At 48.1% G+C, this 57,671-nt stretch carries 55 protein-coding genes (1 of these 55 running past the window's edge); 27 read left to right on the forward strand and 28 right to left on the reverse strand.

Annotated elements, in window-relative coordinates:
• Positions 1–966 precede the first annotated feature (966 nt).
• Entirely contained in the window at positions 967–1,431 is a 465-nt protein-coding gene (locus BLS44_RS18480; protein ID WP_090391721.1) for an LEA/WHy family protein, read from the forward strand.
• Here the strand turns inward: BLS44_RS18480 and pyrE are convergent.
• The gene (gene pyrE / locus BLS44_RS18485; RefSeq protein WP_090391722.1) at positions 1,428–2,060 is read right to left on the reverse strand and encodes an orotate phosphoribosyltransferase; all 633 of its coding nucleotides are present in this window, start codon (positions 2,058–2,060) and stop codon (positions 1,428–1,430) included. The genes BLS44_RS18480 and pyrE overlap by 4 nt on opposite strands.
• Positions 2,061–2,119: 59 nt before the next feature.
• On the opposite strand from pyrE, the gene BLS44_RS18490 reads away from it, so the two are divergent.
• The 3 genes from BLS44_RS18490 to BLS44_RS18500 all read left to right on the forward strand — a co-directional run bounded on the left by BLS44_RS18490 (position 2,120) and on the right by BLS44_RS18500 (position 4,079).
• Positions 2,120–2,749 (forward strand): NUDIX hydrolase, encoded by a 630-nt coding sequence (locus BLS44_RS18490; RefSeq protein WP_090391723.1) that lies wholly within the window; start codon positions 2,120–2,122, stop codon positions 2,747–2,749.
• 481 nt (positions 2,750–3,230) lie between these two features.
• Entirely contained in the window at positions 3,231–3,440 is a 210-nt protein-coding gene (locus BLS44_RS26305) for a hypothetical protein (protein ID WP_143019844.1), read from the forward strand.
• Between the two features lie 156 nt (positions 3,441–3,596).
• Positions 3,597–4,079 carry a hypothetical protein gene (locus tag BLS44_RS18500; protein WP_090391725.1) on the forward strand — a complete coding sequence of 161 codons (483 nt, stop codon included), beginning with the start codon at positions 3,597–3,599 and terminating at the stop codon, positions 4,077–4,079.
• A gap of 80 nt (positions 4,080–4,159) precedes the next feature.
• On the opposite strand, the gene BLS44_RS18505 is transcribed toward BLS44_RS18500, so the two are convergent.
• From BLS44_RS18505 to BLS44_RS18525, 5 genes are all read right to left on the reverse strand, one after another.
• On the reverse strand, positions 4,160–5,422 hold the full coding sequence (locus BLS44_RS18505) for a DUF2851 family protein (protein WP_090391726.1): 1,263 nt from the start codon (positions 5,420–5,422) through the stop codon (positions 4,160–4,162).
• Positions 5,423–5,452: 30 nt separating this feature from the next.
• On the reverse strand, positions 5,453–6,043 hold the full coding sequence (locus BLS44_RS18510; protein ID WP_090391727.1) for a Maf family protein: 591 nt from the start codon (positions 6,041–6,043) through the stop codon (positions 5,453–5,455).
• 5 nt (positions 6,044–6,048) lie between these two features.
• Positions 6,049–6,978: a geranylgeranylglycerol-phosphate geranylgeranyltransferase gene (locus BLS44_RS18515; RefSeq protein WP_090391728.1), complete on the reverse strand. Its 930-nt coding sequence runs from the start codon at positions 6,976–6,978 to the stop codon at positions 6,049–6,051.
• Between the two features lie 16 nt (positions 6,979–6,994).
• Positions 6,995–7,516 carry a KdsC family phosphatase gene (locus BLS44_RS18520; RefSeq protein ID WP_090391729.1) on the reverse strand — a complete coding sequence of 174 codons (522 nt, stop codon included), beginning with the start codon at positions 7,514–7,516 and terminating at the stop codon, positions 6,995–6,997.
• A 148-nt stretch (positions 7,517–7,664) separates the two neighbouring features.
• Positions 7,665–8,423, reverse strand: a complete 759-nt coding sequence (locus tag BLS44_RS18525) for a Rossmann-like and DUF2520 domain-containing protein (RefSeq protein ID WP_090391730.1) — start codon at positions 8,421–8,423, stop codon at positions 7,665–7,667.
• Between the two features lie 28 nt (positions 8,424–8,451).
• On the opposite strand from BLS44_RS18525, the gene BLS44_RS18530 reads away from it, so the two are divergent.
• A complete protein-coding gene (locus tag BLS44_RS18530) occupies positions 8,452–9,294 on the forward strand; it encodes an alpha/beta hydrolase (RefSeq protein WP_090391731.1) in 843 nt (280 codons plus the stop codon).
• Positions 9,295–9,519: 225 nt separating this feature from the next.
• On the forward strand, positions 9,520–12,099 hold the full coding sequence (gene topA, locus BLS44_RS18535; RefSeq protein ID WP_090391732.1) for a type I DNA topoisomerase: 2,580 nt from the start codon (positions 9,520–9,522) through the stop codon (positions 12,097–12,099).
• Between the two features lie 172 nt (positions 12,100–12,271).
• On the opposite strand, the gene BLS44_RS18540 is transcribed toward topA, so the two are convergent.
• The 4 genes from BLS44_RS18540 to BLS44_RS18555 all read right to left on the reverse strand — a co-directional run bounded on the left by BLS44_RS18540 (position 12,272) and on the right by BLS44_RS18555 (position 15,384).
• On the reverse strand, positions 12,272–13,204 hold the full coding sequence (locus tag BLS44_RS18540) for an NAD-dependent epimerase/dehydratase family protein (RefSeq protein WP_090391733.1): 933 nt from the start codon (positions 13,202–13,204) through the stop codon (positions 12,272–12,274).
• Positions 13,205–13,263: 59 nt separating this feature from the next.
• On the reverse strand, positions 13,264–13,851 hold the full coding sequence (locus tag BLS44_RS18545; RefSeq protein ID WP_245729271.1) for a Crp/Fnr family transcriptional regulator: 588 nt from the start codon (positions 13,849–13,851) through the stop codon (positions 13,264–13,266).
• Positions 13,852–13,913: 62 nt separating this feature from the next.
• Entirely contained in the window at positions 13,914–14,996 is a 1,083-nt protein-coding gene (gene serC / locus BLS44_RS18550; RefSeq protein ID WP_090391735.1) for a 3-phosphoserine/phosphohydroxythreonine transaminase, read from the reverse strand.
• Between the two features lie 142 nt (positions 14,997–15,138).
• Positions 15,139–15,384, reverse strand: a complete 246-nt coding sequence (locus tag BLS44_RS18555) for a hypothetical protein (RefSeq protein WP_090391736.1) — start codon at positions 15,382–15,384, stop codon at positions 15,139–15,141.
• A gap of 161 nt (positions 15,385–15,545) precedes the next feature.
• Between BLS44_RS18555 and BLS44_RS18560 the strand changes: the two genes are divergently transcribed.
• From BLS44_RS18560 to BLS44_RS18575, 4 genes are all read left to right on the forward strand, one after another.
• Positions 15,546–15,986 (forward strand): SufE family protein, encoded by a 441-nt coding sequence (locus BLS44_RS18560; RefSeq protein ID WP_090391737.1) that lies wholly within the window; start codon positions 15,546–15,548, stop codon positions 15,984–15,986.
• A gap of 218 nt (positions 15,987–16,204) precedes the next feature.
• Positions 16,205–17,104 carry a serine hydrolase gene (locus BLS44_RS18565; protein WP_090391738.1) on the forward strand — a complete coding sequence of 300 codons (900 nt, stop codon included), beginning with the start codon at positions 16,205–16,207 and terminating at the stop codon, positions 17,102–17,104.
• Positions 17,105–17,342: 238 nt separating this feature from the next.
• Positions 17,343–17,468 (forward strand): hypothetical protein, encoded by a 126-nt coding sequence (locus BLS44_RS27035; RefSeq protein ID WP_262492865.1) that lies wholly within the window; start codon positions 17,343–17,345, stop codon positions 17,466–17,468.
• 182 nt (positions 17,469–17,650) lie between these two features.
• Positions 17,651–18,049 (forward strand): VOC family protein, encoded by a 399-nt coding sequence (locus tag BLS44_RS18575; protein WP_090391842.1) that lies wholly within the window; start codon positions 17,651–17,653, stop codon positions 18,047–18,049.
• An 830-nt stretch (positions 18,050–18,879) separates the two neighbouring features.
• On the opposite strand, the gene BLS44_RS18590 is transcribed toward BLS44_RS18575, so the two are convergent.
• On the reverse strand, positions 18,880–19,167 hold the full coding sequence (locus BLS44_RS18590) for a TFIIB-type zinc ribbon-containing protein (protein WP_090391742.1): 288 nt from the start codon (positions 19,165–19,167) through the stop codon (positions 18,880–18,882).
• 304 nt (positions 19,168–19,471) lie between these two features.
• Here BLS44_RS18590 and BLS44_RS18595 point away from each other — a divergent pair, with 304 nt between their 5' ends.
• From BLS44_RS18595 to BLS44_RS18610, 4 genes are all read left to right on the forward strand, one after another.
• Complete coding sequence (locus tag BLS44_RS18595; protein ID WP_090391743.1) at positions 19,472–19,831, forward strand: DUF2200 domain-containing protein; 360 nt, start codon at positions 19,472–19,474, stop codon at positions 19,829–19,831.
• Positions 19,832–19,918: 87 nt separating this feature from the next.
• The gene (locus tag BLS44_RS18600) at positions 19,919–20,422 is read left to right on the forward strand and encodes a 2'-5' RNA ligase family protein (protein ID WP_090391744.1); all 504 of its coding nucleotides are present in this window, start codon (positions 19,919–19,921) and stop codon (positions 20,420–20,422) included.
• A gap of 105 nt (positions 20,423–20,527) precedes the next feature.
• Positions 20,528–21,007, forward strand: coding sequence for an anthrone oxygenase family protein (locus BLS44_RS18605; protein WP_176954474.1), 480 nt, complete (start codon positions 20,528–20,530; stop codon positions 21,005–21,007).
• 209 nt (positions 21,008–21,216) lie between these two features.
• Entirely contained in the window at positions 21,217–22,065 is an 849-nt protein-coding gene (locus BLS44_RS18610) for a class I SAM-dependent methyltransferase (RefSeq protein WP_090391746.1), read from the forward strand.
• A gap of 175 nt (positions 22,066–22,240) precedes the next feature.
• On the opposite strand, the gene BLS44_RS18615 is transcribed toward BLS44_RS18610, so the two are convergent.
• The gene (locus tag BLS44_RS18615; protein WP_090391843.1) at positions 22,241–23,125 is read right to left on the reverse strand and encodes an aminoglycoside 6-adenylyltransferase; all 885 of its coding nucleotides are present in this window, start codon (positions 23,123–23,125) and stop codon (positions 22,241–22,243) included.
• Between the two features lie 246 nt (positions 23,126–23,371).
• Between BLS44_RS18615 and BLS44_RS18620 the strand changes: the two genes are divergently transcribed.
• Entirely contained in the window at positions 23,372–23,935 is a 564-nt protein-coding gene (locus BLS44_RS18620) for a cupin domain-containing protein (protein ID WP_090391747.1), read from the forward strand.
• A 100-nt stretch (positions 23,936–24,035) separates the two neighbouring features.
• The gene (locus BLS44_RS18630) at positions 24,036–24,428 is read left to right on the forward strand and encodes a hypothetical protein (RefSeq protein WP_143019845.1); all 393 of its coding nucleotides are present in this window, start codon (positions 24,036–24,038) and stop codon (positions 24,426–24,428) included.
• 35 nt (positions 24,429–24,463) lie between these two features.
• Here the strand turns inward: BLS44_RS18630 and BLS44_RS18635 are convergent, their stop codons facing one another.
• Positions 24,464–26,341 (reverse strand): heparinase II/III domain-containing protein, encoded by a 1,878-nt coding sequence (locus BLS44_RS18635; protein WP_090391750.1) that lies wholly within the window; start codon positions 26,339–26,341, stop codon positions 24,464–24,466.
• Between the two features lie 106 nt (positions 26,342–26,447).
• Here BLS44_RS18635 and BLS44_RS18640 point away from each other — a divergent pair, with 106 nt between their 5' ends.
• The 4 genes from BLS44_RS18640 to BLS44_RS18655 all read left to right on the forward strand — a co-directional run bounded on the left by BLS44_RS18640 (position 26,448) and on the right by BLS44_RS18655 (position 29,501).
• Complete coding sequence (locus tag BLS44_RS18640) at positions 26,448–27,635, forward strand: glycoside hydrolase family 88 protein (RefSeq protein ID WP_245729273.1); 1,188 nt, start codon at positions 26,448–26,450, stop codon at positions 27,633–27,635.
• Positions 27,636–28,074: 439 nt separating this feature from the next.
• Entirely contained in the window at positions 28,075–28,611 is a 537-nt protein-coding gene (locus BLS44_RS18645) for a hypothetical protein (RefSeq protein ID WP_090391751.1), read from the forward strand.
• A 4-nt stretch (positions 28,612–28,615) separates the two neighbouring features.
• Positions 28,616–29,029 carry a helix-turn-helix domain-containing protein gene (locus tag BLS44_RS18650; RefSeq protein ID WP_090391752.1) on the forward strand — a complete coding sequence of 138 codons (414 nt, stop codon included), beginning with the start codon at positions 28,616–28,618 and terminating at the stop codon, positions 29,027–29,029.
• The gene (locus BLS44_RS18655) at positions 29,019–29,501 is read left to right on the forward strand and encodes a hypothetical protein (protein ID WP_090391753.1); all 483 of its coding nucleotides are present in this window, start codon (positions 29,019–29,021) and stop codon (positions 29,499–29,501) included. The genes BLS44_RS18650 and BLS44_RS18655 overlap by 11 nt, the downstream gene beginning before the upstream one ends.
• A gap of 79 nt (positions 29,502–29,580) precedes the next feature.
• On the opposite strand, the gene BLS44_RS18660 is transcribed toward BLS44_RS18655, so the two are convergent.
• Positions 29,581–30,741, reverse strand: a complete 1,161-nt coding sequence (locus BLS44_RS18660) for a galactokinase (RefSeq protein ID WP_090391754.1) — start codon at positions 30,739–30,741, stop codon at positions 29,581–29,583.
• 35 nt (positions 30,742–30,776) lie between these two features.
• On the opposite strand from BLS44_RS18660, the gene BLS44_RS18665 reads away from it, so the two are divergent.
• Positions 30,777–31,817, forward strand: a complete 1,041-nt coding sequence (locus BLS44_RS18665) for an aldose epimerase family protein (protein WP_090391755.1) — start codon at positions 30,777–30,779, stop codon at positions 31,815–31,817.
• A gap of 51 nt (positions 31,818–31,868) precedes the next feature.
• Here BLS44_RS18665 and BLS44_RS18670 read toward each other — a convergent pair whose 3' ends face one another.
• The 12 genes from BLS44_RS18670 to BLS44_RS18730 form a co-directional block, all read right to left on the reverse strand.
• Positions 31,869–32,912 carry an NAD(P)-dependent alcohol dehydrogenase gene (locus BLS44_RS18670; RefSeq protein WP_090391756.1) on the reverse strand — a complete coding sequence of 348 codons (1,044 nt, stop codon included), beginning with the start codon at positions 32,910–32,912 and terminating at the stop codon, positions 31,869–31,871.
• Positions 32,913–33,313: 401 nt separating this feature from the next.
• Positions 33,314–34,318 (reverse strand): GSCFA domain-containing protein, encoded by a 1,005-nt coding sequence (locus BLS44_RS18675; protein WP_245729274.1) that lies wholly within the window; start codon positions 34,316–34,318, stop codon positions 33,314–33,316.
• 27 nt (positions 34,319–34,345) lie between these two features.
• Positions 34,346–35,038, reverse strand: coding sequence for an SIR2 family NAD-dependent protein deacylase (locus tag BLS44_RS18680; RefSeq protein WP_090391758.1), 693 nt, complete (start codon positions 35,036–35,038; stop codon positions 34,346–34,348).
• Positions 35,039–35,134: 96 nt separating this feature from the next.
• A complete protein-coding gene (locus tag BLS44_RS18685; RefSeq protein WP_090391759.1) occupies positions 35,135–36,718 on the reverse strand; it encodes a vWA domain-containing protein in 1,584 nt (527 codons plus the stop codon).
• A 569-nt stretch (positions 36,719–37,287) separates the two neighbouring features.
• Positions 37,288–38,094 (reverse strand): hypothetical protein, encoded by an 807-nt coding sequence (locus BLS44_RS18695; RefSeq protein ID WP_143019846.1) that lies wholly within the window; start codon positions 38,092–38,094, stop codon positions 37,288–37,290.
• 162 nt (positions 38,095–38,256) lie between these two features.
• Positions 38,257–39,123: a flavin reductase family protein gene (locus tag BLS44_RS18700; protein ID WP_090391762.1), complete on the reverse strand. Its 867-nt coding sequence runs from the start codon at positions 39,121–39,123 to the stop codon at positions 38,257–38,259.
• Positions 39,124–39,205: 82 nt separating this feature from the next.
• Positions 39,206–40,201, reverse strand: a complete 996-nt coding sequence (locus tag BLS44_RS18705) for a fumarylacetoacetate hydrolase family protein (RefSeq protein WP_090391763.1) — start codon at positions 40,199–40,201, stop codon at positions 39,206–39,208.
• Positions 40,202–40,458: 257 nt separating this feature from the next.
• Positions 40,459–41,772 (reverse strand): hypothetical protein, encoded by a 1,314-nt coding sequence (locus tag BLS44_RS18710; RefSeq protein ID WP_245729276.1) that lies wholly within the window; start codon positions 41,770–41,772, stop codon positions 40,459–40,461.
• Positions 41,773–41,856: 84 nt separating this feature from the next.
• Positions 41,857–44,481 carry a DNA gyrase subunit A gene (gene gyrA, locus BLS44_RS18715; RefSeq protein WP_090391764.1) on the reverse strand — a complete coding sequence of 875 codons (2,625 nt, stop codon included), beginning with the start codon at positions 44,479–44,481 and terminating at the stop codon, positions 41,857–41,859.
• Positions 44,482–44,896: 415 nt separating this feature from the next.
• Positions 44,897–46,150: a methionine adenosyltransferase gene (gene metK, locus BLS44_RS18720; protein ID WP_090391765.1), complete on the reverse strand. Its 1,254-nt coding sequence runs from the start codon at positions 46,148–46,150 to the stop codon at positions 44,897–44,899.
• Positions 46,151–46,236: 86 nt separating this feature from the next.
• Positions 46,237–47,778, reverse strand: coding sequence for a DUF4270 family protein (locus BLS44_RS18725; RefSeq protein WP_176954475.1), 1,542 nt, complete (start codon positions 47,776–47,778; stop codon positions 46,237–46,239).
• Between the two features lie 35 nt (positions 47,779–47,813).
• Complete coding sequence (locus tag BLS44_RS18730; RefSeq protein WP_090391767.1) at positions 47,814–48,626, reverse strand: glycogen/starch synthase; 813 nt, start codon at positions 48,624–48,626, stop codon at positions 47,814–47,816.
• Positions 48,627–48,699: 73 nt separating this feature from the next.
• On the opposite strand from BLS44_RS18730, the gene panC reads away from it, so the two are divergent.
• The 3 genes from panC (at position 48,700) to BLS44_RS18745 (ending at position 51,398) form a co-directional block, all read left to right on the forward strand.
• Positions 48,700–49,551: a pantoate--beta-alanine ligase gene (gene panC / locus BLS44_RS18735; protein ID WP_090391768.1), complete on the forward strand. Its 852-nt coding sequence runs from the start codon at positions 48,700–48,702 to the stop codon at positions 49,549–49,551.
• 185 nt (positions 49,552–49,736) lie between these two features.
• Positions 49,737–50,165 carry an OsmC family protein gene (locus BLS44_RS18740; RefSeq protein ID WP_090391769.1) on the forward strand — a complete coding sequence of 143 codons (429 nt, stop codon included), beginning with the start codon at positions 49,737–49,739 and terminating at the stop codon, positions 50,163–50,165.
• Between the two features lie 54 nt (positions 50,166–50,219).
• Positions 50,220–51,398: a trans-sulfuration enzyme family protein gene (locus BLS44_RS18745; protein ID WP_090391770.1), complete on the forward strand. Its 1,179-nt coding sequence runs from the start codon at positions 50,220–50,222 to the stop codon at positions 51,396–51,398.
• 84 nt (positions 51,399–51,482) lie between these two features.
• On the opposite strand, the gene holA is transcribed toward BLS44_RS18745, so the two are convergent.
• The gene (holA, locus tag BLS44_RS18750; RefSeq protein WP_090391771.1) at positions 51,483–52,478 is read right to left on the reverse strand and encodes a DNA polymerase III subunit delta; all 996 of its coding nucleotides are present in this window, start codon (positions 52,476–52,478) and stop codon (positions 51,483–51,485) included.
• A gap of 190 nt (positions 52,479–52,668) precedes the next feature.
• Between holA and BLS44_RS18755 the strand changes: the two genes are divergently transcribed.
• The 3 genes from BLS44_RS18755 (at position 52,669) to BLS44_RS18770 (ending at position 56,297) form a co-directional block, all read left to right on the forward strand.
• A complete protein-coding gene (locus BLS44_RS18755; RefSeq protein ID WP_090391846.1) occupies positions 52,669–53,670 on the forward strand; it encodes a hypothetical protein in 1,002 nt (333 codons plus the stop codon).
• A gap of 360 nt (positions 53,671–54,030) precedes the next feature.
• Positions 54,031–54,888 (forward strand): helix-turn-helix domain-containing protein, encoded by an 858-nt coding sequence (locus tag BLS44_RS18765; protein ID WP_090391773.1) that lies wholly within the window; start codon positions 54,031–54,033, stop codon positions 54,886–54,888.
• A gap of 560 nt (positions 54,889–55,448) precedes the next feature.
• Positions 55,449–56,297 carry a helix-turn-helix domain-containing protein gene (locus tag BLS44_RS18770; protein ID WP_143019847.1) on the forward strand — a complete coding sequence of 283 codons (849 nt, stop codon included), beginning with the start codon at positions 55,449–55,451 and terminating at the stop codon, positions 56,295–56,297.
• A 404-nt stretch (positions 56,298–56,701) separates the two neighbouring features.
• Here BLS44_RS18770 and BLS44_RS18775 read toward each other — a convergent pair whose 3' ends face one another.
• Positions 56,702–57,671, reverse strand: the 3' portion of a protein-coding gene (locus tag BLS44_RS18775; RefSeq protein WP_090391775.1) for a TonB-dependent receptor. It continues 1,934 nt past the right edge of the window; the window shows 970 of its 2,904 coding nt (coding positions 1,935–2,904); the start codon falls outside the window, past its right edge; it ends in the stop codon at positions 56,702–56,704.

A 57,671-nucleotide genomic window follows, 5' to 3' on the forward strand; every position in this document is an offset into this window, starting at 1 on the left:
TAAACATCATAGTGGAATTGGCAGGCAAGATCTCAAGTTCTATTGTAGCTATTGTACCCAACAGGTCTTTTGCCAGAAACCACAAGTTTAAACGAAAAAATCGCTTTAGTCCCATGTACAAATAAAGCACAATCAGCTGCTGAAAACAGGATCCGCTTTGCCAGAAAAGCCAGAAACCTTAAGGATCAGGCTCATGGTTGTACTATGCCCATTACCTACAATAGTAGCAACCATCGCAGATGCCTGTCTCCCTGGAAGGACGATCCTGGATACAGACTTTTCTTATTTTAATAGCATTGGTGAGGACACAAACCACGGCTCACGCCACGGTCAGTGTCCTCACTGACCGAGAAAAGAAATAATTTTGATGCCGGCTTATTATAAGGAAGCGTTCCCGGGCTAACGTTCAATGTTCCACATTGGTCCTGTGTGCCTGATGTTGCCCCGAAGTCTCGGGGTTCATTTTCATATTTCTACGTTTTCAAATTCTCCGGCCTTCGGATGTTTCCGGATACCAGGTCTCCATGCAACCCATTTCCTGCCCGATTTTATGGAGCGCAAAACGCTGACTTAAGACCTGGTATTAGCTTTTTGTCCTATCTTTCTTGTATGGGATATAAAATAGTATATGTATTTCATAAGTAAATTATAACCAATAGATTAAAATTTATATTATATACTATTCAAACATAATTGAATATCATTATTCTGGCACGCAAATTGCGTCAATATTATATACTATTAAGTATTTTATGATACTTAATAATATATTGCAGATTAATTAATTGTATAAAATTATATAATCTAATATATTTAGCTTTATTCTTTTACTCATGCTCAGGTCAAATACTAAAGAAAATAGTAGTGCTCCCGCATCTTTTCCCAGCCTTTTAACAGCGAATTTTTCTTTGCTTTTTGAAAAGCCCTTAATTTGCCGCTTATTCTCACATTAAATACAATTCCTGAATGAAGCAATTTCTTATTATAGCAGTTACGGCCCTCCTCCTGTCCTCCTGTATGCGGTACCAGGACATAAAATTTGTAGGTATAGACCAGGTAAAAATGGGAAAGATCGGGATGAACGAAACGACCATGGAAATGAACCTTATTTTCAACAATCCCAATAAACTGGGCGCCCTGCTCAATAGTGCGGGCGGAAAAGCCTGGATCCAGGATATTTATATTGGAGATTTCCTGCTCAATGAAGATGTCAAGATCCCTGCCCGGAGTGATTTTTCTGTTCCTGTCCGGTTAAAAGTGAACCTGAAGGAGCTGGTGAACAATTCACTCAACCTGATCATGAGAGACTCGGTAACCATCAGGCTCGACGGCAATGCCCGTTTAAGCAAAGGCTCTATTATAAAAAATTTCCCGTTGCGGTACAACGGGAAAAAAGCTTCCAGCGAGCTGTTAAGCCAGTTTAAACTTTAAATGCCCTGCCAGTTAGCCGGGTCTTCGCGCCATTTCAACAGCAGTGCGGCGTCTTCTTCTTTTATAATACCCTTTTCCTGCGCCAGCTCCAGCAGTACGGGATAGCTGGTCAGCGGGTGATATTTTATATTGCGCGCTGCAAAAGCGGCCTGGGCCACCGAAAAATCATAGGTAAAAATAGACACCATCCCTACAACATTCAGCCCCGCGGCTTCCAGGGCATCAACAGCCTGCAGGCTGCTCTTGCCGGTGCTCACCAGGTCTTCAACCACAGCGATCTTTTGCCCCTTTTCAAACAAACCTTCTACCTGGTTGCCCAGTCCGTGCTCCTTGGGTTTGGGCCGTACATAAATGAACGGCAGCTTTAGCTGATCGGCAGCAAGCGCCCCCCAGGCAATGGCCCCGGTGGCTACCCCGGCAATACAATCAGCATCACCGAACTGCTCAAACAGAACGTTGCACATTTCACTTTTAATAAAATCACGTACAAACGGGAACGACAGAACGCTCCGGTTATCGCAATAGATCGGGCTCTTCCAGCCGCTGGCCCAGGTAAAAGGCGCCTCCGGTCTTAATTTAACCGCATTGACCTGCAGTAACTTTTCTGCAACTACTTTTGCATCGTTCATAATAGCTCCCTAAATTTAGGCTGCGAAATTAAGTGCATCTTTTATAAATCTGAAATTATATGCAAATTAAAATACACACCCATAACAAAGTACTTTATCTCTGCGACCAGCCCAATGACTATCTAAAGGAGCTGCTGCACCATCCCGAAACGGTGCTGATCGATGAACTGGATATGCATTCGGTAAAAGCGATGCTGCGGGAACTGACCCTCCCGGAAATTAAAACAGGAATTTTTGTGCACCCGGATTTCGAACAGCTTAAAAATGCTTTTTTCCGGAAGTTTGAGATCATCCGGGCCGGGGGCGGCCTGGTATTGAATGAAAGCCGGGAAGTACTGATGATTCACCGGCGTGGCTTCTGGGACCTGCCCAAAGGAAAACTGGATGAAGGAGAAACCATTGAAGCCTGTGCCCTACGGGAAGTAAAAGAGGAAACCGGCCTATCGCAGCTTGAACTGGGAGCCCCTTTGCTGGTTACCTATCATACCTATGAACAGGGCACTCATCATATCCTCAAGGAGTCACACTGGTTTCAGATGAGAGGAACCGCTACCGAACAACTGGTTCCCCAAACCGAAGAAGACATTACCAACATCGGCTGGGTGGCACCTGTACAGATCGCCGTGTATAAGGAGCTGGCCTACCCTTCCATTGTAGACGTGCTGGATGCCTGGGCGCAAACCTCCTGAGTTTATTAGCAACGTAAAAGTTATACGGTATAGGGTCATGCTTCCAGCAAGGCTCACTGCATCCTGCAGTTGATCTGACTGCAAAGTAGATGAAACCATCAGAGCCGTAAACAGTGGCTTTCTACTTTTAGTGCCGGGTTCGCTTTTTTAAACGGATCCAACGGCAACGTGTAACAATATGTTATGCCCGGCTAACGGGAATGCTCCTGCCAATTCACCGTGTCCGACGCCGGTAACCAGGGAGCCCTCCGAAGAGAAAAATACCGATTCCCGCATTTTTTACCCTAAACCGATACAAAAACGATATACGAACACCGCAGCCAGGATACAGAACCGATACAGAACCGATACAGAAAACATGCGTTTTGAGATCAGGAGGGATCACGAGGGATCAGGAGGGATCAAAAAGATAAACCGGCGGTTAAATGCGCCAACTTTATACAGGCAACAAGCATTTATTCATTTTGACAAATCAAAAGCAATGAAAAGCGTAGCAAACATTGGTTTAAGTAATGCGACCGGGAGAACAGCGTTCCGGGTTATGGACAGCACCCCTGGCGTGGAGGTCAACCAGATACCGGACCGCAAAGCGCGGCGCTGTTATAGGGCGCAACAAACAGCAGCCGGCAGCCTGTTTCGCTTTGTAACCGGCGTGCGGTTAAGCCTTTTACCGGTGCTGCTTACCCCCTAAAAAAACGCCACACAGGCATATTAAACACAGCCCGCTACCTGAACCTGCGCTCCGTTTAACCTTAGTAAATTATTAACGCTTGTGTTGCAGACCTTTTCTTAAGGACCTCGTCTATAGTATAGAACAACATTCATCAAAAAAACAAAGGAGGTCAGTATGAAAAAGTTATTTATTTTAATGATGCTGGCAGGCGGAATGGCCGCTACACAACCCATCAGTGCCCAGGTACATATTAGTGTGAATATTGGTAACCAGCCGCAATGGGGCCCTTATGGCTATAACTATAACCAGGCTCGCTATTATTACCTGCCGGAGATCAATGTATACTATGATGTGTATAACAAGACCTATATTTACCAGGACCGCAGAAGCTGGGTTACCACACGCAGCCTGCCCCGTCAGTATGGCAATGTCAATCTTTACAACACCTATAAAGTAGTGATCAACAACAGGAACCCCTGGCGGGATAACGCTGTTCATCAAAACCGTTATAGCCGGTACAGGAACGATCATACACAGGTGTCAATAAGAGACTACGCTTACCGGAACAATAACAACAGGAAGGACAAAAACAGCTACAGGAACGATCCTCACAACCGGGATTATGCCCACGACCGGGATAACAGGAGACGTTACTGATAAGGCAGGATACACCTTCTGAAAAGGAATAACGGGCCGTATCGCAATTGCGATACGGCTTTTTTTATGCGCCCGGCAGTTTATTTTTCCCTTTTGAGCAGGTAGTTCCCCGCAGCGCAATACAGGCACCTGCGCTCGTCGCAATACCGGGTCTTTAGCTCAATAAATGCCTGCGAGTCCATGGCCGACCGGTTGCTCAGCCCCAGGCACTCAAACCCTTTTGTAATGCTGTTCTTCTCGGGCTTTGTTTCCTCCAGCCAGCGGATGGCTTTTTCCTTTAACGTGTACTGTCCGTATACATTCCCGTAGGCAAAAAGCAATGGAGCAATGGTGTTGATCACAATATTATCGATCATAGACGCCCCGATCGACTTTATCCGGTGTGTGCCCTGTACGGTAAGCGTATAATGATAGTGCCAGAAATCATTGGCATCTGCTTTAAACCACTCCCGCACCTTTTCCAGGGATTCTTCCTGTATGATCTTTGAGAACAGGTGGGTAGCGGATGCAATGACCGCGGCAAGCTGTGCCAGGCGTACGGTCGGAAAACTGCCCGGTCGCATGCGTAAGAAATGAACCGCATGGGCTACCGGCTGCAGGTTGTATTTTTTTTGAAGAAACCGGTATTCCCGCTGCAGCAGCAATGGATAAGGATCTTCAAAAATGTCATTGAGCAGTCCTCCCTGCCCCAGCAGTAAGGCTTCCAGTTGCTGTATCTGCAGTTTATGTTTTGCCAGTAGCCGGAGGGGGATGCTCCTGGCAATCGCTTCAAACGCATCGCCATTAACGGGCAGCCCAAAATTCTTTGCCAGCAGCCACCAGAAACTTTCTTCCCAATGCCGGTGGTTGGCCTCAAGATAATCCTCCACTATCCCGCCCTTGCGGATGAGACGCTCTGCCACCAGGCGGCTTTTCCAGACACTGAGTGTGATCTCCGGAACGGTGGCGATCAGCTTTTCACAGGGGATAAAGGACCGGGCATTGCACAGCTCTGCATACCGGCTTAGCAGGCTTCCCGACACCCGTGTTTTGAGCTCCAGCACGGGAAGCGATCCGGGCGCAGGATCATCGTCTTCATATACAACGTGCAGGATCACTTTCCTGTAATTACGGTCATATTGATGAAGATGGCGGTTCCAGTCAGAGGTCTTCAGATGCAATTCTACAGAGCCCGCCCATAAAGTATTGTCAATGCGGATACGGGCATGCTCAAAATCCGGTCCCTGGTTACGGTTGAGCATGCCTACATTCAGGACCTGTACGGGTATCCCTTCTGTGGTTGCTAAAGACCGGGTATTAAAATACTGGAACTGCCAAATGTACTGGAGTAGCTGTTCGTTCATAGGTTGCTGTTTTTCGGGTTAAGCAAAAACTCAGTCATCTCCGGCGAGCCGGTACCGCAATTTACGGATTTCCTGTAAGATTCTGCTCACCGGCAACCCCATTACGTTGTAAAAATCGCCGTTGATGTTTTTGATGCCCGTAACCCCGATCCATTCCTGGATCGCATAGGACCCGGCTTTATCAAAGGGCTGATAGCGGTCGATGTAATAGACGATCTGCCGGGGTGTAAGAGGGTAAAACGTTACTTCCGTTACATCGGAAAAAAGGATCTGCTGCTGGTCTTTTACCAGGGCTACCCCGGTAATTACCTGGTGCGTGGCATCCTGCAGCCGGGTCAGCATATGAATGGCCTCCTCCCTGCTTTTGGGCTTACCGATCACCCAGTCGTTCAGCGCCACCACGGTATCGGCAGCCAGAACGATCCTTCCCTGTTCAACTTCGCCTATAACCGCATGTGCCTTTCTGAGGGCTACGTCGGCAACAGCTGCACGCAGATCCAGCTCCGGGTTAAAGCTTTCGTCAATTTCCCGTGTAAGGATATCAAACGGAACATCTGCCCATTCCAGTATCTGTTTACGGCGCGGAGAGGAAGAGGCCAGGACAATGCGGTTGGCGGTCATAAAAATTACAGATAAAAATAAAAAATACCCATCGACAAAATACCTGTCAGCATTATACCTTTGGTTACCGAACTCAGGTAGTGATACGCTTCCGGGGTATGGGCCGGTATCAGTTTCCGGAAAAGATAAGCTGCAGGGATAATGATCAGCGCCACGCAGTAAACCACTCCCGGCCACCAGCCCAGCTGAAGGATGTAAAACTGCACTACCAGCAAAAGCGCCATCAATAAGGTAAGCCAAACGGCAATATATACCTTGGTAGCGTTTACCCCCCATGCGATCGGCATCGTGTTGCACCCGTACTTCTGATCGCCGGCAATATCCTCCATATCCTTGATGGCCTCCCTTACCAGCGAGATCATAAAGGCAAAACCGGCATACAGCACCGCAAAACGAAAAAGTTTCAGCTGGTTAACCTGTCCATTCCCAAAAGCATCTGAAAATGAAAATTTGGAAAGAAAGATGATCATGATCGTCCAGGCGGTTAACAGGGAGATCACAATATTGCCGATCAGGATCTCTTTTTTGAACTTTACGGAATAGAACCAAAGCAGCAACACACATAAGATATTGGCCACCACCAGGTACCACCGCGAGAAGGGGTTTACAGCGATGGCGGTTAACACGATGCCCAGCACACTCAGCAACAGGTGCCATACCAGGGCCCACCTCCGGTTAATATATTTGCCAATGATCATTTTCTGCGGCTTATTGATCCGGTCGATATTCATATCGAAATAATCATTGATGATATTGCCGCCCGCAGCAATGAACACCGAAGCAAGCACAAGCAGGATAAACTGGAACAGGTCATTCCGGGGCACCTGTCCCCCGTAAATGGGATCATAAATGCAATACTGGAACATTGCCTGGGTTAAGGCAATAAAGATCAGGTTAGGGTAACGTACCAATCTGAAAAATGCCGCTATCTTCATCCGGGTCTTTTAAAATTTAAGTGGAAGCGATCCGGGAATCCGTTCCCCAATGACCGTTGCTGCGTAATACTTTTTCAATCACTTCACGTACACAGCCGCGGCCACCGCCGGAGCCGGAGATAAACCGTACTCTTTGCTGTACTTCACCAACCGCGTCTGCGGGGCAGGCAGACAGGCCTACGATGTCAAAAACCGGCAGATCCGGGAGATCGTCTCCCATAAACAAAACAGCTTCCGCCCGCAGTTGTTTTTGCTCCATCAGTTGACCGATAAAGGCTTTTTTATCCTTTACGGCAAAATAAACTTCCCGGATGCCCAGCCTATTAAGACGTTGCTGTACTGCAGAAGGCGCAGATCCCGAAACCACGATGATCTCATAATCCAGTTTGAGCGCCAGCTGCAATGCATACCCGTCTTTTACATTCATAACACGGGCCATTTCGCCGCTTTCCAGCACCAGCAGGTCGCCGTTTGTAAGCACCCCATCCACATCAAAAATAAACGTCCTTATTTTCTGGAACCGCTGCAACAGATTCATGCTATTGTTGTTTTATTAAAGCTGATGCAAATGTATCGGATTCAGCCGAATCACGGGGTTTTCGGTGTTGAGTTTTCAGGTGCCGGCTATCAGCAGGCAGCAGCCAGGGTTTCCCTTTAGCGTATTACATCCGGTATTGTTCGTGAACCTAATGTTTCATCAGCGCTTCCGTAAGGAAATTATATACTGCAAGATGCTCGGGATAGGCTTTTAAGAGCTCCCGGTGCCGCCCGATGGTATCCATATCGCCCCGGATCGCAGGTCCCGTCTGCATCCGGGAAGGCAATTCATGTTCCAGCCGGTCCACGGTGTTGCGGATCAGGGGCAGCAGTTCCTGAAAATCGATGCCCTCTGTGCTGCAGAACGACGCTGCAAGGTCAAACAGGTAATTGGTAAAATTACTGGCAAAAACCGCCGCTACATGAAGCCGGGCCCGTTTATCCAGGTTGGCCGCATGAGCCGGCTTCCCGGTAACGGAAGCGGCCAGCTGATCCAGCACTTTTTGGGTAGGCTCGTTAGAAGCCTCGGTATAGATGCTAAGCTCCGGCAGCTTTTCCTGCTGCTTACGCATACTCTGCAGCGGGTAAAAGACCCCGTAGTTGTCTGTTACCTCTTTTAAAACCTCCATGGGCACAGCAGCCGCCGTATGTACGACCACTTTACCGTTCAGCCTCAGGTCCGCAGCCAGCGGAGCGATAGCCGCATCGCTTACTGCAACCAGGTAAACATCCCCCGCCCTGGATATAAGGCTGGTATAATTGGTCGATTCCGTATTCCACTCATAGGCCAGTTCGGAGGCTGCGCTGGCGTTGCGTCCATAAACCTGCAGGATCTCATGACCCGCATCCCGCAGTTTTCTTCCCAGTACAGCGGCCACATTCCCCGATCCGAGTATAACAATGTTCATAATATAGATACCTTTAAAAAAATTACGGATGAAATTACAAAATTTTATAAAGGAACTTTACAAAGCCCGGATCCGGGCGCTGGCGCTCATCTCCAAAAAGCGGGCCGGCGATACCGCTTTCAGGATCTTCTGCACCCCGATTGGCAAGGGGAATTATACGCTTACCCCCCTTTTGCGATCAGCCGGGCAGCTGTCCCTGCAATTCGGGCAGTATCATTTAAAGGGCTATCAATGGAACAAGGGCGCCGGGCGAAAGCTCCTGATCGCGCATGGCTTCCGCTCACACACCCAGCGTTTTGAGCACCTGGTGCCCCTGCTGATCGAAAAGGGCTACGAAGTGGTTGCCTTTGATGCGCCGGCCCACGGGTTAAGCAGCGGTAAACAGATCAACGCCATTGACTATACCCAATTGGTATCCGTGCTTGCCCACCTGTATGGGCCCTTCGATGCATACATCGGACACTCTTTTGGTGGCCTTGCTGTAACACTGGCCGTTTCGGAGCTGCCACAGCCGGGGCCTGTAAAAATTGTTTTATTTGCACCCGCTTCCGACACGGTTGGTCTGGCTGCAACCTTTTTAAAGCAGATGGAGATCACCGACCCGGAAGTGCACCGGCATTTCTACAATAATGTGATCCGGCTTTCGGGGAAGGACCTGGGCTGGTTTACGATCAGAAGGTGTTTACCCGCCCTTAACGGCGCGATCCTTTGGATCCACGACCAGGAGGACCGGATCACCCCCATACAGGAAGCACTCGAAATACAGCGCCTGGCGCCCCCCAACATCCGGTTCATTTTTACCAGGGGGCTGGGCCACAGTAAAATTTACCGGGATACCGCCGTTTTAAAGGAGGTCGCCGCTTTTCTTTAGAGGCCGCCAACAACCGGTCATTCGCTGTTTTGTAAAACAGCGCCGTCCTCTGCCGCCCCCGGTGGGGAAGGTATCACAGGCTCTTAATAATGCCATAATTCTATGGAAAACAGAAATCAGAACGAAAGAACGATCTTTGCCAGGGGGTAAAAATTAGAGCGATTTAAAAAAAAAATTCTAATCTTGCCCAAAATTTGGTAATAAACGCGTTGTTCAGATAACATTATGGCGAAGAATTTATTGATCGTTGAGAGCCCTGCAAAGGCAAAGACCATTGAGAAGTTTTTGGGCAAGGACTTTCAGGTAAAAAGCAGTTTCGGCCACATCCGTGATCTTGAAAAAGCAGGAATGGGCATCGATATCGAAAAACAATTCCACCCGCGCTATGTAGTGTCGGAAGGAAAAGAGAAAGTGGTGCGCGAGCTGAAAAACCTGGCCTCAAAAAGCGAAGAAGTATGGCTGGCAACGGATGAGGACCGTGAGGGGGAAGCCATCAGCTGGCATTTATGCGAGGTTTTAGGCCTGGATCCCCGGACCACCAAACGCATCGTTTTTAATGAAATTACCAAACCCGCTATCCAGCAGGCCGTGGCAGCTCCCCGTCATGTGGACATGCACCTGGTAGATGCCCAGCAGGCCCGCAGGATACTGGACCGTATTGTTGGGTTTGAACTGAGCCCCGTCCTCTGGAGGAAAATAAGTGTTAAGAACAACCTGAGCGCCGGAAGGGTTCAGAGTGTTGCGGTGCGCCTGATCGCCGAAAGAGAACGGGAGATCAATGCATTTGAAGCACAAAGCAGTTTTAAGATCGTTGCCATTTTTACCGCAACGGATATCCATGGCAAAAAAATATCCTTTAAGGCAGAGGGTGCAAAGTTCAATACAGCCGCAGACGCCGAAACATTCCTCCAATCCTGCCTGAATGCGGATTATACCGTTAAAGACATACAGGTAAAGCCGGGGAAACGCAGCCCTGCCCCTCCGTTTACCACCTCCACACTGCAGCAGGAGGCCAGCCGGAAATTCGGCTACAGTGTAAGCCGTACCATGCAGCTCGCCCAGCAGCTCTATGAGAACGGGCATATTACCTATATGCGTACGGATAGCGTGAACCTGAGCAATACGGCGCTTGGCGACCTTACCAATACCATTAAAAGCATGTATGGCGAGGCGTACCACCAGTTCCGCCGTTTTAAGAACAGGAACGAGAGTGCACAGGAAGCGCACGAAGCCATCCGCCCCACCTACATGAGCAATACAACCGTTGAAAATGCAGACTGGAAACGGTTATATGATCTCATCTGGAAGCGCACGATGGCCTGCCAGATGGCCGATGCACAGCTGGAGAAAACAACCGCCAGAATAGAAATATCGACCAATAAAGAAGAACTGTCCGCAACCGGGGAAGTAGTAAAATTTGACGGGTTCCTGAAGCTCTACCGGGAAGACAGGGATGATGAGGATATCCAGGAAGACGAGGTACAGGAGGGCATGCTGCCCCCGCTGACCATCGGGCAGCACCTGCCGCTGGTGGAAATGACGGGCACCGAAAAATTCACCCGCCCCTCTCCCCGTTATACGGAAGCATCCCTCGTAAAAAAACTGGAGGAGCTGGGCATCGGGCGTCCCTCTACCTATGCGCCTACCATTTCAACCATCCTGAAACGGGAGTACGTTGAAAAGCGCGACAAAGAGGGCATCGAACGCAAATACCGTACGATAATCTTAAAAGAAAACCAGCTTACCAAAAAGGAAAATACGGAGATCACGGGTGCTGAAAAATCAAAACTCTTCCCCACCGACCTGGGACTGGTGGTAACAGATTTCCTGAAGCAATACTTCGAGGATATCATGGATTATGGCTTTACGGCCAAAATTGAAGAAGAGTTTGACGAGATCGCTAACGGAAAGCTTCGCTGGAACAAACTTATTGATAATTTTTACCATCCTTTTAAGGAAGACGTAGACAATACGATTGAAACGGCAGAACGTATCAAAGGAGAACGGGAGCTGGGAACCGAGCCGGCTACGGGCAAACCGGTCATTGCCCGTATGGGCCGCTTTGGCCCGATGATCCAGATCGGGAACGCCGACGATGAAGAAAAACCCCGCTTTGCAACACTGCGGAAAGGACAAAGTATTGAAACGATCACCTTCGATGAAGCTATGGACCTCTTTAAGCTGCCGGTAACGCTGGGCACTTATGAGGGAAAGGAGGTGTCTGTAAATGTAGGGCGTTTTGGTCCCTATGTTAAATGGGGAGAAGATTTTATCTCCATTCCCCGCACCGAAGATCCTTTATCGGTAAATATGGAACGCGCCATAGCCCTGATTACCGAAAAGCAGGTGGCAGATGCTCCTATCGCCCACTTTGAAGAAAAGCCGGTTACAAAAGGCAAGGGCCGTTTTGGCCCCTATATCAAATGGAACGACCTTTTCATCAATGTTCCCCGCCGTTATGATTTCGAGAACCTTTCGCAAAAGGATATCGATGAGCTGATCCGTACAAAGATCGAAAAAGAATCCAACCGTTATATCCGGCAATGGCCGGAGGAAAAGATCGCCCTTGAAAACGGGCGCTGGGGTGCGTTTATCCGTTTTGGGAAAAAAATGGTGAAGCTCGGAAGAAAAGAGGACGGTTCCAAATACACACCGGAAGAAGTAGCACAGCTGGAGGTGGATACCGTTAAGAAAATGATCGAAGCCGAACTGCCCGGAGCATTTACAAAACCCGCTAAGAAAACCGCAGCAAAAAAAGCCCCCGCTAAAAAGAAGGCGGCTGCTAAAAAGACTGCAAAAAAATAAACAGATCCTTACATCCAGGCGTCCCGGTGTTTGCCACAAAGAGGCGGAGGCACAATGAGATTGGCCCGGTTCTTTTACGTCATTGCCTGAAATAAACCGTCATGCGCCCTGTTAGCGTATGTTTCCTGGATAAACACTTAGGACCTCCTGGCAGCTTGGTACTTTCGCGGCATCAGGCCGTTACGGCACCGTCCATCATTGTTTGCCGGATCCCATCACTATAGCCCGTGGGCTCAAATCCGAACGCCTTTACAAATTTCGAACTGTCAAAAAAATAATCCTGGCTGTTCTGGTATTGCATTTCTCTAAGCTCATTTATAGTGCGGGAAAACAATCCGCCCAGCGCGAGCAACAGGGGCGACAGAACAAAATACCGGGGCTTTACCTGCATTTGCTGTGCCGCCAGTTCGATCAGCTGCTTTCCGGTAAGCTGTTCTGCCGAGGTAGGCAGGTGCCATACCTGGCCATAGGCCTCCGGAGTATTCCCCAGCAGGGCCGTGGCCTTTGCGGCATCGGGCGTATAGGTAAAGGAATGTATCTTATGAGCGTTGCTTTGCCAGTTAGCGCTGCGCCCCTTTTTAAAATTGTTCAGCACCAGCTGGTTCAGTATCCCGTTCCGTGCACCAGGACCGTAAAAATCAGCACTGCGTGCAATCAGATACTGCAGGCCCTGCGTTTCGGCCGCTGTTGCAAGCATCCGCAGGAGCTGCGCCCGCACCCTGCCTTTCCTGGAAGGCGGATCGATGCGGCTGGCTTCATTCATAAAAGGAATTTCCGTTTGAGCATAACTATACACGTTGTCGAAAAACACCAGCTTACAATGATGCTGTACACAGGCCGCAATCACGTTGCTCATGATCAGCGGCCATTGTTTTTCCCATATGGCTGCCTGGTAAGGCAGGCCAACGGTCAGGTAGGCTACGGTGCTCCCGCTAACGGCTGCGTTCACCAATGCAGGATCCTGCAGGTCTCCTGCCAGGAGCTCCTCATCCCCTTTTACTTTCTCCGGGTTTCGCCCGGCCAGTTGCACTTTGTTGGTATACGATCTTAATGCCGTGGCCAGCAATTTTCCGATATCGCCGCCGGCGCCCAAAATTGTTTGCATGATGGTTTGTTTTATACTGCAAACCTAGCCTGAGCCAGCCGGTCCAACGATGATCTGTGTTAAGATTTTTGAAGCCTCATCATCCTTTTGCGGATGCGGCTCAAACTTTCTGGAGCAATGCCCAGGTACTGGGCTATGTAGCGCTGGGGTACCCGCTGCAGTAACAGGGGCTTATCGCGGAGCAGGTCGTTAAACTGTTTTTCCGGCGAAAGCGATAACAATGCTTTGGTACGACGGATATTTTCGGCGGCTACGTTTTCCACCACCGCCCTGAAAAATTCAGCGGTTGCCGGAGACTTCCCCAGGGCCGTTACCAGGTCCGTACAGGTAATCACCATACAGCTGGTGGGTTCAAGTGCGGCAATAGATGATGCAGCCCTCGATTTCCTGGAAAAGCTTTCCAGGTCGGTAATAAACTCCTGCTCCATCGAAAAGTTACAGGTACGCTCCTGCCCTTCCCCGTTGAGAAAATATTGCCGGGTGGCCCCTTTCAGAATAAAGAACACCTCATGTGCGATCTGTCCTTCTTCCAGCAGAACAGCTCCCCGTTTATACTTCCTTTCAGAAAAAAGGGACAGGAAATATTCAGCCTCCGCATCCGGAAACACGGTGTACCTGCGTACTGTGGCGATGAGAGGATGCAACATGCCGTAAAGATAAAGCCTTTGGCGTAGTTCCAAAGGCTTTAACATAGGGACAGAATGCCTGTTTATACGTGTGCCTGCTCAAACTGTTTCATAAAGTCGACCAGCTTCTGAACGGTCTCCAATGAAGTAGCGTTATAAATGCTGGCCCGCATGCCGCCGGTAGTACGGTGGCCCTTCAGGTTCACAAACCCGCTGGCTGCCGCGTCCTTTAAGAACTGGTCATCCAATGCATGATCCTTTGTGATAAAGGGTACATTCATAATAGAACGGTCCTCCGTTGCAGCAGTACCGCTGAATAATGATGAATTATCGATAAACTCGTATAACACTCTTGCCTTTTCAATATTAATTGCTGCTATTGCATCCACACCGCCCTGCTCCTTCAGCCATTCATAAACCAGCTTGCAGATATAAATACCATATGTGGGAGGTGTATTGAACATCGATCCGTTATCCGCATGGTTCTTATAATTCATCATGGATGGCGTAAACTCCAGGGCATTGCCTAAAAGGTCTTCCCGCACAACGACCACGCAAACCCCCGCTGCGCCCATATTCTTCTGTGCGCCGGCGTAGATCAATCCAAACTTTCGTACGTCGTAGTATTTAGACAGGATGTCGGAAGACATATCCCCTACCAGCGTTACACTGCCGGTATCCGGCAATTCGTTGAACCGGGTTCCGTAAATGGTATTATTGGTGGTAATATGAAAATAATCAGCATCCGGCGTAAAAGAAGCCGGATCCAGTTTCGGAATATAGTTGAACGTCTGATCTTTGGAGCTGGCCACTACCTTTACGCTTCCATAACGGGAAGCTTCTTTGATCGCTTTATCGGACCATACCCCTGTATTGACATAATCAGCCTTCTTATTCCGGCTCATCAGGTTCAGCGGCACCATGGCAAACTGGCTTGAGGCCCCTCCCTGCAGGAACAACACCTTATAGTTATCCGGTACCTGCATCAGCTCCCGGAACAATTGCTCTGTGGACTCGATAATGGCCATATAATCCTTCGATCGGTGACTCATTTCCATTACGGACATCCCGGTATTGTTATAGTTCAATAACTCCTTTTGCGCTTTTAATAACACCGGTTCCGGTAATGCACAGGGCCCGGCCGAAAAATTGTAGACTCTTTCCATTCTGAAAACTGATTTTAATAAATGAAGTGCAAAATTAATAAGAACGCCGCACCTTGCTAAAAGCTTTAATCAAATTCTAATAATATCCCTTTCTGTTGATTTTTTTTCAACAAACCTGGTCGTTTCCCATATATCCGTTTGCTTAGCAGGAACAATCGGTTTTGAAGACCCCGTTCACTGCAACGATCTTCGCAATATCAAGGATGCTTCCGTTATCCAGTACCAGGTAATCGGCACTTTCCCTATGAACAATTTCCCGGATCATTCCTTCCGCCCGCTCCCAGCCTCCAAGATCAGATAAAACGGATACTTTCTGATGTTGTTCCTTGCATGCTTTCAGCTGGTCCAGGAAGCTGTCCGTGTTGTCCAGGGTACATTTATAGTCCATATCCTTCGTTTATCCACAAAGGTAATCAATTTCGAACTCATTCATATCCAATCAGTTTTATTACAATTAGTAATTTTTTTGCACACATATACTATTTTGGACGGTTTCAACGTTTTACGTATAGCCAAACATATTATCTATATCACTAAACTACCTCTCGTATGGATATAAACAGGATGCAGGACAAAATAATCGCCGAATTTGAAAACCTGGCCACCGCGGTTAACAAGTTTTCTTATTTCAGGCATTTAAAAAAAATATCCAATGGCTCTCAACCGATGGACCCTGAGGACAAAAATGACCGCAACCTGGTAACCGGCTGCAGCAGGAAAGTATGGGTAACGGCTTATAAAGAAGATGGCCGGATCTTTTTTAAGGCGGACAGTGAACATAGCATCACCCGCGGACTGGTCAACCTGCTGTTAAAAGTATACTCCGGGCATACCGTTTCAACGATTACCAATACCGATCTCTATTTTCTTCATGAGATCAAATTATTCAATTACCTGTCTGCTTCCTGGATGCGGGACTTCCTTTCCGTGATACAGCGTATTAAGTCGCTGGCCATCGTACAGCACCTGGATGCAGCACCACGGTCATAAGGCAGGCCAGGGCTGCAGTTCAGCGATCATCTTTTTTATTGGCCTCTTTCCTTACGCATCGCCGGAGCTGCTTCGTCATACGAAAGCTACAAAGGGGTGCGATCCAGGTTAAACAGGTCGCATGCCTGTACGCGCCGGGATATAAATGCTACACCGCCCATGCTATTAAAACGAAATACACCAGGCGGCTTTTCATATATTTGCCAAAAGCTGTTTCCATGTCAAAATACGTCCTGTTTGCAAGCCTGCTTTTTATATACACATCAGGCAACGCCCAAAAAGAAGATAAAAAATTAAAAGTACTTATTGAAAAGGCGGTCAGCGACTTTCACGGAGATATTGGTGTGTACGTGCACCATTTGAAAAAAAACAAGTCGGTAGCCCTAAATGCAGATACGGTATTTCCTACCGCCAGTATTGTGAAAGTGCCCATCCTGGCAGGTGTATTTAATAAGATTGCAAAAAGCGAGCTGAAGTTGTCGCAGGAATTTGTGTATGATGCAAAGCGGGAATATGGAGGTTCCGGGTTGATGCAGTTTTATAAAGACAGCGCCCGCACGGATCTTTCTACCATGATCTCCCTGATGCTCACCTACAGCGATAATGTGGCTTCCATCTGGCTGCAGGAACTGGCGGGCGGCGGTGTGGCGATCAATACCATAATGGATCAGCTGGGACTGACCAATACAAAAGTGAATTCCCGCACTACAGGCCGGCAGGATATATGGAAAAAATACGGCTGGGGACAAACCACGCCGAAGGAAATGGCCCAATTGTTTACGCTGATCCGCCAGGGCAAGGTAGTTAACGCCCGGTATTCCGATAAAATGTACCGGTATTTAAAGAACCAGTTTTATAATGGCCGCTCTTTATCACAGATACCCGCAACAGTAAACACCATCTGCAAGACCGGTTCGGTAGACGATGCCCGTGGTGAAGTGGTGCTGGTCAACGCCCCCGGTGGCGATATTGTTTTTTGCATCCTCACTAAGAATAATAAAGATCAAAGCTGGACGGATGATAATGAAGCGGAGATATTAACACGTAAGCTGGCCCATATCATCTGGAACTACTACGAGCCCAAACATCCGTTCACAGCTTTTGAAAAGATCGATTAAGCTATAACTTGCCGCTAAGGTGCTCCAACACTGGTTTTTTTAACCTCCCGGGGTAAAGGCTGCTGAGGCTCAGAAACACTGAGATTTTTTTGTTGCGTATCAAAAAAAATCAGTGCCTCTCTGCCGGTTATGGTTGTCACAACAGCGCTGACACAAGGAATACCTTGAGTTTCTGCTCCGCCGCGGCTATGGATGCGGGGAAAAATCCGGTGTTTCAGTGGCAATATAAAAAAGCAATATGTTTAACAAACTGGAAGAGCGCATAAAAAAGCTAAAGCGGGAGATCGTTCCCGTTTACTATACCGTGGCAGCCTTGTATGCATACCTCCTGTTCCTGGTCCTGCGGTATTTCTTTCATCGTTGAACTATACCACCTGCTTACGTATCGCTGGCCTGGATCTGTCTCAAATCCCCCGCTCAAATGCCGCGTTTGCACTGCAAAGCGGTGCCTGCCGTTCAGTAGCTTTGTAAAAGTAATTTGCTAATAATCATGATGGATTGCGGGGGCCCTGGGCTGCCGGCCAATTTCATAAAAAAATCAAACTGATGGATCCAAAAATGATATGGGCCAATCTGGCCGTGGAAGACCTGGAGCGAACCACAAAATTTTACACGGAGCTGGGCTTTAAACCCAATGGTGCTCCTAACAATGAGCTGACAAGTTTTCTTGCAGGCGAAGGGCGTTTTGTGCTTCATTTTTTCTTAAAGGATGTGCTCAAACCGGCCATGAAGGGCGAAATAACGGATGGTCATGCCGCAAACGAGATCATATTCACGCTTTCCGCAAAAAGCAGGGACCAGGTAAATGCATGGGCAAAAGAAGTAACACAGGCAGGCGGCAAACTTGTTTCAGCTCCCGAAACATTTGGTAACGATTATTATGGTTTTGTTTTTGCCGATCCGGATGGGCACCGGTTTAATGTTTTTTATATGGAAGGTTTTTAGACAACGGATACGTTTTTAAACGGTATTCCAGCCTTCCCGCAGCGTGCATTCCGGATTGTTGCACGCCCATAAACGCAATGTCAGCCCGGAGCCTGTTTCAGGGTCTGTTGAACGGCAATATGCATGGATGCTGAAATAAACCCAGCAGGACAGCGACAATTTGGACAGGGCAAACGCATCTAAATTGGGTGAAAAGAGCGCACCGGAAGCATTTGCAGGCACTGTGAGTGCCTCATGTTTATAGCAAGGTATTCAAGAGGGAACCCCGGCTCCTGCAGGAGCCGCGTAAAATTTCAGGCCAAACAAACACGCGGCTCCGAAGGAGCCGGGTTGATCAAAACAGCACATTGCTATAAACACGCTGCTCCTCCGGAGCTGAACAATGCTGAAATCAGATTCGTTTGCCCTGACAATCTGGAATGTATCCTGCCACGTAGTGCACCAATACCTTTGATGCGTTTGCCGTACCCGAATCCCGGGAGGCACCGTTAAACAATTTGCAAAGACCGATTTCAAAAAGCCACACGTCCCTTTACTGTTTATTGCCGGGGAAAAAGACCCTATCATTCCCCACGGTCTGAACAAAAAGAATTTCAAAGCCTATAAAGACGCCGACAGCATAAAGGAATTTAAACGCTTTGAAAACAGGGGGCATTTTATCTGTGGCGACAAAAACCGGGAGAAGATAGCCAGCTATGTATACAATTGGATACAATAAATGCGGGCCGGTATTTAAAGTAAATGCCTTTCTAAAAATTGCTTTTCCGGGGGAACAGGCAAAGCGGAACGGTTTATATCAAACATACAGCCGGTATAACAATCGCTTATGTCTAATCGAAGTCAAAAAAATCCGACAGAAATGATTTTTTCTTGCGTGGGTACGGCTGATCATATTTTTTTCCCTGCTGGTGATCGCCATAGCGGTCAGTTCGGGGTTCATTATAATCTTTCTCTTTTGTTGAAGACCCCGCTGCACTTTTCTGATCAGAGGCAAACTGCAATAGCTTATCAAGCTCACCCCTGTCCAGCCATACACCCCGGCAGTTCGGGCAATAATCAATTTCCACCATATGCCGCTCGGTCATCAGCAGGGTTTCATTACAATTCGGACATTTCATTTTATAACAGGTTTAATTTTCATTCAATACTTCCCGGCAATATAAGGAAATAAGACCTCCTGTTGAAGCAGGCATTTCATTTATATGGCCCTTGAGCAGGCATTCCTTCCCGTTTTAACAATTTATTGCCATTTAATGAAGTCCATATAGCCCGTATCACCATTGGTTATGATGCAGTGGGCGGCCGTCCTCCGGCAGATCGTTTTAGTCCGCTCCCTGTGAACTTGTATTATTTATGTAACTTTGAGCCGCTGGTTGAATGCGGCTGTTGCCAACCCAATCGTAATCATTAATATGCGCTGATATGAACAATGCAAACAATGCCCGGGTTTATAAAATGTCGTTTGCCGGTGTTTATCCGCATTACATTCAGAAAGCGGAGAAAAAGGGCCGTACAAAAGAAGAAGTGGATACGGTGATTTGCTGGCTGACCGGGTACGACCTCAAAACATTGCAACACCAGATCGACAGCAAAACCAATATTGAAACTTTTTTTGCCGAAGCCCCGCAATTAAATCCGAACGTATCAAAGATCACCGGCGTCATCTGCGGTTACCGGGTGGAGGAAATAGAAGATCCGCTGATGCAAAAGGTCCGCTACCTCGATAAACTGATTGATGAGCTGGCAAAGGGAAAGACAATGGATAAGATCCTGAGAAAATAAGATACCGGTTGAGGCCGGTCTTCTTCCATTTGAAGACTTCATGCCGGCCGTCTGTAAAATAACCAGAACAAATCATCATTATATTCTGTGCAGATAAGAAGACAACTGACGCTTTTTGTAAATGCCGGCGAAGCCCGGGAACTGGAGCAGGTCCGTAAAGAATTTAACCCCGCACAGTACCGGTTGATAAAAAGTCATGTAACATTCTGCAGGGAAGATGAGATTGAGGACCTGCCTCTTGTTTTAAGCAATCTGCAGCAAATTCATCCTTCTGGAATCGCTGTTCATTTTGGACCACCCGTAAGGTTTGATCATGGTCTTGGCGTGATGCTGCCGGCATCGGGTAGCAATGCGCCATTTCACCAGTTGCGGCTGCAGGTTTTGTCCGGTGTTGCCGTCCCGGTAAAGCGGCGCCAACCCCATATTACCTTAATGCATCCCCGGAATGCAACCTGCACCAACCAAATATTCTATGTAATTCAAAAGACGCCTTTGCCCACAACGTTAAAGTTTGACAATATCTGTTTGATCGAACAGGTTGACGGGGAACCATGGCGTGTATTGGAAAAATATGAATTAAGCAACCCCTGAAACAAGACCCGCCGGCTTGCTGTTATAGGATTTGCTGGAGAAATGCAATACCTTTATGGTTTAAGGCCTTTACCTGAAGGCGCCCGAAAAACAAAATCAATAGCTATGAAAAAGTTCTGGTGGTTTTGCAGCCTGATCCTTGTCATGCTGGTTACCGGGGTATTCTGGGGAACCTGGTTCACACTTACACGCAGCCTGGAAACCTTTCCCCCCGATCATTTTATACGGATCGGCCAAACGATCATTGATAACGTGGCCACTCCCATGCGGATACTGATGCCCGCTACCCTGCTGCTGCAGTTATTGCTCTGCATCAGCTTTTGGAAGCAGCGGCCGGTCTTCTATTTTTTTGCTGTTTCTTTTATTTTTATGATCATCAGCCTGCTGATCACATTGATCGTTGAAGTACCCATCGACAACCAGATCCGAACCTGGACTGCGGCCACGATCCCGGATAGCTGGACTGCGTTGCGGGCTACCTGGAAGCAGTTTCATTGCTTCAGAACGCTGACCAGTATCCTTAGTTTTGTTTCCCTTGCTGTGCCGGTTTTGTTCCGGCACCGAAGCCGGTCGGCATACCGGTAGCAGGATCTGAGGAAATTTACCTCTGAATGCCACAGAGCAGGCGCTGATAAATACCCGGCAGCCACCGGCGCCGGCGCAATGATCGCAATAGCATACTCCGACGGAATGTTTTTCCCCGCGGGGGCCCGGCATTTACAAATAGGCCACTATTGCCCGGTTTCCCTGCATGAAAAAACATTGATCCGCCCGAAACCGTTTAATTTTGAACGATGAACACAGATCCCAGGCCTGATAATACAGCGGTACGCACTGCTTTGTGGCGGGCGCTGCACATACAGACAGACGCCCTGCCCCATATTATTGAAGATGCCGTAGGGCTGCAGCTGATTGCCCCCGAACCGGGCTGGCAGCAGCGCCCGGATATGCACCCGGAGTTTACCAAACGCCTGCGGGCCTCCATGGTAGCCCGGGCACGTTTCATCGAGGACCTGATCCTTGGGCAAAGTGGCAACGGCATTGGCCAGTATGTGCTCCTGGGCGCAGGACTGGACAGCTTTGCACAACGCCGGCCGGATGTGGCTGCCCGATTGCAGGTCTATGAAATAGACCAGCCGGATACGCAGCTGTGGAAACAGCAACGGCTGCAGGCGCTGGATTTTGGCCTGCCGGAATGGTTGCATTTTGTTTCGGTGGACTTTGAAAAAAGCTCCTGGTGGCAGGAACTATTAAAAGCCGGTTTTAACCTGGCTGAACCCGCGGTAGCAGCGTGTACCGGTGTAACGCTTTACCTTACTGAAAATGCGATCCGGGACACGTTAAGACAACTGGCCACACTGGCACCGGGCTCTGCATTGGCGATTGCGTTTTACCTGCCCCTGCACCTTATGGCCCCGGAAGACCGGCCCTTACAGGAAATAGCAACCAAAGGCGCCCGGGAGGCGGGCACACCGTTCGTCAGTTTTTTTGCACCGGCCGACGTGCTGCAACTGGCCGAAGATGCCGGTTTTAAAAATTCAAAGATCATTACTACAAAAGAACTTGAGCTGTTGTATTTTGCCAACCGAACGGATGGACTGCTTCCTGCCAGTGGCGAAATATTTTTGCTGGCGGAGACTTAAGAAACGTTCAAATACCCTGTATACTATCGGGGCATGCAATCCTGTAAAAGCAGAACGGCGGTGCACGTTCCCGCATCTTGGTTGTCGGCTCTTTTGAAACCGGCCGCCTGCCATTGGAGCATTACCCTATCCGGAGTTTATCGCTTGCCCTGAAGCATATGCGAACGATCGTTGTTCAATAGATCCGTGAAGCATTTTTTGGCAGTTGCTGCACATGCTGCATATAAGCCGTTACGTTTTTATCCCAGTCTTCCGGGTAGGTATAACCCAGTTCTGCCGCAATGAACTGTGCCGCCTTCCTGAAAAGCTCCTGGGCCATGTATACCGATCGCCATACCTGCTGCAGATCTGCTGCCGGGTATGTAGCCAATAGTTTTTGATACATTTCCGGTTCCAGATAGCGTTGATAATTCCTGCCCCATTTACCGGTGTTTACACTAAATTCATGGCGGCAGCCGATATACCAGTTCATCATTTGCAGCAGCGCTGCCCGGATCACCTGGTTGATCAATTCCTGGGCCGGTACCACTTCTTCTCTCCACAGTCCCTTCGCCAGGCCTGCATTGGTATACCAAAACTCATTACAGCAATCGGTGAACGAGCGCTCCGAAGGTCTTTGTACAATATAACTGGCATCACTGGCAGGGGGCAGCGGGTGAGCTTTAAAGATCCCGGCCTTATCCCAGATTACCTTGCAAAGACTGTCACTGATCAATTGTCCCAATCGCGCGACAGGTACCATTGTCAGGTCGATCCGGTTGCCATCTTTAAACTGTAACAGGTAGGAAAAAGCACCTTCCAGTTCCGGTGTGGGCGGGTACAGTTCCATCGCCTCCGGCAGCTGCAGGATCATTTGCTCGCCAAATACCTGCACCCAATTATGATCCTTCAAAAAAGAGGACAATTCGTTTACCACGTAGATGATGTCAAAATCCTGGAAAATATCCGGCCTTACCCCCGGATTGGAGCGCGATCCGTCCTGCAATACCGCCTGTATCCGGGGATCTTTTGCTACCTCCAGTATCAATTCCATCATTTCAGCTTCGCTCCTGCTTATCATAGTATAATGGGTTTGGTCAAATTTAAGGATAATTTTCGCTGGCATGGGACGGTGCGCCACACCGTTTAGCGGCTCTTCAAGACCCGATATTTTTTTACTACTTTTCCGATTCAGATGCATTTGCCCTGAAGGTTGTTATACGCACCTCCTCTGTCTATCGGGAATATCGTAAATTTATAAAGGCTAGTCCGGGCACAAGGGCCCATCTGAGACTACTGCAACTTAAACCATTCAACAGGCAGCAACATGAAATGCAATTATTTTATTTCTACCGTACTCGGGGCTATCCCCTTGTTTACGTGGCTGAAAACAAGAGGAACTAATGCCCTGCAAACAACAACCGGTTTTAAAGTGCCTGCCGGACAGGCACGCTTTGGTATCCATTATAAGATGAAGGGGGTTACGCTTAATATGCTTGATATTAAAATATCCGGGAAAGATACCAACGGCGGGCTGGCTGTTTTTGAGCAAACAAGTCTGACCTATAAGGGCGGGCCTCCCCTGCACATACACCTGAACCAGGATGAATGGTTTTATGTGCTCGAAGGAAAATACCGTTTCCGGGTTGGAGACGATCTTTATGATATGGCCCCGGGAGATACTATTTTTCTTCCCCGCCGGGTACCTCATGCCTTTATTCAGCTTACTGAAAAAGCCAGGGTCATTGTTTCTTATTGCCCCGCCGGCAGCATGGAGGACTTTTTTGCCGTAACCAGCCAGTGGACAACTCCACCAACCAAAGAAACCATTGCCGGTGTTTTTGCTGATCATGAAATGAAAGTGGTAGGTCCCCCGTTAAAAGCAGATTGAACTTTACCCCTGTGATCCCTGTCTGCAGGGCCGGATCGGCGAAGCCGGATGCATCAAATTATGGCCGGCCGGCTGTGTTATACAGTAACTGTATACCGGCATGAAAGAGTGTTCAACAGTAGCGTATACGATGCGCCCGCTCAGAAGCACTGCTGAAATACCAGCATTTTTATTAAGATATGATGCTAAAAACATTGATTTGTTTACATTTGAAGTCAGAGACTTAAAATCTATGTTTATGGCACAAAAACCGCTTTCGGAATCTACTATCGAAGAGCTGAATAAACAACGCTCCACTATTAAAGGCCTGATGATCGCCTTCGGGCTCCTGTGGGTTTTATTGTTAGCACTCAATGTTTACCTGTTGGTGTCCGGAAAAACAAACTTCGGGCTTTTGGCAGTTTTATCGGCATTATTCCCAATCATGATACCCATGCTGATCTCATTGAATAAAATAAACGAAGAATTAAAACTGCGGAGGGTAAATAAATAAAGAACCGGCAGCCTCCGTACGTCTTTGTAGCCCTTCTACTTCCAGTCCCTAAGCGGCACTGTCTTCGCATCCACCTTTGAGGCGTTATTTTCCGGAACCAACCGTACCACAAAGCGTTTGCTGCTGGCTGCAGGCAGTTGAGCTTCAAAACCTACCAGCACCGTACCCGGGTTGGGCGCATCGTAATCGTTAACAGGTGCTGTGCTCCAGGTCTTCAGGGTAACCGGCTGATCGGCCAGGATCTGCATCCGCAGCGTTTTGCCATTCTTTTTTAACAGTACCTCGTTGGATGATGTTATTTCCACGGTTGCCGAAGTGAGCATACGCCACTGCATATGTACCGGGTGATCGCCGGTTTCAATCTCGTCCTGTATCAGCCCATAAGCCTTATCCTTCAGCGCTACCCCTCGTACTGCACGTTTTACCTGTCCTTTATAAACAGGCGAAAGGTCCGATTGGGCAAAACTAAATTCCGGACGGTCCCCATATTGCGTAATGGCTGTTACGCCCTCCATACGCTGTAAGCTATCATCAAACGTAAGAGTATTGTGCGCATAATTGGTATACCGGAAAACCGTCCAGCGCTGGGAATTTTGTGTACGCTGCCAGATATTCAGCCCTTTTGATTCCAGCGATTCGTAGTTCTGCATACCAAAATCCATGGCCCAGCGAACGCCTTCGGCTTCAAACACGAAGGAACCTTCATCCATATGAGCGTGATTTACAAATGGAGATCCTGCTTTAAAACCCATAAACAGTGCATCCGGGTTGGTCCAGCCGGTACGCATCATGACCACCGGGCTGGCACCACGGCCTTCCCAGAACGTTTTTTCCGGCGGTGTAACACCCGCTTCCGCCAGCTGTTTGCCCCATAAAAGGAGCGTTGGCAAAAAGCGATCGCCTTCCAGTGCCCTCCTGTTTTTATCACTGTGCAGGAATTGCAGCTCATTCCATGCCAGCGAGGGCCGTTTTAGTTTTTTTGCAAACCAAAGCATTGCGCCGTTGGATTCTGCACCGGGACCGGAATCTGCATAGTTAAACGGCAACCCACTGGGTGCAATCATGTGTTGAAAATAATCCGCTGTTTTGAGGAAGCCCGGCAGCGCGCTCAGCCCCTGGTCTCCCCCGGTCAATTGTTCCAGTGCATCCAGGAAAAATACATTATACGTGGTTCCATAGCTCCAGTACCCGTATCCTTCCGGGTAAGCGCCGTCCGGCGCATATTGCTTCATGGGTATCCTGATCGATTCAACAGCACGGCTGATCACCGCGCCGCATAGCTGCGGATCCGATTCAAAAACAGCAAATGCCCCATAAGCCAGGCCGGCATTGCAAACCTGGTTCCAGTTATTTTCTACCTTGAGCCAGTAATTATATTTAGTATCAAAGGAAGTCCGGATTCCCTTCTCCAGGATCGCGTCTTTGATCTTCTTTCTTGAATCCGGGGACAGTTCGTTGTATAACCAGTCGTACCCAATGGCCGCGGCCATGGTCATTTCCGCCACATCCAGGTAATGTGTGGGGTTCCAGTCAGCAAAAGAGCTGATCGTTAACAATTGCTGTTCCGCCGCATCCCGGTACTTTTTATTTCCGGTCATGCGCCAGGCATAGGAAAGAAAAAAGATCCTGCGGATCGCCTCCCTCGAAACCGAGAGCAGCCGCTTCCCTGTTTTTTTATGCTCCAGCGGTGCCGCTGCACAGATCCGGTCCGATGCCTCCAGCAGCAACCCGTGCACCCGTTCCAGATCCGGGTTTTTACCGATCGCCGATTGCACCTGCGCTTCCTCCCCTTTTGCAAGCAGCAACCGCGGATGCGCCTTTCCCGCTATCCCATCCGTTAAGCCTTCCTGTGAAAAAGCAGTAGTACACAATAAAAGCAATAACCAGCAAACCAGGCGCGCAATCGGTTTCATAACTTATATTTTGGACTAAAAATACTTAAGTAATCAGGATTATTACCGGAACCTCATATTTTTTATTATTTTGCCCGTTGATCACTTAACTTTTAAACTTCTGTAGATGAAACGTTTTTTTCAATCGGGAATTGTTGCGGGGCTGATGTGCTGCTTTTTAAACGCGGGGGCCCAAAAAGATATGCGGGCGCTGATCAGAAAGGATGAGGCGTTTGCGGCCAGCCAGTACAAACTGCTGATGAAAAACGTGCCGGCGGATAAAATGCCCCAGAACTATGACCCTGCCAAAGATCAGCTGGTGGCTTCTGCTACCGATTGGTGGACCAGTGGTTTTTATCCCGGTACCTTATGGCTGATCTATAAGGCAACTAAAGACCCGCAGATCCTGGCTGAAGCAAAGAAACGGCTGGTATTGGAGGAACCAATCCAATATTATACAGGGAATCATGATATCGGATTTATGATCTTTTGCAGCTTTGGCAATGCCTATGCAATCACCAAAGATCCTCGTTACAAAAAAGTGATCCTTACCGCCGCCGAAACCGCTACCAAACGGTACAAGCCGGGAATGAAAGCGATCCAGTCATGGAATAAAAGCAAAAAATTCAATGCGCCCGTGATCATCGATAATATGATGAACCTCGAATTGCTGGAATGGGCTTCCCGTAACGGCGGCAGTAAACGACTGGCCGAAATTGCGGAGAACCATGCCAACACTACATTGAAAAATCATTTCCGCCCGGATGGCAGCAGCTATCATGCCGTGGATTATGACACCGCCACCGGAGCCGTTCTAAAGAAGGTAACCCACCAGGGATACGCAGACGAATCGGCATGGGCACGCGGACAGGCATGGGGGCTCTATGGCTATACCATGATGTACCGCTTTACCAAAAAGCCCGAATACCTGGCGCAGGCGCATAAGATCGCTGCATTTATCCTGAATCATCCCAACCTGCCGAAGGACAAAGTTCCGTATTGGGATTTTAATGCCCCGGATATCCCCGATGCGCCGCGGGATGTATCGGCAGCAGCGGTAATGGCATCTGCCCTTTTGGAATTAGCCCAATACAGCAATCAAAAGCAAAAAGCCGCTTATATTGCGGACGCTGCTATCATGATCCGGTCGATGTCTGCCAGGTACAAATCACAGCCGGGCGGCAGCAAAGGCTTTATCCTTACCCAAAGTGTAGGGCATTTGCCAGGAAAATCAGAAGTGAACGTATCCTTATCTTATGCCGACTATTATTATATGGAGGCCCTGGAACGGTATAAGGAGTGGATATTGAAATAACTTTTTTTGCATATATTTATGTTGCTAATTCAGGTTGATCGGCTACCAGGTAATGAAAATATACCCAGCAACTAAGAGCCTGTTTAAATTTTATTGATAGAATTTATTATGAAGCTATTTTGGAGCGAAACAAGGAAAATTTTGCAGGCATAGTAGGCCACTATGGCGAAAAATTTAACGCAGTTGCAGCCCAAAACAGCCATAATAAAGCCATTGAATGAATTTTAAACAGGCTCTACAATGCAGCGCCACTTACAAATATTAAGTTCCGCAAGTTTACAGCTGACATGAAAACACCGGGCAATACTGAAATTATCGATTTATAACTTTTAAGCGAACCTTTCAATTGGGTTTAAAATACTAAAAATCAGTATTTTAAAATCCTTTCTGAAATTATTTAACTTAAAAGTGAAATAGAATGTCAATAATTCAGTTATAAATGAATACATTTGTGATAGGTATATGGTATGATGAAGGAAGGCTTTGCACGTTCTATACAGTTAGCTGGGTTTTAGATAATGATCCGGCACTTCCTGAAACAGACAGGTTTTTTGACAAATATGCTGTGCCCGGGCATCCACTCGAAGAAAAAGCCATGCAATTGTTCCGGCTGATAACCGAAAGCATTGGCAACAGGTATGGAGCTGTTGACGATTTTTTTGACCGGCTTGTAAATAAGGCACAGGAATTGCCGCCAAAACCCAAAAGATGGGTGGAAGAAATAAAGGACTTAGGCATTAACTTCCCGCTCAGGTTATTTTGTTACCGGATAACTGAGCAAATCGTAGTTCTTTTTAACGGAGGCATTAAAGAATCAACAACAACCCAGGAAAGCAAAGATTTAAGTATGAAGTTTTATGAGGCCCAAACCTTTGCTAAAAAAATTGAGGAAGCCCTTCAGGCGGGGCTGATTGAAATTTCAAAAGACAAAAGATATTTACAAAACTTTGACGGAACACCCCACATAATATTATAAAACAATGAGAAGCAAAACCGTAGATAGATTGCTAAAAAGCACGCCCAAAGATGTGGAGATCTTTGTAGATTGGTATGCCGATCTGGTTGTTCGTATTAACCAACTATTGAAAGACCAGGGCATCAACAAAAAAAAACTGGCTGAAAAGCTGGACAAGAAGCCTTCTGAAATTTCAAAATGGTTAGGCGGTGGGCACAACTTTACATTGCGTTCACTGGCAAAATTGTCGGCCGAACTGGGAACGCCGCTACTGGAAGTGCCTAAACAAAAAGCCCATATGGAATTTACAGAAGATGGATTCATATGCAGGGTGCACACTTTTGTGAGCTACACCAAGTTCAATAAAAAAGCCGGCGAGAATACCTGGCAGTTTGCGGAAAAGGCAGAACTATATAATGAAGCTACCAATGTCGGATAAGCACCTGTTTGACCCTGAAAAAACTGTTTTTCTCGATTTCAAAATGATCAAGGGGCAGGCCGATACTCCTGAAAACTTTGACATCAGTAAAGTATTGGGCTATCAGTTAGACAATTCACTGCAATTAGGATTTAATCTTAATGACAAATTAGCCAAAGTTGATTTTTTTATAAGCGTCAAAACTGACAGTAAAGGGAAAAACAAAAATGAGGCATCCGGCATTTTTCACCTGGTATTTATCTATCAAATTGAAAATTTAGAAGCACTTGCCATACCAGATAAAAATAAACTTCTGAAGATAAATTCAGGATTGGCAAACGCACTTTCCTCCGTTACCTATTCCACTTCAAGGGGAATTTTATTGACAAGGCTGCAAGGAACAGCGTTCCAAAATTTTGTGTTGCCCATTATAAACCCCAATAAGTTGCTGCATAGTGAAAGAGCGGGATCAACATTTTTAGAATCGCGCTGAGTATTCCTTTTGTGAGCCGATACGTTATATCCGTTTATGGCTATCCCGGGCCATGGTGCCTCATGAATCAATGTATTTTTTATACTAACGTATGCACCCCTTCTGCGATCACCGAAGAGAATACGCCCGGCTTGTAGCCGATCTTTGCTTCATACGCCGCGGTTACCTTTTCTGCAAAATCATCAAAGCACTCCTGTTTGATCAGCGCAATAGCGCAGCCGCCAAAGCCGGCGCCCGTCATCCTTGCCCCAATGCAATCCTTATAGGTTCTGCAAAAATCAACAATGGTATCCAGCTCTATCCCGGATACTTCATACAGTTGCTGCAGGGAATCATGCGAAGCATACATCAATTTTCCAAATCTTTCGATATCACCGCTGGTAAGCGCATCCTTTGCTTTTTTTACCCGGTCGTTCTCTGCAATCACATGCAGGGCCCGCTTTTCCAGTACCGGATCATTCAGCAGGGCTTTGTTCTGTTCAAAGTCTTCAACACGGATCTCTACCAGGTGCTGCACCGGAAATTTTTCCCGGAACCGCTTTAAGGCTTCCCGGCATTCGCTGAACCGCTCATTGTATTTAGACTCCACGAGTTTACGGGGTTTATTGCTGTTGATGATCGCCAGCACATAATCGCCGATCTCAAAAGGCAGGTATTCATATTCCAGCGTACCGGTATTGAGTAAAACGGCATGGGCTTCCTTCCCCATGGCTACAGCGAACTGATCCATGATGCCGCTGTTGAGCCCCATAAAATCGTTCTCTACGCTTTTGCCCAGTACCGCCAGGTCCACTTTAGAAAGTCCTCCTTCAAACAATTCATTCAATGCAAAAGCAGTCAATACCTCAATGGATGCGCTGGAAGATAACCCGGATCCGACGGGCAGGTTACCCGAAAACAGGAAATCAAGACCGGTGATCTCTTTCCCTTTTTTCTGGAACTCATGGATCACCCCCAACGGGTAGTTGAACCATTCCGGCCCCTGTTTGCTATACCCATCCTGGCTAAAAGCAATAGCTGCAGTTTCGGGGAAATCCAGTGCACGAAAACGGAACTGCCGGTCTTCATTTTTAGCTACCAGTAAAGTAGTGCCTAAAGAAATGGCACAGGGCATCACCTGTCCGCCGTTGTAATCAATATGCTCCCCGATCAGGTTTACCCGGCCCGGACAAAAGAAAATATGTGCCGCCGGCTTATGGTAAATTTTTTCAAATTCTTTTTGCAAATCTCCGATGGTCATAACAATTATATTATTTTTATCAAAATTAAACGTTCATGATTGAAATAACTGAGCAGCTTGCCACGCAGCATCCCAATGGAAAAAATGTGTATGTGTTCACCCTCAAAAACGGTTCCGGTACAGAAGCAACGGTTACGAATTACGGCGCGATTATCATGTCGATAAAAGTACGGAAATCGGATGGAACTTTTAATGATATTGTTTTAGGATTTGATACTCCCGCAGAATACTGGTCCGGGGAATACCTTAAGAATTATCCCTATTATGGGGCTGCCATCGGGCGGTATGCCAACCGGATCAATCATGCCGCCATTACCATCGATGAAAAGAATTATCCCTTAAACAGTACGAATCCCGGTTATCAATTACATGGTGGCGTTGAAGGATTTGATAAGAAAGTCTGGGATAAGATGTCCGCAACAGACGGCCATGTGGTATTGCAATATAAAAGCCCGGATGGTGAAGAAGGATATCCCGGCAACCTTACCGTGCAGATCATTTTTTCGTTGAATGAAGACAATGAATTCAGCTATGAATACCGGGCTACAACGGATCAGCCCACCGCTGTAAATATTACCCACCACAGCTATTTCAACCTGAACAACGGCAAGGGCCGTATCGATCAGCAGCACCTGCGCATTCACGCATCGCATTACCTGGAACAGGATGCCAACTATTGCACCACCGGCAATGTGCTTCCGGTAAAGGGCACCCGGAACGACTTTAGCAACTGGAATGAAACCGGTAATATTGAAAACCCGGAGCAGGGCATTGATATCAGCTATCCCCTGGACAACCCGGGAATACACCAGGTAGCAGCAGAGGCCTGGTGCGATGAAGAAGCTGTAAAACTGGAGGTATATACCACCGAGCCGCTGGTACATCTGTACAATAGTTACGGCTCCCCGGAGATCAAAGGAAAGAACGGGCAGCAATACACCGCCTTTTCTGCATTCTGTTTCGAAACACAGGTGCATCCCAATGCGATCAACATTCCCTCCTTTCCTAATACGATCCTGCATCCGGGCGAAGTATACCAGACAAAGACGACGTACAGACTTACGGAGAAAGACTGAGCCATTAGCTTTCAGCAATCAGCCTTTAGCTTTTAAGCTGATCGCTGATAACTAAAGCGTAGCCAGGTCGATCACAAACCGGTACTTTACATCGCTTTTTAATACGCGTTCGTAAGCCGTATTTACATCTTTGATATCGATCAGCTCGATATCACTTGTGATATTATGCTCCGCACAATAATCCAGCATCTCCTGCGTTTCGGGAATACCGCCGATGGATGATGCGGTCAGTACCCGGTTACCCCGCATTAAACTGTTCCCTGCAATGCTTAAAGGCTCCGGTGGTAATCCCACGCAGATCTGCACGCCATCTGTTTTAAGCATTTGCAGGTACCGATTATAATCATGCGGAGCGGAAACGGTGTCGATGATAAAGTCAAAATAACGGTCAAGGCTTTTTACCTGTTCCGGGTCTTTTGTCAGCACAAATTTATGTGCCCCCAGGCGTTTGGCATCGGCCTCCTTGGAAGGAGAAGTGCTCAGCATGGTGACTTCGGCACCAAAGGAAACGGCAAATTTTACGGCCATATGCCCAAGGCCGCCCAGCCCCAGCACACCTACTTTATGTCCTTTTCCTACTTTCCACTTACGCAGTGGTGAATAAGTGGTGATTCCCGCACAAAGCAGCGGCGCCACTCCTTTCAGATCCAGTTTATCGGAAACATGCAGTACAAAATGCTGGTCGCAAACGATCTTATTGGAATACCCGCCGTAGGTAACCGACCCGTCTTTATCGCGTGAATTGTAGGTCCATACGGTTTGCTTATTATCGCAGAACTGCTCCTGGCCATGATCACAGCTATCGCAATGCTGACAGGAATTGACCATACAGCCAATACCCGCCAGTTCGCCTACCTTAAATTTAGAAACGTTTGCACCCACGGCTGTGATGCGGCCAACAATCTCATGTCCCGGTACAATGGGATAGATGGCCGGTCCCCATTCGCTGCGTACCTGGTGAATATCCGAATGGCAGATACCACAGTATAAAATATCGATCAGCACATCATCCGCACCAACTTCCCGGCGTTCAAACTCCCAGGGCTGCAGGGCATCGGTTTTGCTATGAGCGGCATATCCTTTTGCGTTTATCATTCTTTTGTTTTTTTGTGAGATGTAATTAGGTTTATAGTGAGATGTAATTTGTTTATAGTGAGAAGTGATTTGGTCGTAGTGAAATGTAATTTGTTTATAGTGAGAAGTGGTTTGTTTGTATATGCCTGTCTGAATTCAGCGGCTGTCCTGCATCACAAGGTTCAGGTTGCCCCGTTTTCATTTTTAGTATATAAAGGTAACAGGAATTCAGATTCCAATATCGGGATCGGGAAAAATCCGGTTGGCACTCTGACTCTGAAACACTGAATCTTTTACACATGAATAGTTCTTTTGCGCAAGACCACCAGCTGTTGAACCTGTGCTTAAACGGCATAATACTGAAAAAACAAATAATGGCAGTACACGGGTTTGACAAAAGCGTAAAAGCGGTTTTCTCATTTTCAAATTCCCATATTGTTCCCCTGGCCAAAATAGGCCATCTCTTCTTTAAGATCCAGGAAGGGGTATTGCTCCGTTAGCCGCCGGGCTTTTTCATACTGCGCTTTCAGAAATTGCCGGTGCACCTTTGTTTCGGGATGAAAAGGTTTATGTCTCCGGGCGATCATCAGGGGCCGGATCTCTTTCATGAGTTGCCGGGATGCCTCATCAACACAGTTTTCCGTAAATTTTTCCAGTACAAATTCTGTAGCCGGATAGTTCGGATGTGCCAGATCTACGTCATAGAACCGGTAATCCCGCAGGACATCGATGACCAGCTCATAGGCCGGGAAATAATACAAACGGTCAAACTTCTGCACCATATGATGCACTGCCTCAATCAGCCGGGCCTTGCTCCGGTTATTGGCCACTACCCCATCCCGCAGGTGCCGCACCGGGCTGATGGTGAACAACAATTTTGCATCGGGGTTAAAGATGCGGAGCCGGTGGTACAGGTTATCCAGCAGGGAAACGGTTTCTTCAATCTCCAGCATCTTTTTATCAAACCATTGCCCGGGCGCCCGGTGGCAATTGGCTACCTTCAAACCGGAATGTTCTGCCTGCGGATTGTTTGCATTCAGCCGGTAAGAGAACGAGGACCCGAGGGTGATGATCACCCATCCGGCCTGCTTTAAAAACCGGTGCGCCGTTTCCAGCGTGCTGTTCATCTGCGCTAAAACGGCGTGTTTATCCGTACCGGAAAAGCGTGAGTGATGATGCCAGGATTGCCATACTTCATTTAAGTAAAACAGATCTGCTTCTGTGTACGGCTTCTGCTCTATATAACGGATAAGGCTGTGGTACACACTGGCCGGATCAAACAGGATCCCATGCGGGTTCTGAAATGTCTCAAACTTATGTTCTGCCAATGCATTGCCGATATGTTCCGTAAAACAGGAGCCGATCAGCAAAATCTTATCCCCGTACCGGATCGGAGGTAACAGGGGTTCCATCTGTATGGGAGCCATAAAATCCATTGGGCAAATATCCGGAATTTACCGCGTAACGCTTAGTAATTCCTGCAGCTCCCTTACCCCCTCCGTAGCGGGCTTTTCGATCGTATAAAGATTGGCAGACCGGCCGATCGCCGGTATGGATTTATCGATAATATATTTGGGCGTACCCGCGCCGACATAATCGATCAGGCCGGCGGCAGGATATACCAGCATGGAGGTACCGATGACCACGAAAATATCGGCCGCTGCCGCAAGCTTTGATGCGGGAACGATCATAGGCACGGTTTCGCCAAACCAGACAATATCCGGCCTTAGCTGGCCGCCATCGGGCGCCTTATCTCCCAGCCGGATATCGCCCCGGATGGTATAGGATGGAAGTGCCGACCGGTCGCTCCGCATTTTAAAGATCTCTCCGTGCAGGTGCAGCACTTTAGAGGAACCGGCCCGTTCGTGCAGGTCATCAATATTCTGTGTAATGATATGTACCTCGTAGTCCGCTTCCAGTGCAGCCAGGCCCAGGTGCGCTGCATTAGGGATAACCTCCAGCGCCTGCCTGCGCCGCATGTTGTAAAAATCCAGCACCAGGGCCGGGTTGCTGGCCCAGCCCTCCGGTGATGCTACTTCCATCACATCGTATCCTTCCCAAAGGCCGTCACTATCCCTGAACGTTTTGATACCACTTTCGGCGCTGACACCGGCGCCTGTTAGCACCACCAGTTTCTTTTTATCCATACTCCCACACTTTTAACGTTTGCAATATACAGCCAATTGCAGGAATAAGAAGGACAAGCAGGATGCTGCGCAATTGCCATGATGAGGAAACACCCCTTAGTCCGCCGATGCAATGCCGGTTTCCGGCAGCGCTGCGCCTTTCCTGACCAGGCTGATAAAGGCCTCCCGGTAGCCGTTTTTATCAATGCCCATGGCCCCTTTTGCAAGCTCCAGCACCTGCTCATAGTTAGACTGTTGCCTGAATGCTGAATTCCGAAGCAGCAGGCCAAACTCTGCCACCGCCGCGGCAAAGCGGAAATTATCCGTGGTCTTATTTATGGCTATGGAACGATCTGCAACGGGAACAGTGATGAGCTGACTGTGATCTGCCTCCGGGTTTTTATAGCGCAGTTTCAGCGTAAACAGCTCATCTGATGTTGTTGTACCGGCCGGCCGCTGATATTTCAGCTCATCAACCGGTTTTTCAAATTCATTTTTTATACCAACGGGTATTACTTCATATAATGCTGTAACAGTATGCCCGCTGCCTATTTCGCCGGCATCTTTTCCGTCATCATTAAAATCTTCCTTATTCAATACCCGGTTTTCATATCCGATCAGGCGGTATGCCTGTACCCTGCCCGCATTGAACTCCACCTGTATCTTCACATCTTTGGCTATTGTAAACAGTGTTCCTCCAAATTCGTTCACCAGCACTTTTTGCGCTTCGCTGATATCATCGATGTAGGAATGGTTCCCGTTGCCCTTATCTGCCAGTTGCTGCATTTTGTTATCCTGGTAGTTGCCCCTCCCGAATCCCAGAATTGAAAGGAAGATACCTGTTTTTCGTTTTTCTTCTATCAATTGAACCAGGGCGTCATCGCTACTGGCACCTACATTAAAATCCCCGTCGGTGGCCAGCAAAACCCTGTTATTCCCGTTTGTTATAAAATTTTTTTCAGCTACCTCATAAGCCAGCTGTATCCCCGCTCCACCCGCCGTAGCGCCTCCTGCTTCCAGCCCTGTAATGGCCTCCCGTATGGCGGACTTATTTTCTCCCCCCGTAGAAGGCAGCACCAGGCCTGCATTTCCTGCATATGCAACAATTGCCACGCGATCTTCGGGCCGCAGGTTATCGGTAAGCAGCAACATGGATCTCTTTAAAAGCGGTAGTTTATCCTCATCAAGCATTGAGCCCGAAACATCGACCAGGAAAACGAGATTGGATGGAGGCAGCGATCCCCGGGGGATCTCCTTTCCCCTGATCCCGATATGTACCAACCGGTGTTGGGTATTCCAGGGGCATTCAGCAATTTCTGTAATTACATTGAATGCATCTTTGTTCCGGGGAAGCTCATAATCGTAGTCAAAATAATTGATCATCTCTTCAATGCGGACCGCCCCGGCCGGTGGACGCCGCCCTTCGTTAAGGAAACGCCGTACATTACTGTAGGCGGCCTTATCGACATCCACTGAAAAAGTAGATAACGGATGCTGTACGGTGGAGCGGAATTCATTTTCCACGATAGCTGCGTATCCTTCGGTATTCATACTGATTTCAGCCGGGGCTGTTTTCTCTGGTAACACGGCGTCTGCAGCTACTGTTTCAGAACTGGTATAATTGGCGGCTCGCTGATGGGCTCCCTGGCAGGCAAACAGTATCCAGGGCAATATGGCTATTGCAAAAAAAAGGCGTTTCATAAAACTGTTTTTTAGGTAATGAGTGATTTTTATTTTCCAATCCGAAACGGACCAAAAGCAATCATAGAGCAGGTTCCCGGGTACGCTGCCGTAAATTTTCTTTGGTGTTGCGTATACGCTGTTTAACGGTTAATACAATAACCACCTCAAAGGTAACCGGCCGCTCGTTGTTAATAAATATAAAAAGCTCCCGATAGTTACCGCATGTGCGTCAAGCTAATGTTGGCCCATAGGAGATTGTGGGAAACCAGGGCATAGGATGGGTAGCGCTCCTATATATAAATGACCGCCCAACCGCTGTTTTTTCCCGGCTGCTGCCCTGGTAAACCCGTAAGGAATTTTCTTTGATGAACCGCGCGTGAAACGCCTGGTGAATGATCCGGATCCTGGTTGAACCCCGGCCGGGGTTCAAGGCAAATGAATCGCCCATAAACCGACGGTTACACCGCCGGCTATCCGGCATAACCCCATTCAGGATTTTACCGCTTACCTTGACGTATATGCGATCGTTACCGGGAGTTGGGAGTTCCTGCCTGCATGCATCATACAGGCATCAAAAATACCAGGTCCTAAACCCGCACGGTAACACCGGCCGTCTTTGTTTTTTTCTTAAAATAATGATGGTATTTTTCACTTACGTCCCAGGGTTGCTTTTCTCCGTTTATGAAAAGCGCTCCATCCCTGAATTGTATCCGGTTGTTAGGGCCCTTCTCCATCAAACCGTCGCGCTCCATTTCCTGGTAGGCATCTTTTAATTGTTGCAGCTGCCTCCGGGTATCGCGCAATTCAGCACTGATGCCGGGATGCAGCTGGTCCATTTGCCGGCTCAGGTTTTTTTGCTGAAGCCGGAGATCCCTGCGGACATTTTCGAGTTGCCCTTTTAGCTGGTCCAGCCGTACCTCGCCCAGGGCATTGCAGCGTTCGTTCTTTAATTTTTCCCCATCCATCTTTGGAAGAGCGGTAAGTGCGCAGGCAATATTTTTTTCGAGCTGTGCCTTACTCACGCTGGCCATGGCACGATCGATATCGCGGTTGATCTTTTCAAAATCGATCTTTTTGATTGCAGCCCTCGCTTCCGACTGGATCTTCTCAAAGTCGATGACGCCGGCGGCCTCGCCAGCCTGCTTCGTGCCCCGGCCCTTATTCATTGCACGCATTTCACCAGCCGTTTCCCGGATCTGTTCATCAACATAGTTCAGGGCCTCATCCAGACGCCCCGTTTCAAATTCTGTAATAGCAGGAACCGTATCCGCATTAAAGGGAAAAGCAACCGGTTTGCAGGGTGTTTCTGGTACCGGAATAAAAGATAGAGAGGCAAGGCTTGCAGCAGACAATGAAGTCCAGAGCGCTACGCTCAAAACTGTTCTCCTTTTCATTAGTTGGGTTTTAAAGTAAGATAATAACGAATATCTTCGTAGTAAAAATACGTACAGAGGGGAATGGCTGGTGTTAATAAAATGATAATTTGCCGGACTCCCCAACCCCTGCATCCTGGTCGCCCGTGTAAAGGCATGCAAACCGTATCCCCCAATCTTTTTTTAAGCGGTAAGCAGCACCTGCCAGGCATCATGCAGGCGGCCGCCTTCCAGCAAGGTTTTTGCATACCGATGAATGGCAAGCATCCGCTCTTCCCCGGCAAGCCCGGTTACCAGCTGCCCCAGCTGATCATCGGCAAACCCCGGTGCAATTGACGGCAATTCCGTAACGTTTGCCAATTGTCCCAGGTCGTTACCACTAAGCACTTTACTATTGCGGATCAATGCGGGGAGGGCATCAATACCCATCCCCAATTGTGTATTGGGCTTTTCAATTTCGAAAAGATGTTTTGTACTGCAATACCAATTCCCCCCCAAACGGGCTACCAGCTGCAGTTTACGCTGGTCTACCCTGTTATTATCGTTCAGGATCGCAGCATCCAGGTGCAGCCGCAGTACTTCACAGATCACCAGGTTGCCTGCCCCGCCCCCGGTTCCCAGGGATTTCACTTCCAGCACCCGGCACTCCATTTTTGCCTTGCTTTCTTTTACCATCGGCGGCTGTACCAGCGTGGCGGGCTCCATAGTGAAGCCTGCTTTTAAAAATTCGTTTGTTCCTTTCGGGTACTCACAACTGGCCAGCGATACCTGTTGTACCATTTCAATATCGACCATATTGATAACGACCTCGGGCAGTTCCAGCACGTTCTGCAGCGTATGTTTGGTTGTGTTATCACGCACCCTTCTTGACGGGCTGAAAACAACCACTGGCGGGTTGGTGGAAAATAAATTAAAAAAACTGAACGGGCTCAGGTTTACATTCCCTTCCCGGTCAACGGTACTTGCAAAGCAGATAGGCCTTGGCGCAATAATATGCTGCAGGTAATGTTGTTTGTCTATTGGTGTAAGTGTTGCCAGATCTATTGTCATATATAACCGTAACGGCGCCGGGCGCCAGGTTTGCTAAAAATTTTACTCCCCGGGTATTCCGGTTCTTTCATCTCCTTCCGGTTCACCGCTTCAGCCCGAGGATACTCCATTCGGGGTCTTCTTTTTCAATTTTATTCTCCAGGATCCCCAGCCCGTCTATCTCCATCCGGACGCTGTCGCCCGGCTGCAGCCATTGTTCCCTGTAGTGCGGGTCCTCCAGCTTCCCGGTACCATTCAGTTCCAGGAAACAGCCGGTTCCCACCGTGCCGCTGCCGATCACATCCCCGGGATAAAGATCTGCACCATATGAAGCCCGTTCGATAAGCTCTGCAAACGTCCAGTCCATCTCGCTTACATTACCGCTGCTCACCTGTTTTCCATTTACAAAACAGCGCATGGCCAGGTTCCAGCTTTTACCGGTATGCCCTGTTTTGGGCGCCGTTTCATAAGAAGCCAGCTCATCCTGTGTTACCAGCCATGGGCCAATGACCGTTGAAAAATCCTTACCCTTTGCCGGCCCCAGGTTCAGCAGCATTTCCTCCATCTGGAGTGTACGGGCGCTCAGGTCGTTCATGATCATAAGGCCCCCGATATAGGTATCGGCGTCTGCGGCCCTGATATTGCGCCCCTTCCGGCAGATCACGATCGCAACTTCCAGTTCAAAATCCAGCTTCCGGAAATGATCGGGCATGCATTTTACGACACCGGGTCCCTGTATGCTGTTGTGGTTGGTAAAATAGAAAACGGGGTACTGGTCAAACTCCGGGATCATAGGCGCTTTACGGTTCCGCCGGGCTGCGGCCACATGCTGCCGGAAGGCGTAACCATCCCTGCAGGATACAGGATGCGGCACAGGCGCCAGCAATACCACGCCGGAAAGCGGCTGTTTTTCCATACCGGTATCCCGGCCTGCAAGGATCTTCTTCCCGGCTTCCTTCAACAGCGGGTAGTAAGATCCCCAGTCGTTCAGCAGCAGGTTCATTGTAACAGGAAATGTTGAAGAAACGGTGTATACATAGTCTTCTACCAGCAATCCCACCTGTTCTTTTCCTTCATTTAAGAAAGATATCAACCTCATTGACAAATATTTAAAATATATTTAGTGAAATATTTATTTTTATAGACCTCAGGAGGCTGGTGAGGTGCGCAATAACTTGTTCGCAGACCTAACACTTCAAACCACTTTTAAACCAGGAACCTCCGCTCCTCCCGCTCTATAAAAACCTAACGCAAGTTAGTTAATTAATATCATTCTGCTACGGCCTTTACGAAAACAGCAATAAAAAAACGGCCGGGTAACCCCGGCCGCTCGTTGCAATTTAAAAAAACTGTAGTTTATTTCATGCTTTTATAAAGCGTATCGTATTTTTTCTCTAACCCGTTATACTTCGTTTTATTGGCGCCTGTAGCATCCTGTCCGATAAAGAAGTAGTACTGGGCCAGGTTACCGGCAATTACCCGGTACTGCCGTTTTTGTACATTATCGAGCTGGGGCAGTTTGCCCAATGCATCTGCGGCTTTTTCAAAATTTTCCACTGCCAGGGCATATTCAGCTATATAGGCTTTTTTAGCATCTGCAGATTTTTGTTTATCGGCCGCTGTTGCCTTGGTACCTTTTGCATCCACTTCCTTTTCCGCATTGCGCATTTCTTCCTCTTTTATGCTGGCTTTAGCCATAAAATGATCCCCCAGCAGTAAAACAGGCTGCAGTTCCGCTGCATTCAGTGATTCTGCCTTTTTTAATGCACCCAGCATTTTGGTTTCCAGTTCTACTGCATTCGCTGGTTTCTCCTCACCATCTTTTGCCCGGTTCAGGCGCTCAAAGATCGCCTCACCCAATGCAAGATTTGCCTTATAGTCATCAGGAGTTGCCGTTACGATCTTCTCCAGCGCCGCTACTTTTTCGTCAAAATTGCTGCTGCCGCCTATGGCAAATTCGAGTTTACTGTAATTGAAGAATTCGCTTTGAGGATACAGTTCCTTGCCCAGCTTACGATACTTTTCAAAATTGGCATCGTCGTTTTTGCCGGCGTAGTACCGTACCAGGCTCTGGTATACCTGCTCAAAGTTATGGCCGGTGATCTTCAGATCTGCCAAACGTGTATTGTATTTTACGGCATCCTCTATCTGTTTGTTGGTTTCCGCCAGCACCCCCGCGTAATACACCGCGTTGGTATCAATAGGCCCGGGGAGATTGATCTTTTTTGCGATCAGCAGGTCCGACAGATCCACCACATTTTTGAACTTGGCATAGGCCGCTTCATAATTTTTGGCATTAATATCTGCAACGCCACTGTTAAAATAAGACGCATACAACTGGTACGGCGCATTTTTATAGGTATCCAGGTCCTTCATTGAAGGATCCATCTCCTTATACTTGTTAAATGCGGCAAGCGCGGCTTCCCTGTTTTTTTCCGCATCGCCCGCCTTCGCGCTGTCCAGGGCATCAAAAGCAAGAATATACGACTTAATAATGTACCCCTCGGGTTTGGAGAAGAACTTTTCATTGGAAGACTCTTTATCATAGAGTTTGTGCGCTTCTGCTAAATTGTTTGCTAACAATACACCTTTGATAGGATCGTATTTCTGCGCGTACGCTGCTGATCCGAGCAGCAATACTGACGCAAAAAGTGTCGTTTTCTTCATCATATTCTTTTTTAAGTTTTTTGAGTTCAAAATTGTTCCCGGCTGTAAGAACGGCAATTTTCGTTCCGAACTAATAACGCAGAACCGTTAATTTTCTGATGCCGGTCCTTCATTATTTTTTTCTGTGCCCGGATCGTCCCCTGAAGTTACATCTTTTTCTCCGGTTGACGTACCTGCTTCCGATTCCGTTGCGTTGGCTGTTGCTGCATTTTCTGCCTCGGCTTCTTCCGCCATTTCCTGTTCTTCCACCTGGCTGATCGCCGCGATCTGGTCATCTTCTTCCAGGCGGATCAGTTTTACCCCCTGTGTGGCGCGCCCCAGCTCGCTGATATCCCGCACCCGCATCCGGATAGTGATCCCGCTTTTACAGGTGATCAGGAGGTCCTGGGTCTCATCCACATCCAGCAGTCCTACCAGGGCTCCGGTCTTTTCGGTTACGTTGATCGTTTTAACGCCTTTTCCTCCCCGGTTGGTAAACCGGTATTCATCAATCTTTGTCCGTTTGCCATACCCCTTTTCGCTTACCACTAACACAGACTTGGGGCTTTCGGCAGACAGGCAGATCATCCCGATCACTTCATCATTTTCATCATCTACTTCAATACCTCCAACACCAATGGCGCCGCGACCTGTTGCCCGTACTTTTTCTTCGGAAAAGCGGATGGCCCGGCCGCTCTTAACAGCCATCATGATCTCGGATTTGCCGTCCGTTAAACGCGCTTCCAGCAAACGGTCGCCCTCATTGATGGTAATCGCGTTAACGCCCGTCTGGCGGGGGCGGCTGAAATCTTCCAGGGCTGTTTTCTTGATGATGCCTTTCTGTGTACACAGCACAATATTATGGGTACTTACAAACTCCTCGTTTTTCAGATCCTTTACATCGATAATGGCGCGGATCTTATCATCCGGCGGAAGCTGCATCAGGTTCTGGATCGCTCTTCCCTTACCGGTCTTTTCTCCTTCCGGGATCTCATATACATTCAGCCAGTAACACCGCCCTTTTTCTGTAAAGAACAAAAGAGTGTGATGGGTAGAGGCTACAAATAAATGCTCAATAAAATCTTCCTCGCGGGTTTTACCACCCATTACCCCTCTTCCACCTCTCCGCTGTGCGCGGAATTCATCTACCGGTGTTCGTTTGATATATCCCAGGTGCGAGATGGTGATCACCACATCCTCTTCCTTGATCAGGTCTTTTATAGAAACTTCATCGTTCAGGTAGGTGATCTCTGTTTTACGGCCATCACCGTATTTTTCTTTTATTTCCAGCAACTCCGTTGTAATGATCTCGTACCGGAGTCCTTCATTGGCGAGCACTTCTTTCAGGTGCGTGATCAGCTTCATGAGTTCATCAAACTCTTCTTTGATCTTTTCCCGCTCCATACCGGTCAGCCGCTGCAGCCGCAGTTCCAGGATCGCCTTGGCCTGTATCTCATCCAGCCCCCATCCCGCGTTGATCAGGTTTTCCTTTGCCACTTCCGGTGTGGGCGAGTTCCGGATCAGCCGGATCACTTCATCCAGGTGATCCAGGGCAATCAGGTATCCCTGCAGAATATGCGCCCGCTTTTCAGCCTCCTTCAGTTCAAATTTCGTCCGGCGCACCACTACCTCGTGCCGGAAGGCCACAAACTCACTAATCAGGTCTTTCAGGTTCAGGATCCTGGGACGTCCCTGGGTAATAGCTACGTTGTTAATACCATAGGAGGTCTGCAGGTCGGTATTTTTGTACAGCTGGTTGATCACCACATTGGCGATCGCATCCCGCTTCAGATCGATAACGATACGGGTTCCTTCCTTTTTATTGGATTCATTATTAACGTGGGCTATGCCATCGATGATTTTGTTATTTACCAGGTCCCCGATACGGCTGGTAAGCGCATCCCGGTTTACCTGGTAGGGCACTTCGGAGATAACGATCTGCTCTCTTCCGCTGGGTTTGGTGTCTACACGAACCTTTCCCCTCAATACCACACGGCCACGGCCGGTATGCATACCAGCCCGGATGCCCTCCATTCCGTAAATGATGCCCCCCGTTGGAAAATCGGGCGCTTTTACATATTGCATCAGTTCATCTATGGTAATCTCCTTGTTCTCTATATACGCCACACATCCGTCGATCACTTCCGAAAGGTTATGCGGCATTACATTGGTGGCCATCCCCACAGCGATACCGCTGGATCCGTTGACCAGCAGCTGCGGGATGCGCGTTGGCAGCACCACCGGCTCTTCCCTGGAGTCATCGTAGTTCGGCTGAAAGTCTACCGTTTCTTTTTCGATATCGTCCAGCATATGCTCTGCAATGCTTTCCAGCTTTACCTCTGTATAACGCATGGCCGCCGGTCCGTCGCCATCCTGCGTACCAAAGTTACCCTGGCCGTTTACCATGGTATAACGCATGCTCCAGTCCTGTGCCATACGCACCATGGCATCGTACACGGAGCTATCGCCGTGCGGGTGGTATTTACCCAGCACCTCACCCACGACAAGGGCCGATTTCCGGTGCGGGCGGTTCGACCTCAGGTTCAGGTCATTCATGGCATAAAGGATGCGGCGGTGCACGGGTTTTAAACCGTCCCTTACATCGGGCAGGGCACGTCCAACGATCACCGACATCGAATAATCGATGTAGGCCGTTTTCATTTGTTCTTCGATATTTACGGGGATGATACGATTACCGTCCTGTGTTGCTTGCGGGTCTAAATTTTCTTCCATCTAATTTATTCTAAATCATTCTGAATGCTGCAAAATGCGCTATGTGCAAATTTAACTTTTCCGGATCGTATTTCCGCTTCTGAACGCTTGTTTTTTGATGGAAATTTGGGAAATTAAAAATGTGGAAACCGGGGAATTTGAAAATTGAAACAGGCCCCGGGGGATACTTTTGAAGGGCCTGAAAAGGAGCCTGTCAGTCGTCTGTGCACAATGGGGCATCGGGCATAAAACGGGGCTGGCCGGGAACGCTGCGCTTTAAACCCGGAAGCGACAGGGTCCCGGGCAACCTTCAACCGTTTTCCACCTTAACGCCCATGACCTGTGAGCAATGAAATACGGATCCGGCAGGGTACTTTAAACAATAAAAAGAGCCGCCCTTTACGGAGCAGCTCTCGCAAATTTTTAAGTTCCTGATCTATTTCAGACCAAATGCCTTTTTTACCCGGGGCACATAGTCCAGCTTTTCCCAGGTAAACAGCTCTACTTTTTTGGTTACTTTTTTACCATCAGGGGCAACAAATATTTTCTCCACAATGCGGTTCTCCCTTCCCATATGCCCGTATGCCGCAGTTTCGCTATAGATCGGGTTACGGAGCTTCAGGCGTTGTTCAATAAAGTAAGGGCGCATATCAAAGAGCTTTTCCACTACCTGGCTGATCTGGCCGTCATTCAGGTCTACCTTTGCTGTACCGTAGGTGTTTACGTTAATGCTGGTAGGCTGTGCCACTCCAATGGCGTAGGATACCTGTACCAACACTTCATCACACAAGCCTGCCGCTACCAGGTTCTTTGCGATATGGCGGGTTGCATAAGCTGCAGAACGGTCTACCTTACTGGGATCTTTACCGCTGAAAGCGCCACCGCCATGGGCCCCCTTGCCACCGTAGGTATCTACAATGATCTTTCTGCCGGTTAAACCCGTATCTCCATGCGGTCCGCCGATCACAAAGTTCCCGGTTGGGTTGATGTGGTATTTGATCTTATTATTAAAGAGGTGTTTATACTGCGGGTATTTTTTGATAACGCGGGGGATCAGGATCTCTTTGATATCCTTTCCGATCTGGGCCTGCATTTTGGCTTCTGTGTCAAAATCATCATGCTGTGTGGAGATCACGATCGCTTCAATGCGGACAGGTTTATTATTATCATTGTACTCCAGTGTTACCTGGCTTTTGGAATCGGGGCGCAGGTACTGGATCTTTTTATTTTCACGGCGGATGGCTGCCAGTTCAATCAACAGGGTATGTGCCAGGTCCAGGGCCAGCGGCATATAATTCGCCGTTTCATTGGTTGCATAACCAAACATCATTCCCTGGTCGCCGGCGCCCTGGTCTTCTTTTTTCTTGCGCACTACCCCCTGGTTGATGTCGGCCGACTGCTCATGAATGGCCGAAAGCACGCCACAGGAGCGGGCTTCAAACATATATTCGCTTTTGGTATATCCGATCTTGCTCACCACGCCCCTGGCAATCTCCTGCACATCCAGGTAGGCCTTCGATTTTACTTCGCCGGCTAAAACAACCTGCCCGGTTGTTACCAGTGTTTCGCAGGCAACCTTCGACTGCGGATCAAATGCTAAAAAATTATCGATAAGTGCATCAGAGATCTGGTCTGCTACTTTATCCGGGTGTCCTTCAGAAACACTTTCAGAAGTAAATAAATACGGCATAAACGATGGGTTATTAAGAAATAATTAAAATTTACGGGTGCAAATATAGCACCCGTTCGTATTTAAATAAAAAATATCAATTAAGGTCAAAGCTTTGAATAAACGATCCGCAACTTCATTTTCTGGCCCTGGTGATTACCGCCGCCCAAACGGACGCGGCCTACAGCAGACATACCAAAAAGATTGCCGGATTGCGGAACGCTGAACTTGCTCTCGCCCGTAACGGGATTGCGGTCGCCCAGGGGCAGCCCCACACCCGCCGGAGCATACAGCCGGAAGTCAAAAAGCGGAACTTTTTCCAGGGCAATTTTTTGCGCGTAACCGGTAATATTAAAGCGCCATTGCCGCACCAGGTGGCCCTGCGGGTCCTTTTTAAAATAATAGTTATGGCCTCCGTTGCCGGAGCTGTTGACACTGTAAAATGCCGGGAAGTTTGTAATCGCATACCCGCTGGAATAGGTAAGACCAAAAACGTAGGGAACCAGCTTATATTTATGATCAGTAGAATCGAGCACATCCAGGAACATATTTTCCGGGCTGGTAAAGGTCGTATCCGAATTGTCAAATACCGATTCCATCTGCAGTTCCGCCAGGTGGATCACTGAATTGGGGAATGTTGCCAGTCCGGGTATTTTGACGGTTGCATAAGTACCCGGTGTATTTGCAATATATACCAGGGGATCTGCTATCGCATCCCCGCCGGTGGCCTCTATCTGCGTACCGCCGAAATCCCGCGCTATATAATTGGAGGATCCGTTCTCATTTCCGGTAAGCGTTACACTTGAAGCTTTCTGGAAATTAAAAAAGGTGGTAGCCGTATCCATATCGCCGGCCGTGGTCTTATTTTCATACCGGTAATAGACCTGCAGCTGTGCGTTCAGCATACTGATCCCCAATAATGTGTTTGCCGCCCCGGCCGATTCAAGCGCAAAGCCTTTGAATTTTGACCGGAACACCGAATCCGTGGAATAACCATCATTTGCCCCGGCAGAATCGTAAGCCAGCAGGCGCCGGCCAAATGCGTCATCCAACCGAACCCGGAGCTGGTTTGCCACTTTTGTCGTATCAGCTGTACCGTCCTTAAAGTCAATCACGGTTACCGAATCCTTAAGGGTATGCGGAACGATGGTCCTGGAACCCAGCAGACCCGCGGTGGTCATCTGTTTGGATAATAAATACATGGTGTCTCCCTGAAAATCGTTACTCCCTGCAATTTCAGAGATATTGATCGTTTGCGGCATTGCCGTATCACCATATATGAATGTATTGTTCAGTACCAGCACTACCGAATCGAGCTGCAGCTTGGACGGCTCATTCAGAAAGGGCGTCTTGGTTTGCGGGCTTACCTGGAAATAAAGGCGGGCATCTGTTTTCCCAAAGATGGGATCATTGTCGATCTTGCCCAGTATCTGGGGGAATTCAAACGAGGAACGGAAGCTGTCATTAGCCGCCGTAAAGATCCCGTTAAATGTTTCCACTTCCAGTGTTGTATCAAACGTATGAATATTATCTACCTCCGGTATCAGCCCCTGCCCCAGCTCTGTTGCCAGGTTGATCTTACTGCAGGAAACAATAAATCCGGTTGCCAGGAGGAACAGACCGAGTGCAAAAAAATGCCTTTTTCTCACAAAAAAAATTGAATTTAATAAGCGTAAACGATTCATCAGCTTGCAAGATCGTGATACAGTTGTAAATACTCTGTTAAATCAGAATCTTCTTTGAACAACAGGGTCTTTTTACCCCGCACTTTGGAGAACTCCGATACCAGTTTTTTATCCACATCCGGCGAGCCGAAACTGATCGCATCTGAGAAAGCGGCCCCACCCCGCATCAGGGCAATATTGGTACCGTCCTTATACAGCTCGAGGTCCTTTTCTTTCAGCGATGGATGGATGAGGGCCTTTTGAATAAACCCTTTGCCCAGTTTTTCTTTAAACGTGCTTTCCCCGATCGTATATACGATCTTGCTGTGTGCGAACACCGGTTCTTTCTTGTACACGGTTTTGAGATACGCCGGGATCAACCCGGTCATCCAGCCACTGCAATGGATGATATCGGGCGACCAGCCAAACTTTTTAACGGTCTCCAGGGCTCCTTTGCAATAAAAAACCGTTCTCAGGTCATTGTCCTCAAACCACTGCTCATTTTCGTCGTGAAAAAGTGTTTTACGTTTAAACAATTCTTCATTTTCCAGAAAATAGACCTGTAAACGGGCGCTGGGCAAAGAAGCAACCTTTATTTGTAAAGGCATGTCGTCATTGTCTACCGTAACATTGATTCCCGAAAGCCGCACCACTTCGTGCAGCCGGTGCCGGCGCTCATTAATACTGCCAAAACGCGGCATAATGCAACGCACTTCAAAACCATTATCGTTGGCTTTTATCGCAAGTTTGTTAACTGTTTCGGAAAATTCTGTCAATTCGAGGTAGGGCGACATTTCATTGGCTATAAATAAAATTCTTTTCTTTACTGACATGTTTTACAAACTTTAAAGGCTGCAAAGGTACATTATTATAGCCAAAATTGGCGCGAATATTCTATTTTGCAGGATGCGTTTGTATAAAAAGAGGAATGATATTCAGGGTTTTATTACTCATTTACAGGATAAAAAACAGGAAATCGGCTTTGTGCCGACAATGGGAGCCCTGCATGCCGGGCATATCAGTTTGATCCGGACAGCCCGCCAACAGTCCGATTTTACGGTCTGCAGCATCTTTGTAAACCCTACCCAGTTTAACGACCCGAAGGACCTGCAGAAATATCCCCGGACCATTGAGAAGGACCTTTACCTGCTGGAACAGCATGGCTGTGATGCCGTTTTTTACCCGGAGGTTGCGGAAGTTTATCCTCCTGGCTCCGGCCCTGCCCCGCATTATGACCTGGGCCGCCTGGAGTCGATCCTGGAGGGGGCCTACCGCCCCGGCCATTTCCAGGGGGTAGCCGATGTAGTGAGCCGGCTTTTTTACACGATTCACCCGGATAAGGTATTTTTTGGTCAAAAGGATCTGCAGCAATGCCGGGTTATTGAGCGGCTGATTGCAGGAAACCCGGATTTTGATAAGATCCGGATGAATATCGTGCCTACCCTGCGTGAGCCGGACGGTCTGGCCATGAGCAGCAGGAATACCCGTTTAAGCCCTGAGGAGCTCCGGAAGGCACCGGAAATTTACCAGACACTGTTATACCTGAAGGAGCAGCTTGCCCCGGGCGATCTTGCCCCCCTGCAGGAAACGGCAAAAACCCGCCTGACCCGGGAGGGCTTCCGCCCGGACTATGTATCTATTGTTGATACCCAAACACTGGAAACATGCGGGTCATGGAACGGGCATACCCCCCTGACCGGCCTTGTTGCGGCTTACCTGGGGGAGGTAAGGCTTATTGATAACCTGGAACTTGTTTAGTTTAAGGTTTCACGTTTAAAATGGGGGTAAAACCCGGTTCCCTGCCGGATTCCCGGATGTTTAAGATGGTCCGGCCAGGTTGAATGTTGCTGCACCCGGTGCACCGGGTAGTTTCCATTTTCACATCCTCAAATTTTCCCGTTACCAAATTTTCAAATAATTTTGCGGCCTAAACAAAAGAGCACATGGCTAAAGTTGTATTAAAAAGAGTGAGCGGCGATTATGGTTTTGACACCATTAACGAGAACGGAACTGTTATTAAAATGGATAGTAATCCTGATATGGGTGGTACCGAGTACGGCGCCCGCCCGATGCAGGTACTGTTAAATGCGCTTGCAGGCTGTGCCAGTATCGACGTGATCAGCATCCTTAAAAAGCAACGCCAGGAGATAAAAGATTATACAGTAACGGTGACCGGCGAACGGGAAGCAGGAGTTGAGCCTTCTTTATGGAAAGAGATCGACCTGGTATTTGAAATCACGGGCAACGTAGACGAAGGCAAGGCGCAGCGGGCGGTTGATATTTCTATGAATAAATATTGCTCCGTTGCCATCACGCTTACAAAAGCCGGGGCAGCGATCCGCACAAAAGTGATCGTGCACCCCACCGTTTAATTTTTCACTATTAACCATTCACTATTCATTTCTAACTATCCACGATCCACCTCAATGAGCAATAGAAAGTTACATCCTGCTACCCTGGCTGTTCGCGCACAAATGGAGCGCAGCGCACAAATGGAACATTCCGCCCCGCTTTATCTTACCAGCAGCTTCGCATTTGAATCAGCAGAAAATATGCGTGCTGCTTTTGCAGATGAGATCGAAGCCAATATTTACAGCCGTTACAGCAATCCCAATGTAGATGAGTTTGCCAACAAAATGGCGTTACTCGAAAAGGCAGAGGCCGGTTTTGCTGTGGCCAGCGGTATGGCTGCCGTGTCCATGTCGTTCTTTGCCCTGCTGAAGGCCGGAGACCACCTGTTGTGCTGCCGTTCTATGTTTGGCGGTACCAATACTGTAGTTACAAAATTCCTGCCCCGCTTTGGTATTGAATATACGCTGGTTCCGGCTGATGATCTTTCGGCCTGGGAAGCCGCGATACGCCCCAATACCCGCATGATTTACCTGGAAACGCCAACCAATCCCCAGCTGGAGCTGATTGACCTGGAAGCCGTTGGCCGGCTGGCCCGCAAACATGGGATCATCTACAATGTCGATAACTGTTTTGCCACACCGGTTCTGCAAACGCCTGTTGATTTTGGTGCCGACCTGGTGATCCATTCTGCCACCAAATGGCTGGATGGGCAGGGCCGCGTTCTGGGAGGTGTTGTCGTTGGTAAAAAAGAGCTGATCCACGATATCTATCTTTTTTGCCGCAATACCGGGCCTGCGCTCTCGCCCTTTAATTCATGGGTACTTTCCAAAAGCCTGGAAACATTGGATGTGCGGATCCAGCGGCATTCCGAAAATGCCCTGGCCGTGGCCAGGCATTTCGAAAATCATCCCAAATTAAAATGGGTAAAATACCCCTTCCTTTCCTCCCATCCTCAATATGAAATTGCCATAAAGCAAATGAAGGCCGGCGGCGGTATCGTTTGTTTTGAACTGAGCGGCGGCCTGGAAAGCGGGCGGAAGTTTATGGATGCCCTGGAACTCCTGTCCCTGACCCCTAACCTGGGCGATTCACGGAGTATTGCCTCTCACCCGGCCAGTACCACCCACTCCAAAGTGCCACCGGCAGACCAGCTTGCAGTGGGCATTACCCCCGGGCTGATCCGGATTTCTGTAGGACTGGAACATGTGGATGATATCATTTACGATATACAACAGGCGCTGGAGCAGGCGTAGTTTTTTGTTCCAGGTTTGAAGGTTCAAGGTTTCACGCCAGACCCAACGCGAAACCTTGAACCTGAAACAGCCCGCACAGCGGACTTACATCATCATCTTCACCACCATTTCCTTTAGCAGGGCTTCATCGGCCACCCTTGTGGCATTGACCCCGATGCTTTTCAGGTTATACTGATGCAGCAGCAGCAATACTTTTTCAACCCCCTCGTATCCATACATGCGGGAGGCCTGCGAATAACTTTTGAAAAAAAAGCTGTTAACCCCAACCTGCTTTGCAATAGCATCCTCTGATCCGGAAGCACCAAAGATCATAAAGACCTTGCTGAAAAAAGCATACAGCGAAGGCAGTACCAGCTGGATGGGCGCCGCCTTGGGATTATCACCAAAATACCGGATCACCCGGATGGCTTTTGCCAGGTCCTTGGTAGCCACCGCCGTCTGTAATTCAAAAATGTTAAAATCCTTGCTGATCCCCACAAAACGCTCTATATCCTCTTCGGTGATTGCCGTCCTGTTTTTCAGGTTGATGAGGATCTTCTGGATCTCGTTTTCGATGCGCGCCAGGTCGTTCCCGATATGATCTACCAGCAGCATGGTTGCCTTTGGCGAAATGGTGTATCCCAGCCTGGATACATAGGTATTTACCCATTCCGGCAAAGCGCTGTCATAGATCTTTTTTGTACTCAGGAATTCTGAACGATCCTTTACCAGCTTTGCAAACTTTGTACGGGAATCCAGTTTTTTTTCCTTGTAGGCTACTATAAAAACCGTGGAACCCAGTGGCTGATTAAAATAGGCTTCCAGTTTTTCCATCTCCTTCAATTGCTGGGCCTCTTTGAGAATGACCACCTGCCTGTCTGAGAACATCGGGTACTTCCTGCAGGCATTTACAATATCCGCCCAGGCCGCATCCCTTCCGTAAAAAATGGTCAGGTTAAAGGAAGCTTCACTCTCGGTAAGGATGTTGGACTCTGCATAATTAACCAGCTGATCAATATAATAATCTTCTTCTCCTTCAAGCCAATAAATTGGTTTGTAACTCTTTTTCTTCCAATCTCCGAGGATTTTTTCCACGCTCATAAGTTGCAAGATAGCGTTTTTAACAATTTGTAAATATTATATAAATGCGCATATGTTTTTAGCAAAAAAGTCGTTTGGCATAATTTGTGTTTAAAATCATAATTGACGTCCAATACATATTTATTTTACCTATATATTGTTGGTTGTTTTATTCTTACACGATAAAAAACTATTTAAAATTTAGATGATTATGGCAAATACGAATTACCCTTCAGCTTCTTCTCAAACAACAGGTTCATCATCCGGCGCTCCCAACGGCAATAACACCGGGCGGAACGTGTTAATCGGGCTACTGGTTGCAGCATTGCTGGGAACCTGGGGCTATATTTTATGGAGCAAGAACGCTCCCGGCGGCTCTGGTGCTACACAACCCAGTAACACAGAAGTAGCCACTGCAATGTCTGAATCAGATTCCCTGCGGCAAATGTTCAATCTTGCAGAAATGCGCCTGGACTCTATTACCGGGGCAAACAATAGTTTACAAGGTGAAAAGACCGCACTTCAAAAAGAAATTGATGATCGTAAATCAGAGATCACCCGTATCCTTAACGACAAAAAAGCAACCACTTCTGATCTTCAGAGGGCCCGTCATTTAATTGGTGAACTGAATGGTCAGATAGGCCGGCTGGAAGCACAGGTATCGCAGCTGAAAGGCGAAAACATGGAGCTGACTGCGAAGAACACACACCTGACCGCAGAGAAAGATATCCTGAGCCAGAACCTTGATACAAGAAGCAAGGAAAATGATGAACTGGCTAATACCGTTGATGTGGGCAGCACCTTATCAGCATCCGGTATGTCGATCACCCCTTTAAAAGAAAAACGGAACGGGAAAGAAAAACAAACCAACTTTGCCCGCAAAGTTGATATGCTGCGGGTGGCTTTCAATGTTGAAAACAGGATCACAACTTCCGGTCCCGCCGACCTTTATGTAGTAGTTACAGACCCGAAAGGAACAGTAGTTCAAAATACACAACTGTCCTCCGGTTCTATGACCACCCGCCAGGACGGTGACCGTAATTTTACCGCAAAAGTACCTGTTGAATATGAGCAGGGAACCCGCAAAGGTGTAGCGTTCCCGATCCGCAACCCGGATGGATTCTTACACGGCGACTATAAAATTGAAGTATATCATAATGGTTTTAAAATTGGTGAAGGGATCCGTAACCTGAGAAAAGGGATCTTTGGTTAATTATTACCCACCCGCCAAGATCAGGAAAAGCTGCCCGGCTCCCGGGCAGCTTTTCTATTATATCCTGTTACCATACACCCCTACCCATTTCAAAAGGCAGCACCTTCATCATAGTACCCTTTGTACATCAGCTGTGGCAGTTCTTTACCACAGCATACACGGAGAACGCTTTCCTGGCTGGACCGATTGATATACCGCCTCTTTGTGATGCAACCACTCAGATACATTTATCCCTGCCACCCGGCAGGCAGTTCGGATATTTATAAGTTTTTTTCTTTTTTTTATAACTGCTGTTCCTCCGTCATTTAGGATATTTAACTCCAATGCGGCAAATCCGTTCCGCAACAGAACAAGACCGTTATGACCAGCAGTACCGTCTACCCCCACCGGCGTTTTACAGATATACAGAAAATGCTTGGCCAGCACAGTGAAATCATCTACCGGCAACTCCCGGAAGCGGCAGGGCTGTTTCCTGTTCCTGAAAGGCGCGATTGCTTCATACTGATGCTGTTTGAGGACGGCAAAGGGGTCAATGTCATCGATCATGCCGATCACAAAGTAGCCCCCTTGCAGATGCATCTTTGTTTTCCCGGCCAGGTACATCACTGGCATCTTGACAAAACAACCAGCGGGCATATAATGATCCTGTCTGAAGATATGTATGATACCCTGGCCAGCTATTTTAAATTTCCGATCAGCTTTTATAAAAAGAAACCCCAGGCCCCGCTCACCCGGGACATCTTTAACACCCTCGTTCATGAGATACAATACATCCAGGCGGAGCTGTACACCGTGCACCGGTTGCTGGCCGTTGTTTACTCAAGGATCCGGATCATTTCGCTGGTGATCGAAAGAGCTGTTTACCAGGCCAGCGAAAACCCCATCGGCCTTGACTCCCGGCCGGTCCTGGAGCAATTTCAATCGCTGATCCGCACGCATTTTGAAAAGCACCGGGCAGTGCAGTTTTATGCAGACCGGTTGTTCATTACCGCCAATTATCTCAACATCCTTTGCAGGCGGCACTATGGTAAATCGTCTGCCGATCTTATCAACAGTGAAGTGATCCGCGAAATAAAATTGCTGCTGACCACCTCATCAAAATCCATCAAGGAGATCGCAGGCCGGTTACATTTTAATGAAGTATCCTATTTTTCAACGTTCTTTAAACGTTATACCGGCCTGACGCCAATGCAATACAGGAACCGGTTCAAACGCTGACAATTCCACAGAAAAGGTCCTTCCGGATTACACATATTATCATAAGTACTTTGAAATTTATAACGCAGGTTCCCTGCACGGGTACGGCCCCGTGAAAGCCATTAAATTTGCCGCCATTAAAAGCTTCCGGTCGGAAAATATAAAATATACCCATTCATACAAGTAAACAACGGGGTCAAGATCCATCGCCCTTTACACCGGGGGAAAAGGTAATGATCTTATTGAAGTGAGAAGGGCCGCGGATGGGGAACTATTTACAGTGCCGCTTATTATAGTAACCGGCAACTGTCAAAACCTGCTATATAAGAAGCTCAGCCAACCGGCTGGCAGTAAAAGAGCGCATCTGTATAGAGCTCAGAGATAAGCGGGCCGGCAGACAAAACCGGGAAGCGGAACATTTCAAAAACAATAAAGGATCTCAAAAGATCCCGGTCAATAACAACAGGAACTCCTCAAAAAGTGTACGCCCAAACTACTTTATTTACAGAACAGGATTTTGCGCACATCTTTTGGGCGAACGTCCCGGTACTAAAAAAAACGCTTCTTTCTATTACTTGCATATGAACCCCAAAAACCCATACCCGGTATTAAATGAGCTCCGGCCGGATACCGGCCAGGAACAAAAGGTCCGCTGCTTTCCGTTTAACAGTGCTGACAGCGCCTCCCATCCCCATACACCGGATCACTTTGTCCTTATTTTGTTTAAAGAAGGCAATGGCACGCACACTATCGATGGAACAGACTACATTGTGCGCCCGCGCCAGCTTCATTTCCTGTTTCCCGGCCAGGAGCACCAGTGGCACCTGGCACCCGAAACCCGCGGGAAAAAACTGATCATCACCCGGCTCCAGTTCGAAAAATTTTCACCGGGGCTTCCTCACCCTATTGCCCGGTATAACCAGCAACCCGTTATTGACCTGGCTTCGGAAGTCTTTCAAAACATAGCGACGGAGTTTTCACTGATCCAGAAGGAACTTGCTTCAGCACCTCCTTCCTGGGAAGTAATAGGCCTGCGTACCGGCCTTATCGCCACGCTGGCCAGCCAGCAGGCAGAGCGCGGCCTGATCGATAGAGCGCTGCCCAACAGCTATACCAATACCCTGTTACTGAAATTTAACGACCTGGTAGCACTACATTTTCGTAAGCAGAAATCGGTGGCATTTTACGCAATGCAATTAAACGTTACCCCTAACTACCTGACCATCCTTTGCAAAAAAAAGTTCCGGGCACCGGCCATATCCCTGATCCAGCAAAAGGTGCTACAGGAGGCAAAAAAACTGATACGCACTTCCGGGATGACGATAAAAGAAATAGCATACGAACTTGGATTCAATGAAATCGCCTATTTCTCCTACTACTTTAAATCAAAAACGGGACTATCCCCCAGGCAATACCGCAACCAGGTATAGGTCAAGGACCGATTCCGGATTAAAGGTTGGTGACACCGACGGCAGATTACTGACGGCTAACCATCCACCATGGACAGCGGAAGGATTGATTAACGCAATTCATAAGTTTTGACAGGATTCCTGTAACTTATTTGTGATCCGCGAAACTACCTTTGCTTCCCCTTCGGAAAAGGCTCATCCCCCGCCACGAGCGGGCAGCACAGGAAGGGCAAAGCAAACGCACACATCGCAAATCCAATAGGAGCCTTGAAAAATGCCCCATTTAAGTTAAGAGGTAGATGGAAACAGAGCCCCCTCCAGGGGCTTTGTTTATTGACCGGGCATTGTAGCCCGGCGGCGTTTAAAACGCCCTTTACAGCAACATCGACTTTTCCCGGCTCCGGCAGCCTATTTGATAATATGTTTTAAAGATTATAACCCAGGCTTATATAATATAAGCCGCCCACCATTGGATTTCCAAACGCACTGGAATAATATTTGTTCAGCAAATTAGATGCGCCAAGCTTGATGCTTGTTTTGATGGTGCTCATTCTATAGGACACCTGGCCATCTAAAGTACCATAGGCAGGCACGGGCCCCGATCCGAAAGTACCTTCCCAATTTACTTTATCCTGCCAGCGATAGACCAGGTTAAAGCCGATATTTTTTACTACGTTCTCGTTAGCCACGCTCATATTAAACCGGTATTTGGGTGTATTAAAGAAAGAGATAAACCCCGCGGGCACATCCTTTAAGAGATCGCTGGAAAAATTCCCGCCCAAAACATATCCCCTGCTAAAACGGTACTCTAACCCCAGCCCCCATCCGTAAGAGGTGACCGCCACATCCGTATTGGTAACAAAAGAATAATTCGTGGAAGTGAACGGGCTGGCAAGATCCACTGCCGCTCTTTCCGGATCACCGCTGCTGCCCCTTGCTACGGCTACCCTGGCAATAAAATCTTTGAACTCACTCCGGTACCCATAAATGTCGATCAATAACGCTTTGGTCAGCAAACCCCGGTACCCCAGCTCGAAGGAATTCATCCGTTCGGGTTTTACCGAGGAGAACTGTGCCCTTTTTAACAGAGAAGGGTCCGGTGTACCGGATGCAACAGAACCCCGGTAAGCGGCCACACTCTCCGAGGTATAAACCGGGTTCGTATCAAACCCAAAATAATTTATAAAGCTGGGATCCCCGCCTATAAGACGGCTGCCCGGTGTATTCAGGTTGATCCACTGATCCTGTGTTGAGGGGAACCGGTAGGCCGTCTGGAAAGAAAGGCGGATATTATTATCCTGCGCTACACGTATCACGGCACTGGCCCTCGGGGTAAACCGTTCTTTATAGCCATCCCGCTTATCAAAGCGCACGGAGCCCGTGAGTTTCAGTACA

Source organism: Niabella drilacis (assembly GCF_900101395.1).
Classification (GTDB): Bacteria; Bacteroidota; Bacteroidia; order Chitinophagales; family Chitinophagaceae; genus Niabella; species Niabella drilacis.

Excerpts from the sequence above, each read along its gene's own strand:
- BLS44_RS18480 (WP_090391721.1), top strand. The coding sequence starts at position 967 with ATGAAGCAATTTCTTATTATAGCAGTTACGGCCCTCCTCCTGTCCTCC.
- pyrE (WP_090391722.1), bottom strand. The coding sequence starts at position 2,060 with ATGAACGATGCAAAAGTAGTTGCAGAAAAGTTACTGCAGGTCAATGCG.
- BLS44_RS18490 (WP_090391723.1), top strand. The coding sequence starts at position 2,120 with ATGCAAATTAAAATACACACCCATAACAAAGTACTTTATCTCTGCGAC.
- BLS44_RS26305 (WP_143019844.1), top strand. The coding sequence starts at position 3,231 with ATGAAAAGCGTAGCAAACATTGGTTTAAGTAATGCGACCGGGAGAACA.
- BLS44_RS18500 (WP_090391725.1), top strand. The coding sequence starts at position 3,597 with ATGAAAAAGTTATTTATTTTAATGATGCTGGCAGGCGGAATGGCCGCT.
- BLS44_RS18505 (WP_090391726.1), bottom strand. The coding sequence starts at position 5,422 with ATGAACGAACAGCTACTCCAGTACATTTGGCAGTTCCAGTATTTTAAT.
- BLS44_RS18510 (WP_090391727.1), bottom strand. The coding sequence starts at position 6,043 with ATGACCGCCAACCGCATTGTCCTGGCCTCTTCCTCTCCGCGCCGTAAA.
- BLS44_RS18515 (WP_090391728.1), bottom strand. The coding sequence starts at position 6,978 with ATGAAGATAGCGGCATTTTTCAGATTGGTACGTTACCCTAACCTGATC.
- BLS44_RS18520 (WP_090391729.1), bottom strand. The coding sequence starts at position 7,516 with ATGAATCTGTTGCAGCGGTTCCAGAAAATAAGGACGTTTATTTTTGAT.
- BLS44_RS18525 (WP_090391730.1), bottom strand. The coding sequence starts at position 8,423 with ATGAACATTGTTATACTCGGATCGGGGAATGTGGCCGCTGTACTGGGA.
- BLS44_RS18530 (WP_090391731.1), top strand. The coding sequence starts at position 8,452 with ATGAAATTACAAAATTTTATAAAGGAACTTTACAAAGCCCGGATCCGG.
- topA (WP_090391732.1), top strand. The coding sequence starts at position 9,520 with ATGGCGAAGAATTTATTGATCGTTGAGAGCCCTGCAAAGGCAAAGACC.
- BLS44_RS18540 (WP_090391733.1), bottom strand. The coding sequence starts at position 13,204 with ATGCAAACAATTTTGGGCGCCGGCGGCGATATCGGAAAATTGCTGGCC.
- BLS44_RS18545 (WP_245729271.1), bottom strand. The coding sequence starts at position 13,851 with ATGTTGCATCCTCTCATCGCCACAGTACGCAGGTACACCGTGTTTCCG.
- serC (WP_090391735.1), bottom strand. The coding sequence starts at position 14,996 with ATGGAAAGAGTCTACAATTTTTCGGCCGGGCCCTGTGCATTACCGGAA.
- BLS44_RS18555 (WP_090391736.1), bottom strand. The coding sequence starts at position 15,384 with ATGGACTATAAATGTACCCTGGACAACACGGACAGCTTCCTGGACCAG.
- BLS44_RS18560 (WP_090391737.1), top strand. The coding sequence starts at position 15,546 with ATGGATATAAACAGGATGCAGGACAAAATAATCGCCGAATTTGAAAAC.
- BLS44_RS18565 (WP_090391738.1), top strand. The coding sequence starts at position 16,205 with ATGTCAAAATACGTCCTGTTTGCAAGCCTGCTTTTTATATACACATCA.
- BLS44_RS27035 (WP_262492865.1), top strand. The coding sequence starts at position 17,343 with ATGTTTAACAAACTGGAAGAGCGCATAAAAAAGCTAAAGCGGGAGATC.
- BLS44_RS18575 (WP_090391842.1), top strand. The coding sequence starts at position 17,651 with ATGGATCCAAAAATGATATGGGCCAATCTGGCCGTGGAAGACCTGGAG.
- BLS44_RS18590 (WP_090391742.1), bottom strand. The coding sequence starts at position 19,167 with ATGAAATGTCCGAATTGTAATGAAACCCTGCTGATGACCGAGCGGCAT.
- BLS44_RS18595 (WP_090391743.1), top strand. The coding sequence starts at position 19,472 with ATGAACAATGCAAACAATGCCCGGGTTTATAAAATGTCGTTTGCCGGT.
- BLS44_RS18605 (WP_176954474.1), top strand. The coding sequence starts at position 20,528 with ATGAAAAAGTTCTGGTGGTTTTGCAGCCTGATCCTTGTCATGCTGGTT.
- BLS44_RS18610 (WP_090391746.1), top strand. The coding sequence starts at position 21,217 with ATGAACACAGATCCCAGGCCTGATAATACAGCGGTACGCACTGCTTTG.
- BLS44_RS18615 (WP_090391843.1), bottom strand. The coding sequence starts at position 23,125 with ATGATAAGCAGGAGCGAAGCTGAAATGATGGAATTGATACTGGAGGTA.
- BLS44_RS18620 (WP_090391747.1), top strand. The coding sequence starts at position 23,372 with ATGAAATGCAATTATTTTATTTCTACCGTACTCGGGGCTATCCCCTTG.
- BLS44_RS18630 (WP_143019845.1), top strand. The coding sequence starts at position 24,036 with ATGAAAGAGTGTTCAACAGTAGCGTATACGATGCGCCCGCTCAGAAGC.
- BLS44_RS18635 (WP_090391750.1), bottom strand. The coding sequence starts at position 26,341 with ATGAAACCGATTGCGCGCCTGGTTTGCTGGTTATTGCTTTTATTGTGT.
- BLS44_RS18640 (WP_245729273.1), top strand. The coding sequence starts at position 26,448 with ATGAAACGTTTTTTTCAATCGGGAATTGTTGCGGGGCTGATGTGCTGC.
- BLS44_RS18645 (WP_090391751.1), top strand. The coding sequence starts at position 28,075 with ATGAATACATTTGTGATAGGTATATGGTATGATGAAGGAAGGCTTTGC.
- BLS44_RS18650 (WP_090391752.1), top strand. The coding sequence starts at position 28,616 with ATGAGAAGCAAAACCGTAGATAGATTGCTAAAAAGCACGCCCAAAGAT.
- BLS44_RS18655 (WP_090391753.1), top strand. The coding sequence starts at position 29,019 with ATGTCGGATAAGCACCTGTTTGACCCTGAAAAAACTGTTTTTCTCGAT.
- BLS44_RS18660 (WP_090391754.1), bottom strand. The coding sequence starts at position 30,741 with ATGACCATCGGAGATTTGCAAAAAGAATTTGAAAAAATTTACCATAAG.
- BLS44_RS18665 (WP_090391755.1), top strand. The coding sequence starts at position 30,777 with ATGATTGAAATAACTGAGCAGCTTGCCACGCAGCATCCCAATGGAAAA.
- BLS44_RS18670 (WP_090391756.1), bottom strand. The coding sequence starts at position 32,912 with ATGATAAACGCAAAAGGATATGCCGCTCATAGCAAAACCGATGCCCTG.
- BLS44_RS18675 (WP_245729274.1), bottom strand. The coding sequence starts at position 34,318 with ATGGCTCCCATACAGATGGAACCCCTGTTACCTCCGATCCGGTACGGG.
- BLS44_RS18680 (WP_090391758.1), bottom strand. The coding sequence starts at position 35,038 with ATGGATAAAAAGAAACTGGTGGTGCTAACAGGCGCCGGTGTCAGCGCC.
- BLS44_RS18685 (WP_090391759.1), bottom strand. The coding sequence starts at position 36,718 with ATGAAACGCCTTTTTTTTGCAATAGCCATATTGCCCTGGATACTGTTT.
- BLS44_RS18695 (WP_143019846.1), bottom strand. The coding sequence starts at position 38,094 with ATGAAAAGGAGAACAGTTTTGAGCGTAGCGCTCTGGACTTCATTGTCT.
- BLS44_RS18700 (WP_090391762.1), bottom strand. The coding sequence starts at position 39,123 with ATGACAATAGATCTGGCAACACTTACACCAATAGACAAACAACATTAC.
- BLS44_RS18705 (WP_090391763.1), bottom strand. The coding sequence starts at position 40,201 with ATGAGGTTGATATCTTTCTTAAATGAAGGAAAAGAACAGGTGGGATTG.
- BLS44_RS18710 (WP_245729276.1), bottom strand. The coding sequence starts at position 41,772 with ATGATGAAGAAAACGACACTTTTTGCGTCAGTATTGCTGCTCGGATCA.
- gyrA (WP_090391764.1), bottom strand. The coding sequence starts at position 44,481 with ATGGAAGAAAATTTAGACCCGCAAGCAACACAGGACGGTAATCGTATC.
- metK (WP_090391765.1), bottom strand. The coding sequence starts at position 46,150 with ATGCCGTATTTATTTACTTCTGAAAGTGTTTCTGAAGGACACCCGGAT.
- BLS44_RS18730 (WP_090391767.1), bottom strand. The coding sequence starts at position 48,626 with ATGTCAGTAAAGAAAAGAATTTTATTTATAGCCAATGAAATGTCGCCC.
- panC (WP_090391768.1), top strand. The coding sequence starts at position 48,700 with ATGCGTTTGTATAAAAAGAGGAATGATATTCAGGGTTTTATTACTCAT.
- BLS44_RS18740 (WP_090391769.1), top strand. The coding sequence starts at position 49,737 with ATGGCTAAAGTTGTATTAAAAAGAGTGAGCGGCGATTATGGTTTTGAC.
- BLS44_RS18745 (WP_090391770.1), top strand. The coding sequence starts at position 50,220 with ATGAGCAATAGAAAGTTACATCCTGCTACCCTGGCTGTTCGCGCACAA.
- holA (WP_090391771.1), bottom strand. The coding sequence starts at position 52,478 with ATGAGCGTGGAAAAAATCCTCGGAGATTGGAAGAAAAAGAGTTACAAA.
- BLS44_RS18755 (WP_090391846.1), top strand. The coding sequence starts at position 52,669 with ATGGCAAATACGAATTACCCTTCAGCTTCTTCTCAAACAACAGGTTCA.
- BLS44_RS18765 (WP_090391773.1), top strand. The coding sequence starts at position 54,031 with ATGACCAGCAGTACCGTCTACCCCCACCGGCGTTTTACAGATATACAG.
- BLS44_RS18770 (WP_143019847.1), top strand. The coding sequence starts at position 55,449 with ATGAACCCCAAAAACCCATACCCGGTATTAAATGAGCTCCGGCCGGAT.